Annotated in this window: 58 protein-coding genes (2 of these 58 cut by a window edge); 26 read left to right on the forward strand and 32 right to left on the reverse strand. The window is 59.7% G+C overall.

All coding sequences use genetic code 11. The features are described 5' to 3' along the window. The 6 genes from cysQ to ACR3E4_RS08005 all read left to right on the forward strand — a co-directional run. Positions 1-540, forward strand: the 3' portion of a protein-coding gene (cysQ, locus tag ACR3E4_RS07980; protein WP_480534981.1) for a 3'(2'),5'-bisphosphate nucleotidase CysQ. The gene continues 258 nt to the left of window position 1, outside the view; only the last 540 of its 798 coding nucleotides appear in the window; the start codon falls outside the window, past its left edge; the stop codon is at positions 538-540. Beyond that, on the forward strand, positions 540-1340 hold the full coding sequence (locus tag ACR3E4_RS07985; protein WP_480534979.1) for a 3-deoxy-manno-octulosonate cytidylyltransferase family protein: 801 nt from the start codon (positions 540-542) through the stop codon (positions 1338-1340). The genes cysQ and ACR3E4_RS07985 overlap by 1 nt, the downstream gene beginning before the upstream one ends. A gap of 31 nt (positions 1341-1371) precedes the next feature. After that, the gene (locus tag ACR3E4_RS07990) at positions 1372-2418 is read left to right on the forward strand and encodes a glycosyltransferase family 2 protein (protein ID WP_480534977.1); all 1047 of its coding nucleotides are present in this window, start codon (positions 1372-1374) and stop codon (positions 2416-2418) included. A 147-nt stretch (positions 2419-2565) separates the two neighbouring features. Further along, positions 2566-3552 carry a glycosyltransferase family 2 protein gene (locus ACR3E4_RS07995; RefSeq protein WP_480535072.1) on the forward strand — a complete coding sequence of 329 codons (987 nt, stop codon included), beginning with the start codon at positions 2566-2568 and terminating at the stop codon, positions 3550-3552. Next, positions 3549-5246, forward strand: coding sequence for a DUF5927 domain-containing protein (locus tag ACR3E4_RS08000; protein WP_480534975.1), 1698 nt, complete (start codon positions 3549-3551; stop codon positions 5244-5246). The genes ACR3E4_RS07995 and ACR3E4_RS08000 overlap by 4 nt, the downstream gene beginning before the upstream one ends. Before the next feature lie 6 nt (positions 5247-5252). Continuing rightward, positions 5253-6686: a nodulation protein NodH gene (locus tag ACR3E4_RS08005; protein WP_480534974.1), complete on the forward strand. Its 1434-nt coding sequence runs from the start codon at positions 5253-5255 to the stop codon at positions 6684-6686. Here ACR3E4_RS08005 and ACR3E4_RS08010 read toward each other — a convergent pair whose 3' ends face one another. The 8 genes from ACR3E4_RS08010 to hslO all read right to left on the reverse strand — a co-directional run bounded on the left by ACR3E4_RS08010 (position 6687) and on the right by hslO (position 15934). Next, positions 6687-7205 (reverse strand): L,D-transpeptidase family protein, encoded by a 519-nt coding sequence (locus ACR3E4_RS08010; protein WP_480534972.1) that lies wholly within the window; start codon positions 7203-7205, stop codon positions 6687-6689. Between the two features lie 57 nt (positions 7206-7262). Further along, positions 7263-8048, reverse strand: coding sequence for an ion transporter (locus ACR3E4_RS08015; RefSeq protein ID WP_480534970.1), 786 nt, complete (start codon positions 8046-8048; stop codon positions 7263-7265). 17 nt (positions 8049-8065) lie between these two features. Further along, complete coding sequence (locus ACR3E4_RS08020; protein WP_480534968.1) at positions 8066-9295, reverse strand: class I SAM-dependent RNA methyltransferase; 1230 nt, start codon at positions 9293-9295, stop codon at positions 8066-8068. A 50-nt stretch (positions 9296-9345) separates the two neighbouring features. After that, positions 9346-11178 (reverse strand): ABC transporter ATP-binding protein, encoded by a 1833-nt coding sequence (locus ACR3E4_RS08025; protein ID WP_480534966.1) that lies wholly within the window; start codon positions 11176-11178, stop codon positions 9346-9348. Continuing rightward, entirely contained in the window at positions 11175-13013 is a 1839-nt protein-coding gene (locus tag ACR3E4_RS08030; protein ID WP_480534964.1) for an ABC transporter ATP-binding protein, read from the reverse strand. Before ACR3E4_RS08030 ends, ACR3E4_RS08025 begins: the two co-directional genes overlap by 4 nt. Before the next feature lie 194 nt (positions 13014-13207). After that, on the reverse strand, positions 13208-14362 hold the full coding sequence (locus ACR3E4_RS08035; RefSeq protein WP_480534962.1) for a CCA tRNA nucleotidyltransferase: 1155 nt from the start codon (positions 14360-14362) through the stop codon (positions 13208-13210). After that, positions 14359-14958 (reverse strand): CoA pyrophosphatase, encoded by a 600-nt coding sequence (locus tag ACR3E4_RS08040; RefSeq protein ID WP_480534960.1) that lies wholly within the window; start codon positions 14956-14958, stop codon positions 14359-14361. The genes ACR3E4_RS08035 and ACR3E4_RS08040 overlap by 4 nt, the downstream gene beginning before the upstream one ends. Next, positions 14948-15934 carry an Hsp33 family molecular chaperone HslO gene (gene hslO / locus ACR3E4_RS08045; RefSeq protein ID WP_480534958.1) on the reverse strand — a complete coding sequence of 329 codons (987 nt, stop codon included), beginning with the start codon at positions 15932-15934 and terminating at the stop codon, positions 14948-14950. The genes ACR3E4_RS08040 and hslO overlap by 11 nt, the downstream gene beginning before the upstream one ends. A 77-nt stretch (positions 15935-16011) precedes the next feature. On the opposite strand from hslO, the gene ACR3E4_RS08050 reads away from it, so the two are divergent. Beyond that, a complete protein-coding gene (locus ACR3E4_RS08050; RefSeq protein WP_480534956.1) occupies positions 16012-16455 on the forward strand; it encodes an NUDIX hydrolase in 444 nt (147 codons plus the stop codon). On the opposite strand, the gene ACR3E4_RS08055 is transcribed toward ACR3E4_RS08050, so the two are convergent. Beyond that, positions 16452-17726, reverse strand: coding sequence for a PP2C family protein-serine/threonine phosphatase (locus ACR3E4_RS08055; RefSeq protein ID WP_480535071.1), 1275 nt, complete (start codon positions 17724-17726; stop codon positions 16452-16454). The two genes, ACR3E4_RS08050 and ACR3E4_RS08055, sit on opposite strands and share 4 nt — an antisense overlap. A 142-nt stretch (positions 17727-17868) precedes the next feature. On the opposite strand from ACR3E4_RS08055, the gene ACR3E4_RS08060 reads away from it, so the two are divergent. Next, entirely contained in the window at positions 17869-18210 is a 342-nt protein-coding gene (locus ACR3E4_RS08060) for an Hpt domain-containing protein (protein WP_480534954.1), read from the forward strand. Positions 18211-18228: 18 nt separating this feature from the next. Here ACR3E4_RS08060 and ilvA read toward each other — a convergent pair whose 3' ends face one another. Both ilvA and ACR3E4_RS08070 read right to left on the reverse strand, forming a co-directional pair. Next, positions 18229-19455, reverse strand: coding sequence for a threonine ammonia-lyase IlvA (gene ilvA / locus ACR3E4_RS08065; protein ID WP_480534952.1), 1227 nt, complete (start codon positions 19453-19455; stop codon positions 18229-18231). Between the two features lie 58 nt (positions 19456-19513). After that, positions 19514-20281, reverse strand: a complete 768-nt coding sequence (locus ACR3E4_RS08070) for a hypothetical protein (RefSeq protein WP_480534950.1) — start codon at positions 20279-20281, stop codon at positions 19514-19516. A 139-nt stretch (positions 20282-20420) separates the two neighbouring features. Between ACR3E4_RS08070 and ACR3E4_RS08075 the strand changes: the two genes are divergently transcribed. From ACR3E4_RS08075 to msrA, 3 genes are all read left to right on the forward strand, one after another. After that, positions 20421-21647, forward strand: coding sequence for an argininosuccinate synthase (locus ACR3E4_RS08075; RefSeq protein ID WP_480534948.1), 1227 nt, complete (start codon positions 20421-20423; stop codon positions 21645-21647). Positions 21648-21780: 133 nt separating this feature from the next. Beyond that, positions 21781-22062, forward strand: coding sequence for an SCP2 sterol-binding domain-containing protein (locus ACR3E4_RS08080; protein ID WP_480534946.1), 282 nt, complete (start codon positions 21781-21783; stop codon positions 22060-22062). Between the two features lie 105 nt (positions 22063-22167). Next, on the forward strand, positions 22168-22839 hold the full coding sequence (gene msrA / locus ACR3E4_RS08085; protein ID WP_480534944.1) for a peptide-methionine (S)-S-oxide reductase MsrA: 672 nt from the start codon (positions 22168-22170) through the stop codon (positions 22837-22839). Here the strand turns inward: msrA and ACR3E4_RS08090 are convergent. From ACR3E4_RS08090 to ACR3E4_RS08100, 3 genes are read right to left on the reverse strand one after another with little or no spacing between them, the layout of a single operon-like run. Then, entirely contained in the window at positions 22836-23705 is an 870-nt protein-coding gene (locus ACR3E4_RS08090) for a ribokinase (RefSeq protein ID WP_480534942.1), read from the reverse strand. The two genes, msrA and ACR3E4_RS08090, sit on opposite strands and share 4 nt — an antisense overlap. A gap of 3 nt (positions 23706-23708) precedes the next feature. Further along, positions 23709-25964, reverse strand: coding sequence for an NADP-dependent malic enzyme (locus tag ACR3E4_RS08095; RefSeq protein WP_480534940.1), 2256 nt, complete (start codon positions 25962-25964; stop codon positions 23709-23711). A gap of 3 nt (positions 25965-25967) precedes the next feature. Beyond that, positions 25968-27170 carry an ATP-binding protein gene (locus ACR3E4_RS08100; protein WP_480534938.1) on the reverse strand — a complete coding sequence of 401 codons (1203 nt, stop codon included), beginning with the start codon at positions 27168-27170 and terminating at the stop codon, positions 25968-25970. A gap of 113 nt (positions 27171-27283) precedes the next feature. Between ACR3E4_RS08100 and mutS the strand changes: the two genes are divergently transcribed. Next, positions 27284-29899: a DNA mismatch repair protein MutS gene (mutS, locus tag ACR3E4_RS08105; RefSeq protein ID WP_480535070.1), complete on the forward strand. Its 2616-nt coding sequence runs from the start codon at positions 27284-27286 to the stop codon at positions 29897-29899. A 58-nt stretch (positions 29900-29957) separates the two neighbouring features. Here mutS and ACR3E4_RS08110 read toward each other — a convergent pair whose 3' ends face one another. Continuing rightward, positions 29958-30521, reverse strand: coding sequence for a nucleotide exchange factor GrpE (locus tag ACR3E4_RS08110; protein WP_480534936.1), 564 nt, complete (start codon positions 30519-30521; stop codon positions 29958-29960). A 10-nt stretch (positions 30522-30531) separates the two neighbouring features. After that, positions 30532-31596 carry a heat-inducible transcriptional repressor HrcA gene (gene hrcA / locus ACR3E4_RS08115; protein ID WP_480534934.1) on the reverse strand — a complete coding sequence of 355 codons (1065 nt, stop codon included), beginning with the start codon at positions 31594-31596 and terminating at the stop codon, positions 30532-30534. 112 nt (positions 31597-31708) lie between these two features. Here hrcA and rph point away from each other — a divergent pair, with 112 nt between their 5' ends. The 4 genes from rph to ACR3E4_RS08135 are packed head-to-tail and all read left to right on the forward strand — an operon-like array spanning position 31709 to position 34534. After that, entirely contained in the window at positions 31709-32422 is a 714-nt protein-coding gene (rph, locus tag ACR3E4_RS08120) for a ribonuclease PH (RefSeq protein ID WP_170712218.1), read from the forward strand. Further along, entirely contained in the window at positions 32419-33033 is a 615-nt protein-coding gene (rdgB, locus tag ACR3E4_RS08125) for an RdgB/HAM1 family non-canonical purine NTP pyrophosphatase (protein ID WP_480534932.1), read from the forward strand. The genes rph and rdgB overlap by 4 nt, the downstream gene beginning before the upstream one ends. Further along, a complete protein-coding gene (gene hemW / locus ACR3E4_RS08130) occupies positions 33023-34177 on the forward strand; it encodes a radical SAM family heme chaperone HemW (protein ID WP_480534930.1) in 1155 nt (384 codons plus the stop codon). Before rdgB ends, hemW begins: the two co-directional genes overlap by 11 nt. 3 nt (positions 34178-34180) lie before the next feature. Then, a complete protein-coding gene (locus ACR3E4_RS08135; RefSeq protein WP_480534928.1) occupies positions 34181-34534 on the forward strand; it encodes a YbaN family protein in 354 nt (117 codons plus the stop codon). On the opposite strand, the gene ACR3E4_RS08140 is transcribed toward ACR3E4_RS08135, so the two are convergent. The 7 genes from ACR3E4_RS08140 to ACR3E4_RS08170 all read right to left on the reverse strand — a co-directional run bounded on the left by ACR3E4_RS08140 (position 34524) and on the right by ACR3E4_RS08170 (position 41896). Beyond that, complete coding sequence (locus ACR3E4_RS08140; RefSeq protein ID WP_480534926.1) at positions 34524-35417, reverse strand: ParB/RepB/Spo0J family partition protein; 894 nt, start codon at positions 35415-35417, stop codon at positions 34524-34526. The two genes, ACR3E4_RS08135 and ACR3E4_RS08140, sit on opposite strands and share 11 nt — an antisense overlap. A gap of 20 nt (positions 35418-35437) precedes the next feature. Further along, complete coding sequence (locus ACR3E4_RS08145) at positions 35438-36241, reverse strand: ParA family protein (RefSeq protein WP_480534924.1); 804 nt, start codon at positions 36239-36241, stop codon at positions 35438-35440. Further along, complete coding sequence (gene rsmG, locus ACR3E4_RS08150; protein WP_480534922.1) at positions 36234-36857, reverse strand: 16S rRNA (guanine(527)-N(7))-methyltransferase RsmG; 624 nt, start codon at positions 36855-36857, stop codon at positions 36234-36236. Before rsmG ends, ACR3E4_RS08145 begins: the two co-directional genes overlap by 8 nt. Next, positions 36854-38722, reverse strand: a complete 1869-nt coding sequence (gene mnmG / locus ACR3E4_RS08155; RefSeq protein ID WP_480534920.1) for a tRNA uridine-5-carboxymethylaminomethyl(34) synthesis enzyme MnmG — start codon at positions 38720-38722, stop codon at positions 36854-36856. The genes rsmG and mnmG overlap by 4 nt, the downstream gene beginning before the upstream one ends. A gap of 12 nt (positions 38723-38734) precedes the next feature. Continuing rightward, the gene (gene mnmE / locus ACR3E4_RS08160; protein WP_480534918.1) at positions 38735-40021 is read right to left on the reverse strand and encodes a tRNA uridine-5-carboxymethylaminomethyl(34) synthesis GTPase MnmE; all 1287 of its coding nucleotides are present in this window, start codon (positions 40019-40021) and stop codon (positions 38735-38737) included. Positions 40022-40052: 31 nt separating this feature from the next. Further along, positions 40053-41324: a transcription termination factor Rho gene (rho, locus tag ACR3E4_RS08165; protein WP_480534916.1), complete on the reverse strand. Its 1272-nt coding sequence runs from the start codon at positions 41322-41324 to the stop codon at positions 40053-40055. A 122-nt stretch (positions 41325-41446) separates the two neighbouring features. Continuing rightward, the gene (locus ACR3E4_RS08170; protein ID WP_480534914.1) at positions 41447-41896 is read right to left on the reverse strand and encodes a CopD family protein; all 450 of its coding nucleotides are present in this window, start codon (positions 41894-41896) and stop codon (positions 41447-41449) included. A gap of 405 nt (positions 41897-42301) precedes the next feature. On the opposite strand from ACR3E4_RS08170, the gene ACR3E4_RS08175 reads away from it, so the two are divergent. From ACR3E4_RS08175 to dnaQ, 4 genes are read left to right on the forward strand one after another with little or no spacing between them, the layout of a single operon-like run. After that, positions 42302-42901: a Maf family protein gene (locus tag ACR3E4_RS08175; protein ID WP_480534912.1), complete on the forward strand. Its 600-nt coding sequence runs from the start codon at positions 42302-42304 to the stop codon at positions 42899-42901. Next, positions 42898-43731: a shikimate dehydrogenase gene (locus ACR3E4_RS08180; protein WP_480534910.1), complete on the forward strand. Its 834-nt coding sequence runs from the start codon at positions 42898-42900 to the stop codon at positions 43729-43731. Before ACR3E4_RS08175 ends, ACR3E4_RS08180 begins: the two co-directional genes overlap by 4 nt. Further along, positions 43728-44321 (forward strand): dephospho-CoA kinase, encoded by a 594-nt coding sequence (gene coaE / locus ACR3E4_RS08185; RefSeq protein WP_480534908.1) that lies wholly within the window; start codon positions 43728-43730, stop codon positions 44319-44321. The genes ACR3E4_RS08180 and coaE overlap by 4 nt, the downstream gene beginning before the upstream one ends. Continuing rightward, positions 44314-45036: a DNA polymerase III subunit epsilon gene (dnaQ, locus tag ACR3E4_RS08190; protein ID WP_480534906.1), complete on the forward strand. Its 723-nt coding sequence runs from the start codon at positions 44314-44316 to the stop codon at positions 45034-45036. The genes coaE and dnaQ overlap by 8 nt, the downstream gene beginning before the upstream one ends. 27 nt (positions 45037-45063) lie before the next feature. On the opposite strand, the gene secB is transcribed toward dnaQ, so the two are convergent. Then, on the reverse strand, positions 45064-45567 hold the full coding sequence (gene secB, locus ACR3E4_RS08195) for a protein-export chaperone SecB (protein WP_480534904.1): 504 nt from the start codon (positions 45565-45567) through the stop codon (positions 45064-45066). Positions 45568-45621: 54 nt separating this feature from the next. Next, the gene (locus ACR3E4_RS08200) at positions 45622-46122 is read right to left on the reverse strand and encodes an FxsA family protein (RefSeq protein WP_480534902.1); all 501 of its coding nucleotides are present in this window, start codon (positions 46120-46122) and stop codon (positions 45622-45624) included. Positions 46123-46230: 108 nt separating this feature from the next. Here ACR3E4_RS08200 and ACR3E4_RS08205 point away from each other — a divergent pair, with 108 nt between their 5' ends. From ACR3E4_RS08205 to ACR3E4_RS08215, 3 genes are read left to right on the forward strand one after another with little or no spacing between them, the layout of a single operon-like run. Further along, positions 46231-46890: a Tim44/TimA family putative adaptor protein gene (locus ACR3E4_RS08205; protein ID WP_480534900.1), complete on the forward strand. Its 660-nt coding sequence runs from the start codon at positions 46231-46233 to the stop codon at positions 46888-46890. Continuing rightward, positions 46887-47927 (forward strand): murein transglycosylase A, encoded by a 1041-nt coding sequence (gene mltA, locus ACR3E4_RS08210; protein WP_480534898.1) that lies wholly within the window; start codon positions 46887-46889, stop codon positions 47925-47927. Before ACR3E4_RS08205 ends, mltA begins: the two co-directional genes overlap by 4 nt. Then, on the forward strand, positions 47927-48514 hold the full coding sequence (locus ACR3E4_RS08215) for a Smr/MutS family protein (RefSeq protein ID WP_480534896.1): 588 nt from the start codon (positions 47927-47929) through the stop codon (positions 48512-48514). The genes mltA and ACR3E4_RS08215 overlap by 1 nt, the downstream gene beginning before the upstream one ends. Here ACR3E4_RS08215 and ACR3E4_RS08220 read toward each other — a convergent pair. The 3 genes from ACR3E4_RS08220 to hslU all read right to left on the reverse strand — a co-directional run bounded on the left by ACR3E4_RS08220 (position 48511) and on the right by hslU (position 52231). After that, a complete protein-coding gene (locus ACR3E4_RS08220; protein WP_480534894.1) occupies positions 48511-49731 on the reverse strand; it encodes an MFS transporter in 1221 nt (406 codons plus the stop codon). The two genes, ACR3E4_RS08215 and ACR3E4_RS08220, sit on opposite strands and share 4 nt — an antisense overlap. Further along, positions 49728-50825 (reverse strand): alpha/beta hydrolase, encoded by a 1098-nt coding sequence (locus tag ACR3E4_RS08225; RefSeq protein WP_480534892.1) that lies wholly within the window; start codon positions 50823-50825, stop codon positions 49728-49730. The genes ACR3E4_RS08220 and ACR3E4_RS08225 overlap by 4 nt, the downstream gene beginning before the upstream one ends. A 98-nt stretch (positions 50826-50923) precedes the next feature. After that, positions 50924-52231, reverse strand: coding sequence for an ATP-dependent protease ATPase subunit HslU (gene hslU, locus ACR3E4_RS08230; RefSeq protein ID WP_480534890.1), 1308 nt, complete (start codon positions 52229-52231; stop codon positions 50924-50926). Between the two features lie 192 nt (positions 52232-52423). Here hslU and ACR3E4_RS08235 point away from each other — a divergent pair, with 192 nt between their 5' ends. Beyond that, the gene (locus tag ACR3E4_RS08235; RefSeq protein ID WP_480534888.1) at positions 52424-52822 is read left to right on the forward strand and encodes a DM13 domain-containing protein; all 399 of its coding nucleotides are present in this window, start codon (positions 52424-52426) and stop codon (positions 52820-52822) included. A 102-nt stretch (positions 52823-52924) separates the two neighbouring features. Next, positions 52925-54166 (forward strand): MFS transporter, encoded by a 1242-nt coding sequence (locus ACR3E4_RS08240; RefSeq protein WP_480534886.1) that lies wholly within the window; start codon positions 52925-52927, stop codon positions 54164-54166. A 97-nt stretch (positions 54167-54263) separates the two neighbouring features. Here the strand turns inward: ACR3E4_RS08240 and hslV are convergent, their stop codons facing one another. Further along, positions 54264-54815: an ATP-dependent protease subunit HslV gene (gene hslV / locus ACR3E4_RS08245; protein WP_480534884.1), complete on the reverse strand. Its 552-nt coding sequence runs from the start codon at positions 54813-54815 to the stop codon at positions 54264-54266. A 196-nt stretch (positions 54816-55011) separates the two neighbouring features. Between hslV and ACR3E4_RS08250 the strand changes: the two genes are divergently transcribed. Next, complete coding sequence (locus ACR3E4_RS08250; RefSeq protein ID WP_480534882.1) at positions 55012-55209, forward strand: DUF1127 domain-containing protein; 198 nt, start codon at positions 55012-55014, stop codon at positions 55207-55209. A gap of 56 nt (positions 55210-55265) precedes the next feature. Here the strand turns inward: ACR3E4_RS08250 and ACR3E4_RS08255 are convergent, their stop codons facing one another. The 3 genes from ACR3E4_RS08255 to trxA form a co-directional block, all read right to left on the reverse strand. Continuing rightward, positions 55266-55628 (reverse strand): Lin0512 family protein, encoded by a 363-nt coding sequence (locus tag ACR3E4_RS08255; RefSeq protein ID WP_480534880.1) that lies wholly within the window; start codon positions 55626-55628, stop codon positions 55266-55268. Continuing rightward, positions 55625-55975: a Lin0512 family protein gene (locus ACR3E4_RS08260; protein ID WP_480534878.1), complete on the reverse strand. Its 351-nt coding sequence runs from the start codon at positions 55973-55975 to the stop codon at positions 55625-55627. The genes ACR3E4_RS08255 and ACR3E4_RS08260 overlap by 4 nt, the downstream gene beginning before the upstream one ends. 73 nt (positions 55976-56048) lie before the next feature. Beyond that, positions 56049-56248, reverse strand: the 3' portion of a protein-coding gene (gene trxA / locus ACR3E4_RS08265) for a thioredoxin (protein ID WP_480471313.1). 121 nt of this gene lie beyond the right edge of the window; 200 of the gene's 321 nt are visible here — the last part of the coding sequence; its start codon lies off the right edge, out of view; the stop codon is at positions 56049-56051.

Raw genomic sequence — 56248 nt, forward strand, 5'->3', positions numbered from 1 at the left:
CTGGACGGCACCAAGGAATTCATCAACAGACGCGGCGATTTCACGGTGAACATTGCGCTGGTTGAAAACGGCGTGCCGACGCGTGGCGTGGTCTATGCCCCCGCGCGGGGACGCATGTTCTATACGCAGGCCGACGGACAATCGGTTGAGGAAACCGGCGCATTGGACAAGGATCAACCGGGTGAGGTGACGCCGATATCAGTCTCTAAACCGGACAATTCGGCGTTGATGATCGTTGCCTCAAAATCCCACCGGGATCAGGCGACCGAAGATTACATCAATAAATATCAGGTCCGTGACAGCAAAAGCGCCGGGTCTTCGCTGAAATTCTGTCTGGTCGCGACCGGCGAGGCCGATCTCTACCCGCGCGTGGGCCGCACGATGGAGTGGGACACCGCCGCGGGCCACGCCGTGCTGACCGGTGCGGGCGGAGATGTGGTGCGCTTTGACGATCATTCGCCGCTGACCTATGGCAAGGACGGCTATGCCAATCCGTTTTTCATCGCCTATGCTCCGGGCGTAGACCTGAAGGAAGCCTGATGTCCGTATTGATCGCCATTCCCGCCCGCTATGCCTCGACCCGGTATCCGGGCAAACCGTTGGTGCCGCTCACCGGTGCTAATGGCACCAGCATGACCCTGATCGAGCGGTCGTGGCGCGCGGCGATTTCCGTCTCGGGCGTGGACCGGGTGGTTGTGGCCACCGATGATGACCGCATCCGCGAGGTCGCCGAGGGGTTCGGGGCCGAGGTGGTGATGACCTCGGACACCTGCCGCAATGGCACTGAACGCTGCACCGAGGCGCATGCGGCCCTGGGCGGTGGTTATGACATCGTGGTCAACCTGCAGGGCGATGCACCGCTGACACCGCATTGGTTTGTCGAGGATCTGATCACCGGTCTGCGCAACGCGCCGGAGGCCGGTGTTGCCACCCCGGTTCTGCGCTGCGACGGCGATGCGCTGAACGGGTTGCTGAACGACCGCAAACATGGCCGCGTGGGCGGCACCACCGCGGTGTTCGGCAATGACCACAGCGCGTTGTATTTCTCGAAAGAGGTGATCCCCTTTACCTCGGATACCTATGCCAGCACCGATCCGACCCCGGTCTTTCACCATGTCGGCGTCTATGCCTATCGCCCGGATGCGCTGGCTGCCTATCCCGGCTGGACCAGCGGCCCGCTGGAGACGCTGGAAGGGCTGGAGCAACTGCGCTTCATGGAAAACGGCCGCAAGGTTCTGTGCGTCGAGGTCGAAGCCAAGGGCCGCCAGTTCTGGGAGCTGAACAACCCGCAGGACGTCGCCAAGATCGAAGAGATGATGGCCGCCATGGGGTTGGAATGACCCATATTCCGATGACCGGCTGCTATCGGGCATGAGCGCCACCGAACAGCCGCCGGGTTGGCTGCAGCGCTATAAGCTGCGCCTCAAACGCAGGCGGCTGTTGTGGCGGTCGTTTCGCAGCCGCCATCAGCTGACGGCGCTGTCGGATCGCACCCGCCAGATCAGGCCGGGCGGCATTCTGACCTTCACCACCCTGCGTAATGAGATCGCCCGTCTGCCCTGGTTCCTCCATCACTATCGCGCGCTTGGCGTGGACCACTTTCTGATGGTGGACAATGGCAGCGACGATGGCTCGGTGGCTTATCTGGCGGAACAGCCCGACGTGTCGCTGTGGCAGACCGGTGCCAGCTATCGCGCCGCGCGGTTTGGGCTGGATTGGCTGACATGGCTGCAGATGCGCTATGGCCACGGTCACTGGACGCTGATGGTCGATGCAGATGAGTTGCTGATCTACGCCCATCACGACATGCGCCCGCTGCAAGACCTGACCGCATGGCTGGACGCACAAGGCCAGCCCGCCTTTGGTGCCCTCATGCTGGATTTGTATCCCAAAGGTCCTTTGGGGACGCAGAGCCATGATCCCGCGACCGATCCGACCCGGACCCTGAACTGGTTCGATCCCGGTCCCTATCGCGCCCGGCGCCAGCAGCCGCTGGGTAATCTGTGGGTCCAGGGCGGCGTGCGAGAGCGGGCATTCTTTGCCGATCAGCCGTCGAAATCCCCGACGCTGAACAAGATCCCTCTGGTGCGTTGGTCGCGGCGCATGGCGTATGTGAACTCCTGCCATTCCGCCCTGCCATGCGGATTGAACTTTGCCTATGACAGACCCGGTGGGCAGGCCCCGTCGGGCGTGTTGCTGCACACAAAGTTTCTGCCCGGGATTATCGAGAAATCCCGGTTCGAAAAGAAACGCCGTCAGCATTTCCATGATCCCGATCAGTTCAGCGCCTATTACGACGGGATCATCAGCGGCCCGGACCTGTGGACCCCGCAATCGCAAAAACTGCGCGATTGGCAGCAGTTGCAGGCGCTCGGCCTGATGAATGCGGCGGGGTTTGAGGCCACAGTGGGGAAGTAAACCGGATTTAAACCCGTTGCCTCGCAAGGTGCGGAAATGTCATAAAACGATAATGCTCCGGCACCACTCAGGCCTCAGGCGGCCCCGGGCAGACGCGCGTATCAAAAAGGATAGGGCAGCCGCGTGAGCCTTTTGGATTCCTATCGCATGAGATTGCGGCGCAAGCGCCGCCTGTTGCGCTGTCTGCGCAAACGGCGCGAGCTGAAGGCGATCAGCAACCGGACCGCACAAATCCGCCCCGCGGACGTTTTGTTGATGAGCGTGGTGCGAAACGAAAAAATCCGACTGCCTTATTTTCTGGACTACTATCGCAAGCTGGGCGTCAGCCATTTCCTGTTCGTCGACAACAACAGCGACGACGGCACGCGCGAATATCTCTCGGACCAGCCAGACGTGTCGCTGTGGTGGACTGATGCCAGTTACAAGCGGTCAACTTATGGGGTGGACTGGTCGAACTATCTGCTGCGCAGCTACGCCCATGACCATTGGGTGCTGACGGTCGATCCGGACGAATTTCTGATCTACCCGTTTTGCGACACCCGCCCCATCGGCGCGCTGACCGACTGGCTGGAGGATACCGGCGTGCGCAGCTTTGGCACCATGTTGATCGATATGTATCCCGAAGGCACCATCGGGGATGCGCCCTATCAGGAAGGGCAGAACCCGTTCGAGCTGGCGCCGTGGTTTGACGCCGGGAACTACATGATCACCCGCAACCCGACCTATGGAAACCTGTGGATACAGGGCGGTGCGCGGGCGCGGGTGTTCTTTCAGGACGCGCCAAAGAAAGCCCCTGCCCTGAACAAGATCCCGCTGGTGAAATGGCATCGCCGCTATGCCTATGTCAGCTCGACCCATGCGCTGCTGCCGCGCGGGCTCAATCAGGTCTACGAGGAAAAAGGCGGCGAAAAGACCAGCGGTGCGCTGCTGCATGCCAAGCTGATCGACACGCTGGGTGACAAGGCGCGCGAAGAGATGCAACGCGGCGAGCATTATCGCGCCTCGGGCGAATACAAGGCCTATGCGGCGCAGCTGGAGGACAAACCGGTTTTCTGGAACAGATGGTCCGAGAAATATATCAACTGGCGCCAGCTTGAGATCCTTGGCCTGATGTCGAAAGGGAACTGGGCATGAGCCTCGGCGTCGTCATGCTGGTGCACACCGCGCTGGACCGGGTCGAGCAGGTGGCGCGCCATTGGACGGCTTCGGGCTGCCCGGTGGTGATCCATGTGGATCGCAAGGTGGACAAGGGAACCTATGGCGAATTTATCGCCGCGTGCGCCGACAATCCGTTGATCCTGTTTTCTGACCGGCATGTCTGCGAGTGGGGCGGCTGGGGCATCGTTGCCGCCTCGCAATCCGCCGCCACACTGATGCTGGAACGGTTTCCCGAGGTTCGGCATGTCTATCTGTCATCGGGGGCCTGCCTGCCGCTGCGCCCTGTCGGCGAACTGATCGACTATCTGGCCGACCGCCCCCGAGTCGATTTTATCGAAAGCGCCACAACACGGGATGTCAGCTGGACCATGGGTGGTCTGGATCTGGAGCGGTTCACCCTGCGCTTCCCCTTCTCATGGCGCAAACAGCGCAGATTGTTCGACGCCTATGTGCGTCTGCAGCGGGCATTGGGACTGCGTCGCGCCATCCCTGAGGAACTGGTGCCCCATATGGGCAGCCAATGGTGGTGCCTGACCCGGCAGACCCTGTCCGCCATTCTGCAGGACCCCAAGCGCAAGGACTATGACCGATATTTCCGGCGCGTCTGGATACCTGATGAGAGTTATTTCCAGACACTGGCGCGGCTGTATTCCACCCATATCGAAAGCCGGTCGCTGACCCTGTCCAAGTTCGACTATCAGGGCCGTCCCCACATGTTCTATGACGATCATCTGCAACTGCTGCGCCGATCCGATTGCTTTGTGGCCCGCAAAGTCTGGCACAAGGCAGATCGGCTGTATCAGTCCTTTCTGACCGATCAGAACAGCGCCATGACCCCGGCCGAGCCCAATCCCGGCAAGATCGACCGGCTGTTTTCGAAGGCGGTTGAACGGCGCGTCCGCGGGCGCGACGGGCTGTATATGCAAAGCCGGTTTCCGCGCCAGAACGCGGAGCTAAGCCTGACCGCATTTCCGTATTCAGTGTTTCAAGGTTTTGCCGAATTGTTCGAGGATTTCGAACCCTGGCTGGCCAACATCACCGGTGCGCGGGTGCATGGCCGCCTGTTTCACCCTGATCGCGCGCAGTTTGCAGGCCTGGAAAACCTGATCAATGGCGGTCTCAGCGACTGCGCCACCCTGCGCGACTATAACCCCGAGGCGTTTCTGTCGAACCTGATCTGGAACACGCGGGGCGAGCAGCAGTGTTTCCAGTTCTGTCCATTGGACACACAAAAGATCAACGACTTTCTGGCGCGGGACAAGAACGCCCGGATTTCGGTTGTGAGCGGTGCCTGGGCCGTGCCACTGTTCCGCTCGAACATGAACTTCGCCGATATCCGGTGCGAGGCCGCGCGGTTGCAACAACTGGAAACCAAACAACTGGAGTTGCTGGACACGGCCTGCGCCAAGGCCCGCATCCGGATCTGGTCGATGGCGGATTTCGTCGAATCTCCGATGGACCCGCTACAAACCATCCTTGAGGATATGGGCGCCCCGCAGCCCAATCACCTGACCGAGGCACCGAAAATGGTGGATCTGACCGGGTTCGGGCGTTTCCTGCAAAACCTGAAAAATCAGGGGATGCACCCGTATCTGATGGGGGATTTTCCTGTCGATGACGTGTTCGGTGCGCAACCCAAGACCTTCAAGAAACCCTATCTGGTGCAGTAACCCGAAATGACCCGCACCTTTGACACTTTCGTCGTGCTCGCCGATATGCGCACAGGGTCGAACCTGCTGGAACAGCATCTGAATGCGTTTGATGGCGTCACCTGCCATGGCGAGGCGTTCAACCTCTATTTCGTGGGCCTGCCGAAACTGGATCAGCTTCTGGGCTTTACCCTGAAGGATCGCGATGCCGACCCGGCAGCCCTGATCAAGGCGATCCGGAACGCCCCCGGCACGATCAACGGTTTTCGCTTTTTCAGTGATCATGACATTCGGGGGCTTGCGCCGGTGCTGGATGATCCGCGCTGCGCCAAGATTCTCCTGACCCGCAATCCGCTGGACAGCTATCTGTCGTGGAAGATCGCAAACGCGACCAAACAGTGGAAGCTGGTGAATATCAAACAGCGGCGCGAGGCGCAGGTGACGTTCGACGCGGATGAATTCGCCGAACAGCTGGAGCAGCGGCAGGGGTTTCAGCAGACCGTGCTGAACCATTTGCAAAAGACCGGTCAGGTGCCGTTCTGCATCGACTATGAAGACCTGAACGATCTTGAGGTCCTGAACGGACTGGTTGCCTGGCTGGGGGTCGATACGCGGCTTGAAGTGCTGGACCAGCATCTGAAACGCCAGAACCCCGAACCTGCCCTGTCGAAGGTGACAAACCCTGACGATATGGCCCGCGCGCTGTCGCATCAGGACCGGTTCAACCTGCATCACATTCCCAGTTATGAACCGAAACGCGGGGCTGCGGTGTCGCGATATGTGGCCGCGCCGCAAACACCGCTCATGTATCTGCCAGTGCGTGGTGGGCCTGAGGTTGAGGTGGCGCAATGGCTGGCCGATCTGGACGGGGTCGAAACGGATGAGCTGCTGACCGGGCGCAATCAGAAACAGGTTCGCGCGTGGATGCAGTCCCGTCCCGGACATCGCAAATTCACCGTTTTGCGCCACCCGCTGGCGCGCGCGCATGCGGTGTTCTGCACACGTATCCTTGGCACCGGGCCGGGCGCCTACAAGAAAATCCGTAACATGCTGCGCCGCCGGTACGAGCTGCCGATCCCTGAGAAGCTTGATCTGGGCACATATACACGTGACCAGCATCGCACGGCGTTTGCGGCTTATCTCGAAATGCTGCAACGCATTCTGGCGGGTCAAACGCCGATCCGGATCGACGGGGAATGGTGCGGTCAGGCGCAAACGCTTGAAGGAATGGCCAGCTTCGCCTTACCCGATCTGATCCTGCGCGAGGAAGAGATGCCCACCGCACTGCCTGCGCTTGCAGGCACATTGGGTTACCCTGCCCCGAACGTCCCGAACCCGCCGCACGCCGACACGCCCTTTACACTGGAACAGATCTACGACGCCCAGCTTGAGGCGCTGGCCGTGAAAGCCTACCAGCGCGACTATGTGCAGTTCGGGTTTGAGGCCTGGAAACCGCTTTGATCAGGCGCGCAGGGTGATGACCGTGCCCTCGTTCACCATCGCATAGATCTCTTCGATCTCATCGTTTTTGACCGCGATACAGCCAGCAGTCCAGTCCGGTGTTTTCTTGGCGCGCTTGCGTTCGGACCGCTTGTTGGGTTGTCCGTGGATAAAGATATCGCCCCCCGGATCGACACCCGCAGCCTTGGCCTGTGCGATATCGGCAGAGTTCGGGTAGGAAATCCCCAGCGACAGATGGTAACGGCTGCGCGGATTGCGCCGGTCGATCAGATAGGTGCCTTCGGGGGTGCGCCCGTCGCCCTTTTTGGTCTTGGTCCCGCTTGGCGCAAAGCCAAGATCAACCTTGTATTCCTTCAGAATCTGCTCGTTATGCAGAAGATAGAGCTTGCGCGCACCTTTATTGATGACCAATGAGGTCACCTCGGGTCCGTTATAAGGAAGAAATCTGGGGCTGGCTGAGGCACATGCCGAAAGGCTCAGCGTTGCCATCGCCCCTAATCCAAATGCTCGACGATCCATTGTTTCACTGCCTGCTATTTTTTTTCAGCATTATGCCAAAAATTCGCAAAACTGAAATCACTTTTTGCTGTTCATCTGTTCGACAAGACGTTGTTCTATGGCTTCCAGCCGTTCCAACACCTCATCACGATATGCGTCGGTTTTCACCTCATCCTCGGCGTGGTGTGCGTCCTGCATCGAGTTCACGATCAGACCGACCAGCAGGTTCACCACCGCAAACGTGGTCACCATGATGAAGGGCACAAAGAACAGCCAGGCGTAGGGATAGACCTCCATCACCGGTCGGACGATGCCCATGGACCAGCTTTCCAGCGTCATGATCTGGAACAGCGTATAGGCGGACAGGCCCAGATCGCCGAACCAATCGGGAAAGGTGACCGAGAACAGCTTGGTCGCGATCACCGCGCCGATATAGAACAGGATCGCCATCAGCAGGAACACGCTGGCCATGCCCGGCAGCGCCGAGATAAACCCTTCGACCACCCGGCGCAGGCGCGGCGCGACCGAGATGACGCGCAGCACCCGCAGGATACGCAACGCCCGCAGTACCGACAGGCCCGCGCCGCCGGGAACCAGCGCAATGCCGACAATCACGAAATCGAAGACATTCCAGCCGCTGGTAAAAAACCGGCGCCCGGTGGCGACCAGCTTCATCGCAATTTCCGCCACAAAGATGGCAAGGCAAAGGCTATCCAGCGTCGCGATCACCGGGCCTGCAGCCTGCATCAGACTGGGTGAAGTTTCCATCCCCAGCAGCACCGCGTTGAAGATGATGACACCGGTGATGAACCGCCCGAAACCCGGCGCTTCGATGATGGTCAGCAGGTGTTGGGTGATCCCCATTCGGATGGTCCTTCGTGTCAGGATTTCGGGTTCAATGTGAACCGGGCAGCCAGTTCGGTGTGTGACGACCATCGAAACTGGTCAACCACCTGCACCCATTCAAGGGTGTATCCGGCATTAACCAGCATTTTTGCATCCCGCGCGAAGGTGACCGGGTTGCACGACACATAAGCAAGCACCGGGCGTCTGGCCTGCGCCAGCTCAGCCACCTGCGCCTCAGCCCCGGCGCGGGGCGGGTCAATAACAATGGCGTCGAATTTCTGCAGCTCGTCGGGCATCAGGGGGCGACGGAACAGGTCGCGTGCCTCGGTCGTGACCTGTTTCAGCCCCTGGGCCTTGCGCCAGCCCTGATCCAGCGCCCGGGTCATCTCGGCCTCGCCCTCGACCGCGTGTATCTCAGCCGATTGGGCCAGCGGCAAAGAGAAGGTGCCGCATCCCGCGAACAGATCGGCAATCCGCTTAGCGCCCTGAGTTGCTTCGGAAACGGCCTGTAACAGAGCCTGTTCTCCGTCTTTTGTGGCCTGCAGGAAAGCCCCGGGCGGCGGGACCAGACCGGCGGCGCCAAAGCGCTGCAGGGGCGGTTCCCGCATGGCAATCACCTCATCGTCCCAGCTGAGCCGGGCAAGACCGTGATGTTCGGTCGCCTGCGCCAGCGCCAGTTCCAGCGGGCCGTCCAGCGGCTTGCCGCCTTTCACCGCCACATCCAGACCGCTTTCGGACAGGGTCAGCGTCACGGCCAGCACACCCTTGCGACTGCCGCCCAGAAGGGCTAGCGCCTCGGCCACCGGGATGGCGGCGATCAGGGCGGGGTGCAGCAGATGGCAATCGGGGATTTCGGTGATCGTGTCCGACGCGCGGCCATGGAACCCGGCCAGTGTGCCCTTTTTGGTGCGCCGCACCGCGATGGTTGCACGGCGGCGCGAATGTTCGGGCGAGGTGTGAATGGGCCGCATCGGGGCATCGAGCCCCTGCGCGGCCAGCGCGTTGCGCACCACCGCAACCTTCCAGTCGGCGACAAAATCATCGGCCGCGTGTTGCAACTGGCAACCACCACAGGCCTTGTAATGGCGACAGGGCGCTTTGACCCGCTGATCCGACGGGGTTTCAACACGGATGTCGGACAGGACCTGTCCGTCGAGCGTTCCGCTGACCACCTCGCCTGGCAGCGTGCGGGGCGCGTAGACAGGCCCATCGGCGATGCCGTCACCCTGATGGCCAAGGCGGTTTATGGTGTAGTGCTGCGTCATGGGGGCCTGATAGCGGGGGTTTGGTCGCAACAAAACCCCTCTGCGGTGTTTTACTCCGCCGCCTCGGCCTGAATGAACCCGCCCGACTGACGGTGCCAGAACCGGGCATAAAGCCCGCCACGCTCCAGCAGCACCTCGTGCGTACCGCTTTCCACGATATGTCCGTGATCCAGAACGATGATCCGATCCATCTCGCTGAGCGTTGATAGGCGATGGGCAATGGCCAGCACCGTCTTGCCCTGCATCACCCGGTGCAAGGCGGCCTGAATCGACGCCTCGACCTCGGAATCCAGCGCCGAGGTTGCTTCATCCAGCACCAGAATCGGTGCGTCCTTCAGGATGGCGCGGGCGAGCGCAATGCGTTGTCGCTGCCCGCCACTAAGCTTCACGCCGCGTTCGCCCAGATGCGCGTCATAACCGGTGCGACCCTGCGCGTCCTCGAGGCCCAGAATAAAGTCATGCGCTTCGGCTTTGGTGGCGGCCTCGATCAGTTCAGCCTCAGAGGCATCGGGGCGGCCGTAGAGGATGTTCTCGCGGGCCGAGCGATTGAACATCGCGGTTTCCTGCGTGACCATCCCGATCTGGCGGCGCAGGCTGTCCTGCGTCACTGTCGCGACATCCTGCCCGTCGATGCGAATATCGCCTTTTTCCCCGTCATAGAGCCGCAACAACAGCGAAACGAGGGTAGATTTTCCAGCACCTGAGGCCCCGACAATGCCCAGTTTTTCACCCGGCGCTGCGGTGAAATGCAGATCGGAGACACCGCCAATATCACGACCATAGGCAAAGCTGACGTGATCAAAGGCGATCTCGCCCTTGGTAACGGTCAAAGACGTTGCATCAGGCGCGTCCTCGACCCGGTTGCGCTTGGCCAGCGTGTTCATCCCGTTCTCGATCTCGCCGACATTGGCGTAAAGACCCATGAGCGTAAAACTGACCCAGCCGGTCATCTGCGAAATGCGGATCGACACTGCCCCTGCGGCCACGATATCCCCAGCCGTCGCCGTACCCACCTGCCACAGCCACAGCGTCGCCCCGATCAGCAGGACCGGCAGCACCCCCGCCAGCACCATCAGGATAAAGCGGAAGCTGGCCGACAGCCTGCCGAAATCCAGAGACCTTTCGCGCAGGTCGACCATCGAGTTGCGCGCGGCCTGATCTTCGAACGCGGAATGGGCGAACAGTTTGACGGTTTTGATGTTGGTGATCGTATCCACCACCTGCCCCGACACCATCGCCCGCGCCCCGGCCCGCGCAGCCGAGCGTTTGCGGATGCGCGGCAGATACCAGCGCACCAGCAGAAAATAGACCAACAGCCAACCCGCAAACGGCAGCATCACCAGCGGATGAATAGACCCCAACAAAAGCAAAGAGCCCGCAAGCGAGGCCAGCGCAAAGACAATGGCGCTGATCGTCTCGGACACGACCGACGTCATCGCGTTCGAGGTTTGCATCTGCTTCTGCGCGATCCGGCCAGCGAAATCATCGTCGAAATAGGTCACCGACTGGCCCAGTGTCCAGCGGTTCAGCTTGGCCAGCACCAGCGGCGCAATATTGGGCATGACGATATAGTTGTTCGACAGCGACGACAGCCCGAACAGCGCTGGACGCAACAGCATGAAAAACGCCGCAGCCCCCAGGATCATCCAAAGATTGCCGCCGGCCCAGAGCGTGTCGGGCCCGCTGCCGGTTGCCACATCGATGACACGGCCCAGAATCCAAGCGGTTCCGGCCTCCATCGCGCCTGCGGTAGCCGAAAAGAAGGCGGCCACGAACAGCATCGGCCAGGCCCCGGACAGGCACCAGCGAATGAACGCCCCCAGCGTCTGCGGCGGGGGCGTGTCGATGTTTTTGAATGGTTGGATGAGGTCGGCAATCCTCATTCAGCGGCCTCCGGGTTCAGGAAGCCCCCAGATTGCCGTGCCCAGAACTGAGCGTAAAGCCCTCCTTGCGCCAACAGGTCGGAATGACCGCCCTGTTCGACGATGCGGCCACCATCCATCACCAGAATGCGGTCCATCTGCGCAATCGTGCTGAGCCGGTGCGCAATCGCGATCACGGTCTTGCCTTGCATCATGCCGTAGAGCGTTTCCTGAATCGAAGCTTCGACCTCGGAATCTAGGGCGGATGTCGCCTCGTCCAACAGCAAAATCGGCGCGTCTTTCAGGATCACCCGCGCAAGGGTCACGCGCTGCCGTTGACCGCCGGACAGTTTCACGCCCCGCTCGCCCACATGCGCATCATAACCGGTGCGACCCTGCGGGTCCTGCAGATCAAGGATGAAGTCATGCGCCTCGGCCTGTTTTGCAGCGTCGATCATCTGCGCCTCGGTGGCACCGGGACGACCATAGAGGATATTGGCCCGCACCGAACGATGCAGCAGAGCGCTGTCCTGCTGGACCATGCCGATATGGCTGCGCAAGCTGTCCTGCGTCACGGTCGAAATGTCCTGTCCATCAATCAGGATCGCCCCCTGCTCCACGTCGTAAAACCGCAAAAGCAGCTTGACCAAGGTCGATTTACCGGCTCCAGACCGCCCGATCAGGCCGATCTTTTCACCCGGCTTGATGGTCAGATTGATGTGATCCAGCCCACCCGTCTCGCGACCATAATGGTGCGACAGATCGCGGATTTCGATCAGTCCCTGCTCCAGCCGCAGGGGTTCGGCCCCGGCACCGTCCAGAAGTTCGATGGGTTGCGCGATGGTCTCCATCCCCTCGGCCACAACACCGAGCTGGCGAAAGAAACTGGTCAGGGCCCACATGATCCAGCCGGTCATCGAGTTGAGCCGCAGCGTCAGGGCCGTCGCCGCTGCAACCACCCCAACCGAGGCGCTGCCCTGCATCCACAGAACAAGCGCCCAGCCGACAACTCCGACGATCAGCATGCCGTTCAGCGTGACCAGCACCGCATCCATGATGGTGAAGATCCGCATCTCGATCTGGAACGTGCGCCGGGTTTCCTCGATGGCTTCGCGGGCATAGTCCAGTTCCTGCGAGTCATGGGCAAACATCTTGACCGAATGGATGTTGGTATAGCTGTCCACCACCCGTCCCGTCACCGCCGAGCGCGCATCGGACGCGGCCTTGGACGCAGGCCCAACCCGCAAAACCGCCCAGCGCACCAACAGCGCATAAAGCGCGAACCAGATAACCAGCGGCAGCAACAACCGGGGATCGGCTGCCATCAACAAAATCCCCGCGCCGACCAGATAGGCCAGCGAAAACGAAATGGCGTCAAAGACCTGAAAAACAGCCTCGCCCGCCGCAGGAGGGGTTTGCATGATCCGGTTGGCAATGCGACCGGCAAAATCGTTCTCGAACCAGCCAACCGACTGACGCAACACATGTTTATGCGCACGCCACCGGAAGATGGTGCCAATATTCGGTAGGATCGCGTTGTTCAGCAACACCACGTCCACGACATGGATCAAGGGCCGCAGCAGCAGGACAAATGCGGCCATCAGCATCAGTTCTGTGCCATGTGCCTGCCAGACCTCGGTTGGCGAACCGGACAGCAAATCGACGACGCGACCCATATAATAAATCAATCCGACCTCAACCGCGGCCACGACAACCGAGATCAGGCCCGTCCACAGGAACACGCGGTAGAAAGGTCGGGTATAGTCCAGCATGAAGGGCCACAGCCGCGTGGGCGGCGTGTCGGTTTCTTCATAGGCGACAAAAGGGTCAACAAGATTTTCGAAATAGCGAAACATGGAGAGTGCTCCGATTGAGCAGATACAAGGTCATGCGAAAAAAGATGGCGCCAGAACACCACCCCTACGGGTCACGTGTTCCGGGCTTTAGCCGAACCAGATCCCGTAATACATTCGCATTCCTCCCTCCAACATGAGACAGGCGCACCCTGCCAAATCAAATCGGGTTTGTCATCCCTTTTTGAGACTTCCTGCTAATGCGCCAGCAAATCTTCGCGGCTGAGCGCGAAATCCGAGGCAATCCATCGCGCCTCGAGCTCGGCCAGTTTTGCGCCCAGCGCAGGACCTGAGAAGGCGGGGATCAGATCGACCGCCTTGATCGGGAAACTGGCGGCGGCCCCTTGTTTCAAGGCACGGTTCAGATCGTCGGACCAGGGCTGCTCCAGAAAGGCGCAGCGCAGCAGCGTTTCGTGCAGGCCACCTTCGGCGCCATAGCGATAGCCCAGTTCTGCGACACTGGTTGTCGCCGCGGCCTCATCCCGCATCCGGGTCAGGCGCTGCAGCTGCGCCTTGCTGAGACGCAGGGTCTTGGCCAATTCGGGCGGGACAATTGCAGCCAGACGGCGAATCGCTTCGGGTTTTGCCTGCGCGTCCTTTTCCAGGTGCACCAGTATCGCCAGCGCCCGGTCATCCGCGCCGGGCAGAAGCTGTGCCAGAACGCCGGTGCTGCGCATGGCCGCGACCGAAGGTGCCGGGTCGGGCGCAGCCAGAAGCTTCAGCATCTCGGCCCCGACCCGTTCGCGCGAAAGTGACTCTAATCCGTCCAAATTTGCGGCTATTGCAGACAGCGCGGCGGTGTCGAACCCTTCATCCGCATCTCCGTACCAGGCGTGAAAGCGGAAATATCTGAGCGACCGCAGATAATCCTCTCGGATGCGATCCTGCGCCTCGCCGATGAAGCGCACCCGGCGCGCCTGCAGGTCCGGCAACCCGTTCAATGGGTCAAGGATCGTGCCGTCGGGCCGCGCATAAAGCGCATTCATGGTGAAATCGCGGCGCGCGGCGTCTTCTTCCACCCTGTCGGAGAAGGCCACGACAGCGCGGCGACCATCGGTTTCGACATCGCGGCGGAATGTGGTGATCTCATGCGGGATCCCGCTGCTGACCACAGTGATCGTGCCATGATCAATCCCGGTCGGCACCGGTTTCAACCCGGCTTTCTGCGCCAGTTCCACCACCCCTTCAGGGCGTGCATCGGTCGCAATATCGATGTCCGAGACCGGAGCCCCAAGCAACGCGTTGCGCACGCAGCCGCCGACAAACAGCGCTTGTGCCCCGCCTTCGGTCAGCGCGGCACACACTTTCTGCGTTGCCGGTTCGGTGATCCAGTCTTCGGTGATCCGCATCATTCGCTCATCCGCGCCGCCAGCCCTCGCAGCATCCGCGCCGTTGCGCCCCAGATGTAATAGGGACCGTAGGGCACGGCGTAATAATACCGTCTTTGACCGCGCCAACGGCGCGACTCGACGACATAATTCGCCGGGTTCAGCACATGCGCAAGCGGAACTGAAAAGACCTCGTCGACTTCTCCGGGTTCGGGCACCGTGTCGAAGCGGGATTCAAGCACCGCAACAACGGGGGTCACCGAGAACGAGGTGACCGTTTCATGTGTCGGCAGATGGCCCAGAATACGCGGCAGACCGGGGGGCAACCCGATCTCTTCCTGCGCCTCGCGCAGTGCGGTGGCGGTGACATCGGCATCGCCCTCGTCCTGTTTGCCGCCCGGAAAGGCGATCTGGCCGGGGTGATGTTTCAACGCCGAAGACCGTTTGGTCAGGATCAGTCGGGGCGTGTCATGGGTCAGAGAAACCGGCACCAACACACCTGCAGGGCGCAATTTGCGCCCCGCAGGCAGCACCGTCTCGGGGTTCAGATCAAAATCGCTGGAGCCCGAACCATCGCGGCCAAGCGCCGCCGTCAGGTCTGAGATCAGATCACGCGCCATCCGGACCTTCGGCCTCGAACCCGACGGTGGCCGGGTCCAGCACGTAATGCGCGCCGCAGAACTGGCAGTCGGCGGTGACGGTGCCATGATCGGTCGTCATCTTCTCGATGTCCTGCGCCGAATAGATCGATAGGCTTTGGCGCACGCGGTCCTCAGAACAGGTGCAGCCGAACTGAACCTGCTGCGCGTCATAGACGCGGGGCCCTTCCTCGTGAAACAGGCGTACCAGCAGGTCGGTCGGCGCAATCGACGGGCCAATCAGTTCCAGATCGTCCACGGTATCCAGCAGGATGTTGACGCGGCCCCAGTTCTCGCCTTCTTCACCATCCACCAGATCGGCGGCGGTCAGAATCTCTCCGGTCCCTTCACCGGAGGCGGCGAAAGGCGAGGCTTTGGGCATGTGCTGCAACATGATGCCACCGGCGCGCCAGTGTTCACCGACGCCCGGCTCGGTCGATTTGCCGAAGCTCAGCGAGAACCGGGTCGGCAGCTGCTCGGACTGCGCGAAATAGGCTTCGGCACAGGCGCTCAGAGATCCACCGGCCAGCGGCGTGATGCCCTGATAGGGCTGCGTGCCCTCGCCCTGGTCGATCATGATGGCGAAATACCCTTCGCCCACCTGATCGAAGGGCGCGGCATCGGTCAGCCGATCCGGATCAAAGCTGGCATAAGCGCGGATTTGCGCAGGCTCGCCCTCGACCTGCGGCGCATAGTAGTCGGTTGCAATCATCCGCACCGCACCCTTGGACTGCACCTGCAGCGACAGCTTCCAACGCAGCGAAACCGTCTGTCCGATCAAGGCGGTCAGCAGGGCCATCTCGGCCACCAGCGCCTCGACCACCTCGGGATAGTCATGCTGCTTCAGGATGCCGTCGAGCACGCCATCCAGCCGGGCCACGCGGCCACGCATGTCCGATACGTCGAGTTGAAAGGGCAGGACGGTATCGTCCCACGCGATTTTGGTTCCAAGAGACATGAGGGTTTCCTTACACGCCACGGGTTGGCATACCGCCACCATATAGGTCGAACAAATTGGGTTGAAAGGGGCCATACATGATCAGGCGGTTCGGTGAAAGCCCCGAAGCCGGGCGAACATATACACGGCGGGTCGGCGTCTATTCACTGCTGCCACAAGGCAATCGCCTGCTGCTGACCTGTCAGCTGGAACCCGGCCCCGATCTGCAACTGCCCGGCGGCGGCATCGATCCGGGCGAATCCCCAATCACCGCGTTGCACCGCGAAGTATACGAGGAAACCGGCTGGCTGATCGCCGCGCCCCGTCGCATCGGTGCGTTTCGGCGTTTTACCTACATGCCCGAATACGATCTGTGGGCCGAGAAAATCTGCCTGATCTACCGCGCCCGCCCTGTCCGCCGCATGGGTCCGCCGACCGAGCCCATTCACGAAGCCATTTGGATGGAAACCACAGACGCGGTGCATATGCTGGGCAATGAGGGGGATGCCTTTTTCGCGCAGCGGCACCTGCAGGGGTTCTAGGTCCCGTTATATTCGAAGAACACGGCCGAGACATCGTCCTCGAGCCCGTGTTTCGGGGACATGACCTGCGTCAGGCGCCAGAACATGTCGTCCAGAAATTCTGAACCCACATTCTCGGTCAGGCAATCCAGGGCCATGTCGCGCAGCCCGTCATCATCCAGCAGGGTGCCATCTTTCAGGCGGCATTCGGTGAACCCGTCCGAATAGAGCAGCAGCTTGTCGCCCGGCTGCATATAGGTTTCGCATTGCCGGAACGAGACATCCGGCAGCAGGCCGATCGGCAACCCGCCTTCCCCGAGAAATTCGGATTTGCCATCGGCGCGCAGTAAAAGGGGGTGTGGGTGACCTGCCTGAACCATCTTCACATGGCCATTGCGCAGATCAACGATGGCATAGACCATGGTAAAGTATTCCTCGACCCCGGTATCGGCAATCAGGCGCGCGTTCAGAAGCGCCGCAACCTCTTCCGGGGGCAGGAGGGCGTAGAACTTGTTGAACCGCCGCTCCATCGCGACATTCTGGTTGAAATAAGTGCTGGACAGATATCCACCCAGCCGCGCCGTCATCATCGCCGATGTGATGCCGTGACCCGAGACATCGATGCTGTAGAACCCGATCCGGTTGACTCCGGGCGAGAACATTCCGACCAGATCGCCCCCGATATGGCCGCAAGGTTTCAGCAGCAGGCTGACACGGGATTTGCCGAACTGACCCGACAGTTCGGGTACCAGCGAATCCTGTATCTTGCGCGCCTGCATCAGGTCCTTGTCGATGGCGTCATGGGCCAGTTTCAGCTCATTCAAAGCGGTCTCGATCATGCGGTTCTTCTCGGAAAGCTCGCGCTGCATGTCCAGAATTCGCGCCCCGGCCGAGATGCGCGCCCGCAGTTCGTCTGCCTCAAGCGGTTTTATCAGGAAATCATCCGCGCCCGCATCCAGCCCTTTCGCCACTTCCTGCTTTTCGCTTTTTGACGTCAGCAGGATGAAATAGCTGTATTGTTCCGTCTCCAGCCCACGGAACGTCCGGCAGAATTCCAGCCCGCTCATCCCCGGCATGACCCAGTCGCTGAGGACCAGATCGGGCGGATCACCGGCGCACAGATCAATCGCCGCTTCGCCGGTATCGGCCTCGAGCACCTCGAACCCCCATTTCTTGAGCGAGGCCACGAGAATCCGCCGCTGCAACCGGCTGTCATCCACAACCAGAACCTTTCGGATCGCGCCAAAATCCAGCTCGACCCGGCTGTCTGACTGATTGACGTCCGGCACCATGGAATCCCTGCGTTTGTTCAACATCCCAATTGTCGCAACGCTACGGGCGCTGGCTTAACATCTGGTGAAAAATCCCGGGCTTATGGCTTAACCGCATCTTTACCCGCAGCGCGTTAGCAATAGGCAACCGCAAGAGGGTGGCATGATTGAGTGGACCAGAGTCAGACAATTGCGCGACGAGGTTGGCGCGGATGAATTCGATGAGGTGGTCGAGATTTTTCTGGACGAGGTGCAGGAGGTGATCGCAAAAATACGCGCGGATACCGCGCGATCCGAGATCGAACAGAACCTGCATTTCCTGAAAGGCAGCGCGCTGAGCCTGGGTTTCGACAGTTTTTCCAAGCTGTGCCAAGACGGTGAACGCCGCGCGGCAGCCGGGGATGGGGCTGCGGTGGACCTGCCACAGATCATCTCGGCCTATGACGTATCAAGGCAGGCATTTCAGGCGGGGTTGGCCGAAAACCTGCATGCACAGGATGTCTGACCGGGATCGGTTTCGCGGTCAGATCACGAATTGCGCCAGAGTTTCATCTTCGGTGATGTCGGTATAGGTGAACCCGGCCTCGTCCAGATGGGCGAACAGGCGCATGAAATTCTCGGGCTTGCGGGTTTCAATCCCGATCAGGACCGAGCCGAAATTGCGCGCTGATTTCTTCATGTATTCGAACCGGGCGATATCGTCTTCGGGGCCAAGGATATTCAGAAACTCCTTCAGCGCACCGGGGCGCTGCGGCAGGCGCAGAATGAAGTATTTCTTGACGCCGGAATAGCGCTGCGCGCGCTCCTTGACCTCGGGCAGACGTTCGAAATCGAAATTGCCGCCCGAGGTGACGCAGACCACGGTTTTGCCCCGGATAAAGCTTTGCACATCCGCGATCGCCTCGACCGCCAGCGCGCCGGCGGGTTCCAGCACGATGCCTTCGACATTCAGCATTTCGATCATCGTGGCGCAGATGCGATCTTCCGAGAGGGTCAGCACATCCGACAGATGGCGCGATTTCAGCAACTCGAACGGTTTCTCTCCGATCCGGCCCACCGCCGCGCCGTCGACAAACGTGTCGACATGATCCAGTGACACCGGATGTCCCGCCGCCAACGCGGCGCGCAGGCAGGCCCCACCTGCGGGTTCGACAAACAGGCAATGGGTACGGTCCCCGAACCAGTTTGCCACCCCTGCCGACATGCCGCCGCCGCCAACCGGCAGCAGAACATGATCCGGAACGCCGCCCAGCTGCGCCTCGATCTCGACCGCCAATGAGGCCTGCCCCTCGATCACGTCGGCATCGTCAAACGGAGACAGAAAATAGCCGCCCTGTTCGGCACACCAGGCCTGCGCAGCGGCCAGAGTGTCGTCAAAATAATCGCCGATCAGGTGAATCTCGATATTGTCGCCACCGAAGATGCGGGTTTTCTGGATTTTCTGCTGCGGTGTGGTGACGGGCATGAAGATCACGCCCTTCACGCCCAGATGCTTGCACATATAGGCCACGCCCTGCGCGTGATTGCCGGCGCTGGCGCAGACGAACAGGTCCTGCCCCTGCTGCTTGCGCATGGCGTTGAACGCGCCCCGGATCTTGTAGGATCGCACCGGGCTGAGGTCTTCGCGTTTCAGCCAGATATCGGCGCCATAACGGTCGGACAGATGGGCGTTCCGCTGCAGTGGCGTTGCCGGAAACACAGAGCGCATCGCCTGTTCGGCAGCGCGGGCGCGGGTCATGAAATCACTCATGCCGGTTTCCCTGCCCCATCACCAACGAAAGGGCAAGGAATACATATGTGTACGGGCGTCAGGCGAGTTCGCGCTTTTCGATGAAGACGCCGTAAATCGTTGTCAGGATGCTGACGTTTATCAGCGGAAGGATCAACATGGACGCAAACACGACGATCAAAACACCGATGATCGGAATGAAGAGCAGCAACGACGCCAGAAACTGAAGCATGAGCTGAAACAACATCGATAAGATAACCAAAAGAACAATTGCTCCACTCGCGCCCGAGGTCGCCTGCCAAGCCTCAGTCAACTTGATCGGCCTTCCAATTGCAGCGCTGGGAAGAATGGGTGACGCCCGATAGAAACCGATGGTCAGAAAAATGACGAGTGCGATCCAGAACAGTATTCCCATTGCCGCAGAACCTTGCGCCAGCATCCCCATGATCACCGATGCAGGGATCATTATGACAAGGGCCAGAAGGCCCAACATCACAAGACGCCCGAAATAGGCAAGAACCCGATCGAATCTGAAAGGCGGTACCAGACCGGTTGGGTATTCTTCCAGCAACACAAACCGATGCCAGGACACGACAATCCAGAGCATGACGCCAAAAACAGCTGCCATGAGGCTCAGCAAAAACCCAAGGAAAGCCCCGGATGTTACACCAGCGGGCAATCCGGTGGTTTCGCTGTCGAATTCTTCAAACGGGATACCAAAAAGAAAGAACAGTCCAATGACCAGAACGCCACCAATCATCGCAGGCACAACTGAAATTTGCAGCGCCTGCTTCAGGTTCCTCAAAACCATCTTCACCGAATGTACGAAAATCTCCAGCCCCAGCATGAATACCGCCCTCTCAACCAATCCTTGTTCTCTATCCGCCCGTTTCACCGCAATTCCCGCCCTGCGTCAATGCACGCCGCTTGCCCCCACGTCCAAAACCCGCTAGGGGCCAGTCGTTCTACGTACAAAGGGAAATCAGATGTCCGCGCCCAAGAAAGTTGTTCTGGCCTATTCCGGTGGCCTTGATACCTCGATCATCCTGAAATGGCTGCAGACCGAGTATGGCTGTGAGGTCGTGACCTTCACCGCCGATCTGGGTCAGGGTGAAGAGCTTGAGCCCGCTCGCAAAAAGGCCGAGCTGCTGGGGATCAAACCCGAGAACATCTATATCGAGGATATCCGCGAGGAATTCGTCCGCGATTTCGTCTTCCCGATGTTCCGCGCCAATGCGCAGTATGAGGGGCTGTATCTGCTGGGCACGTCGATTGCACGTCCGCTGATCTCGAAACGTCTGGTCGAGATTGCCGAGGCGACCGGTGCTGACGCTGTCGCCCATGGCGCGACCGGCAAGGGCAACGATCAGGTGCGGTTCGAACTGGCGGCTTACGCGCTGAACCCCGAGATCAAGGTCATTGCGCCGTGGCGCGAATGGGACCTGACCAGCCGTACCAAGCTGCTGGAGTTTGCCGAACAGAACCAGATCCCGATTGCCAAGGACAAGCGTGGCGAGGCGCCCTTCTCGGTCGATGCCAACCTGCTGCACACCTCGTCCGAGGGCAAGGTTCTGGAAGACCCCGCCGATATGGCGCCGGACTATGTCTATCAGCGCACCGTCCACCCCGAAGACGCACCGAACGATCCGGAATTCATCGAGATCGGCTTTGAAAAAGGCGACGCGGTCAGCATCAATGGCGAGGCGATGAGCCCCGCAACCATCCTGACCAAGCTGAACGAATATGGCGGCAAGCACGGCATTGGCCGCCTCGATCTGGTCGAAGGTCGCTTTGTCGGTATGAAGTCGCGCGGCATCTATGAAACACCGGGCGGCACCATCCTGCTGGAAGCGCACCGTGGCATTGAATCGATCACCATGGACCGCGGCGCGATGCATCTGAAAGACCAGCTGATGCCGCAATATGCCGAGCTGATCTATAACGGCTTCTGGTACTCGCCCGAGCGCGAGATGCTGCAGGCCGCCATCGACCGCTCGCAGGAACACGTCACCGGCACCGTCCGCGTCAAACTGTATAAAGGTCTGGCCTCGACCGTCGGCCGCTGGTCGGATCATTCGCTCTATTCCGAGGCGCATGTAACCTTCGAGGAAGACGCCGGCGCCTATGACCAGAAAGACGCCGCAGGCTTCATTCAGTTGAACGCGCTGCGCCTGAAACTGCTGGCGGCGCGCGACAAGCGGCTGAGCAAGTAAGCAACCTCAATTCAAGATACGGCCCCGGTGTCCGATCAGGCACCGGGGTCTTTCTTTGCGCGGTTCCCGTCAGGTCAGGCTTGTGCATCGCGCGGGCTTGCCCTTACGCGTGGGTCAATCAGGGAGGAACACCATGCTGCAAGAGATCGCCGAGGGTATTCAGAAAGGCCTGAACGGCAAGAGCTTTGACGGATCGCTCAAATTCGACTGCGGCGAGGATGGGGTGATTGTTCTGGCCGACAATATGGCCTCGACACAGGATCGCGACACTGATTGCACCATCCGTCTCTCGCGCGACAACCTCACCAAACTGCTGACCGGCAAGCTGAACCCGATGACCGGTGTTGCGTTGGGTAAGCTGAAGGTTTCCGGCAATATGGCTGTGGCGATGAAGCTGGGGCAGTTGCTGGGGTAACGCGCGTTCACGGATAAACTCGTCTCACCAGCCCGTGACAAACGATGTCAGCGCATTGCAACACGGCGAAACTGGGGGCAGCTTTGTCCCGGAAGGAGACCTGCCATGACCCGGACCGTTTACCTTGACTGCATCAAACCCTCTCTGTTGTTTGTTCTGATCCTGCTGACCGCGATGCTGCGCGCCCTGCCTGCGCCAGCGGCAGGAACCGAAACGCTGACGGTGGCTGGCGGCTGCTTCTGGTGCGTCGAATCCGATTTCGAATCCGTCCCCGGCGTGGTCGGGGCCATCTCGGGCTTTACCGGTGGCAAGACGGCCAACCCAACTTACAAGCAGGTCACCGGTGGCAATACCGGCCATTACGAGGCGGTGCAGATCACCTTTGACCCGGCCCGTGTCTCCCGTGAAACGCTGCTGAACATGTTCTTCCGCTCGGTCGATCCCACCGATGCCGGAGGTCAGTTCTGCGACCGGGGCGACAGCTATCGCACGGCTATTTTCGTCTCTAACACAGGCGAAAAAGCGCTGGCCGAAAAGGCCAAGGCTGATGCGCAGGCCGCGCTTGGCCAGACTGTGGTAACCCCGATCCTGCAGGAAGGCGCGTTCTACCCGGCCGAGGAATATCATCAGGATTACTACAAGGGCGACAAGCTGGTGTTCACGCGCTTTGGCCCCAAACGGCAAAAGAGCGCATACAAGGCCTATCGCAACGCCTGCGGCCGTGACGCCCGCGTCAGGCAGTTGTGGGGCAGTGATGCACCCTTTGCCGGATCCTAATCGAACCGTGCGTCCCGCACCTCTTTCAGGTCGGGAATGACATCCGCCGTGCCGTGCCGCGTGACCATCAGGGCTGCGGCGCGGTTTGCCTGTTGGATGGCCTGTTCCATCGGCATCCCCCGGTCCATACCGGCCAGAACATATCCGGTGAAGGTATCGCCCGCCCCGGTGGTATCCACCGCCTCAACCTTGTGCGCCGGAAAATCCGAGGCTGTACCCTGATTGTAATACCGCGCGCCCTTGGACCCCAGCGTGACAATCACATGCCGGACGCCTAGGTCGGCGACATCCTGACCGGTGGCCTGCCGCAACTGCTCGGCCTCGACCTCGTTCAGGATCAGGAAATCCAGATAGGGCAGCACGGCCTGCGCGGCCTCAGCCTGAAACGGCGCGGCGGCATAGCAGACCGTTAAGCCCAGCTCGCGCCCCATGCGCGCGGCTTCGACCTGCAGGTTGGTTTCGTTCTGCATCACCAGCAGATCGCCCTGTGCGGCGGATGACAACGCCTGACCGATCTGATCCTGGGTGATCGCGTGATTGGCACCCTGAAACAGGATGATGTTGTTTTCGCCCTGCGCATCCACGGCGATGATCGCGTGACCTGTCGGGATATCCACCTCGGCGATACGGCGTGTGTCGATTCCATATTCGGTCAGCCGATCCAGCGCCCAGCGCCCATCCGGCCCAACCGCGCCGATATGCGATACCGGCGCACCTGCGCGGGCCGCAGCCACCGACATATTGGCCCCCTTACCGCCCAGAAACCGATCAAGCCTGCTGGCCGCAAGGGTTTCACCCGCTTCCGGCAAATGCGGCAGCGCATACACCATATCGGCATTGATCGAGCCCAGGTTCCAGATTGTCATGGTCTATCCAATATCGCAGGAGGCCAGAATGGCCATGTTCAGGATGTCATTCGCCGTCGACACGGTCGAGCAAATCTGAATCGGCTTGTCGACGCCAGACAGGATGGGGCCGATCACCGTGGCGCCGCCCATTTCCTGCATCAGCTTGGTCGAGATCGAGGCCGAGTGCCGCGCCGGGACGATCAGGATATTGGCCGGTCCGGTCAGACGCGAGAACGGATAGCCCTCTTGCTGATCCACGTTCAGGGCGACATCCACGGTCATCTCGCCTTCATACTCGAAATCGACGCCGCGCTGGTCCAGAACCGCCGGTGCACGGTGCATTTTCTCGGCCCGTTCCGAGACCGGATAGCCGAAGGTCGAAAAGCTGACAAAGGCCGCCCGGGGCTCCAACCCCATATGGCGGGCGACAGCAGCCGAGCGTTCGGCGATATTGGCCAGATCGTTTTCATCCGGCCATTCATGCACCAGCGTATCGCCGATCAGAACGATCCGACCCTTATGCAACAGTGCGGTCACACCCGCCGCGCCATGGGCTGCGTCGGCGTCGAACACATGGTTGATCCGGTCCAGCACATGCGCCGATTTGCGCGTGGCCCCGGTCACCAGACCATCGCCATGGCCATGCGCCAGCATCAGGGACGAGAACACATGCCGGTCGCGCGCCGCCAGCCGGTGGATATCCTTGCGGTCGAACCCCTTGCGCTGCAGGCGCTGGTAGAGGAAATCCTTGTAGGTTTCCAAATGCGTAGTGTTGGCGGCATTCACCACCTCAAGTTCACGCACCGCATCACCCAAACCGGCCTCTTCCAGCTTTTGTTTGACCTCTTCGGGGCGGCCGACCACCAGCGCCTTGCCGAAGCCCGACCGTTGATAGGTGACCGCGGCGCGCAAGACGCGGGGGTCGTCGCCCTCGGCAAAGATCATCCGGCTTTGCGCCTGACGCGCCCGGGCGTTCAGGCCGCGCAGGATGCTGGCGGTCGGGTCCATGCGGGATTTCAGGCTCAGCTCATACGCGTCCATGTCGATGATCGGACGCCGCGCCGCGCCGGTATCCATACCCGCCTTGGCCACGGCGGGCGGGATCCGGTGGATCAGACGCGGATCGAACGGCGTCGGGATGATATAATCACGCCCGAAGGTCAGCGACTTGCCATAGGCCATCGCCACCTCATCCGGCACATCCTCGCGCGCCAGACGGGCCAGAGCGTGGGCGCAGGCAATCTTCATCTCGTCATTGATGGCGCGGGCGTGGATGTCCAGCGCGCCACGGAACAGGTAGGGAAAGCCCAGAACATTGTTTACCTGATTGGGATAGTCGCTGCGCCCGGTGGCGACGATGGCGTCCACCCGCACTTCGTGGGCCTCTTCCGGAGTGATTTCCGGATCAGGGTTCGCCATGGCGAAGATCACCGGATTGTCGGCCATGCTGGCCACCATATCCTGCGTCACCGCGCCCTTGACCGAAACGCCAAGGAACACATCGGCCCCTTTCATCGCATCCTCAAGCGTGCGCAGATCGGTGGTGATCGCGTGGGCCGATTTCCACTGGTTCATGCCTTCGGTCCGGCCCTGATAGATCACCCCCTTGGTGTCGCAGACGATGCAGTTCTCATGCCGCGCCCCCATCGCCTTGAGCAGTTCGATACAGGCAATCCCCGCAGCCCCGGCCCCGTTCAGAACGATCTTCACATCCTCGATCTTCTTGCCCGAGATATGCAGCGCATTCAGCAGACCTGCCGCACAGATCACCGCGGTGCCATGCTGGTCATCGTGGAAGACCGGGATATCCATCTCTTCCTTCAGGCGCTGTTCGATGATGAAACACTCGGGCGCTTTGATGTCTTCCAGATTGATGCCACCAAAGGTCGGCCCCATCAGCCGCACGGCGCGGCAGAACTCATCCGGATCCTCGGTATCCAGTTCGATATCGATCGAGTTCACATCGGCAAAGCGTTTGAACAGGACGGATTTCCCCTCCATCACCGGTTTCGAGCCCAGCGCGCCCAGATTACCAAGGCCCAGCACCGCCGTCCCGTTTGAGATCACCGCGACCAGATTGCCCTTGTTGGTATAGTCATAGGCGGTCTCGGGCGCTTCGGCGATTGCTTCACATGGAACAGCGACACCGGGGCTGTAGGCCAGCGACAGATCGCGCTGAGTGGTCATGGGAACGGTGGCCTGCACCTCCCACTTGCCGGGTGTCGGGTCCAGGTGAAAGGCCAGTGCCTCTTCTTTGGTGATTTTCGTTTTGGGCATGGGCTACGACTTTCGTTTCTTGGGCGTGTGTTTAACCAGTTCGGGCATCTGGCGTCTCATGAATTCGTCAAAGAGCGGCACGGTAAATGCGGTTTCACCATGTCGCTGGCTCCAGATCATGCCAAGCTGGATCAGCTGGGCACGTGTGGCTGCAACCTGCGACGGCTCACATCCCAATGCGGCTGCGATATCACCGGTCGCGTAGGGCCCCGGACCCAATTCCGCCATTGCCCGCAGATATTTCTGCTGCACAGGCTTGCACCGATCAAACCGCACGCGGAAGAAACTGGCGTCCAGGTGCCGGATCAGGGATTGCTCGGCCTCTTTGACATTCTCGATTGTAAAGGGGGATGTCTCTGCTGCAATCCAAATATGTGATCCCCATTCCTGCAGAAAATAGGGGTAATTCCTGGATCGATCCAGAACCTGTTGAACTGCATCCGGGTTATAGTCTGCGCCTTCATCGCGGGCAGGTTTCACCAGCGCCTCGGTCGCAGCTTCATTGTCCAGGGATCCGACCTCGGGGAATTCGAACAACCGCTCGGCATAGGATTTTGCATCCCCGGCCAGCTTGGCAATCTGTGGAAGACCGGCCCCAAAAAACACAAAAGGCAACCGCCGCTGCGCCGCATCATGGCAGGTGACGGTGATTGCAGCCAATTCTTCCGACGACAGATACTGCACTTCATCCACAAATAGTGCCACGTGCCGGTCGGCAGCTTGCGCCGCCTCCAGCACCAGGCGCATCATTTCGGAAAAGTCAGTTTCAAAATCACCTGTATCGGCAATTCCCGGGCTGGCCGTTGCACCGAACTCAAACCCTTCGAAGGACAACTGGAACACCGATGCAAAGTTGCGCATCGCGGTTCCCGCCTTGTCCAGCTTATGCCGCAGGTTTTTCTGCGGGCTCAGGCGCAGCAGGATACGTTTGAGCTCCGGAAAGCATCGCTGGGCAAAATCACCGTTTTCAGGGGCTTCGATTTTGACGGTGAAGAAGTTTTCGTCTTCGGCGACATTGAAGACGTGGTTCAGAAGCACGGTCTTGCCGACCCCGCGCAGGCCCAAAAACACCTGCGATCTGCCCGGACGCCCGATCTTGATCCGCTTCAGCGCAGTCTCGGCGGCTTGCAAGATGTCGTCACGTCCGGCAAGTACAAGCGGAGGTGTCCCGGCACCGGGCGTGTAAGGATTGGTAATCTGATCCATGTCGAAGTGTTAGAAGTTACTGAAATTAGTTGCAATGCAAATAATTTCGATAATTTCGCCAAGTTTAGGTAGGATGGTCAATGGCAAAATCAGAATCCAGTGGTGTCACACCAATGATGGCACAATATCTGGAAATCAAAGAGGCCCATGCCGACGCCCTGCTATTCTATCGTATGGGCGATTTCTACGAGATGTTCTTCGAAGACGCCGTCAACGCCGCCGAGGCGCTGGACATCGCCCTGACCAAGCGCGGCAAGCACAATGGCGACGATATCCCGATGTGCGGCGTTCCGGTGCATGCCGCCGAAGGCTATCTGCTGACGCTGATCCGCAAAGGGTTCCGTGTGGCCGTCTGTGAACAGATGGAAAGCCCGGCGGAGGCGAAAAAAAGAGGCTCTAAATCTGTGGTTCGGCGCGATGTCGTGCGTCTGGTCACCCCCGGCACGCTGACCGAAGACGCCCTGCTGGAAGCCCGCCGCCACAACTTTCTGGCCGCCTATTCCGAAGTTCGGGATGAGGCCGCGCTGGCCTGGGCCGATATCTCGACCGGCGCGTTTCACGTGATGCCTTTGACCTCGGTCCGGCTCAGCCCGGAACTGGCGCGGCTGGCCCCGTCCGAGCTGATCGTGGCCGACGGGCTACAGGATAAACTGCACGAACCGGTGCGCGATCTGGGCATCTCGCTGACCCCCATCGGGCGCGCCAGTTTCGACAGCACGGCTGCGGAAAAGCGCATCTGCGGGCTGTTTCACGTGGGCGCGCTGGATGCCTTCGGTGCCTTCGGACGCGCCGAGGTCTCGGCCATGGGTGCGCTGATCGACTATCTGGAGATCACTCAGAAGGGCAAACTGCCCCTGCTGCAAACGCCGCTAAAGGAATCCGAAGACCGCGTGGTACAGATCGACGCCGCCACGCGCCGCAATCTGGAACTGACCCGGTCGCTGTCCGGTGGCCGCGCCGGATCGCTGTTGTCGGTGGTCGATCGCACCGTCACCCCGGGCGGAGCGCGGTTGCTGGAGCAGCGCCTGTCCAGCCCGTCGCGCAATCTGGATGTGATCCATGCCCGACTGGATGCGGTGACATTTGCGACCGAAGACAGCCTGACCACCTCGGACCTGCGTGAGACCTTGCGCAAAACCCCCGATCTGGACCGCGCCCTGTCCCGCCTGTCACTTGATCGCGGCGGCCCCCGCGATCTGGCCGCCATCCGCAACGGCCTGACCCAAGCGGCGGCCATCGCCGAAACCTGCAGCACTCAGGACCTGCCCGTCCTGCTGGCCGCCGCCGTGCAGAACCTTGTCGGCTTCGATGACCTTCTGACCCTGTTGGACGAGGCCCTGATTGCCGAGCCCCCCCTGCTGGCCCGCGACGGCGGTTTCATCGCCCCCGGCTATGATACCGAACTGGACGAAGCCCGCACCCTACGCGACGAAGGCCGCTCGGTCATTGCCGGGTTTCAGCAGAAATATGCGGAACATACCGGCATCCAGTCGCTGAAAATCAAGCACAACAACGTGCTGGGCTATTTCATCGAAACCACGGCCACCCATGCCGAAAAAATGCTGAACCCACCCTTCAGCGAAACCTACATTCACCGACAGACAACCGCCAATCAGGTCCGGTTCACCACTGTCGAACTGTCCGAGATCGAAACCCGAATCCTGAATGCGGGCAATCTGGCCTTGGAGATCGAAAAGCGGCTCTATCAAAGGCTTTCCAGCGAAATACTGACCCTCGCTGCCCGACTGAATCAGGCCGCCCGAGGGCTGGCCGAGCTGGACCTGAGCACCGCCCTCGCCGATCTGGCGCGCGGAGAGAACTGGTGCCGCCCACAGGTCGACACCTCGCGCGCTTTCAATGTGCAGGGCGGTCGACACCCGGTGGTGGAATACGCGCTGCGCCAGCAAAGCGGCGATGCTTTCATCGCCAATGACTGCGACCTGACTGCTGATCAGCGCGCGGCGATCTGGCTGCTGACCGGTCCCAACATGGCCGGTAAATCGACTTTCCTGCGCCAGAACGCCCTGATCGCGCTGCTGGCCCAGATGGGCAGCTACGTCCCGGCGGAACAGGCGCACATCGGCGTCGTCAGTCAGTTGTTCAGCCGCGTCGGCGCGTCGGACGATCTGGCGCGGGGCCGCTCGACCTTCATGGTCGAAATGGTGGAAACCGCCGCCATCCTGAATCAGGCCGACGACCGTGCGCTGGTGATCCTGGATGAAATCGGGCGCGGCACCGCCACCTATGACGGCCTGTCCATCGCCTGGGCCACGCTGGAACATCTGCACGCGGCCAACCAATGCCGAGCGCTGTTTGCCACCCACTACCACGAACTCACCGCACTGGCCGGCAAACTGGAAGGCGTCGACAACGCCACCGTCGCGGTCAAGGAATGGGAAGGCGAGGTGATCTTCCTGCACGAGGTGCACAAGGGCGCCGCCGACCGCTCTTACGGCGTGCAGGTGGCGCAACTGGCGGGCCTGCCGGCATCCGTCGTTGACCGCGCCCGCATCGTGTTGGACCAATTGGAGAAAACCGAACGCGAAGGCGGCAAGCAAAAGGCCCTGATCGACGATCTGCCGCTATTCTCCGCCGCGCCGCCGCCACCGCCGCCCGCACCCAAGGCGTCACCCGTCACCGACATGCTGGCCGACATCCAGCCCGACGAACTCACCCCACGCGAAGCCCTTGACCTCATCTACAAACTGAAAGAGGCGGTCAGATCCTGACCGCCCCTTCATCTTTTCAAAAATACTCTCGCCGAAGGCTTGGCCTCGCAGAGGCCAATCAGCTTGCGGGCGTCGAGGACACGCCAACCTGCGCCGGACGCAACAAGCGGTCATGTAGCATGAACCCTTCGGCCGAGACCTGAATGATGTCACCGGCACGGGTTCCCGGCACGGGTGCCTCGAACATCGCCTCATGCACGTTCGGATCGAACCGGTCGCCGACCTGGGGCGTGATCACCTCGATCCCGTGCTTCTGGAACACGTCCTTCAGCGCCCGCATGGTCAGTTCCACGCCTTCCAGCAGACCTGCGGCAACCTCTTTCTGCTCATCGGTCGCGGCCTCAAGCGCTCGTTTCATGTTGTCGTAAACCGGCAGCATGTCGCGGGCCAGTTTCGATCCGCCATATTGCTCGGCATCCCGACGCGCCTTGTCGCCGCGTTTACGGGCATTCTCTGCATCCGCCAACGCGCGCATGAACTTGTCTTTGTAATCGTCCCGCTCGGCGCGCAGCTCATCAAGCTCCAGCGCCTCTTCGCTGATCTCAGCAAATTCCTCGGCCAGCTCTTCCGCTTCGGCCGCCATGATATCGTCCAGAAAATCTTCGTTCTTGGGCTCTGCCATCTCTTACCCTCTAGCTCCGGTCGGATATCAGCTTGCCGACCAGTTGCGCCGTATAATCCACGATCGGCACGATCCGTCCGTAATTCAGACGTGTGGGCCCGATGACCCCAACCGCACCGATTATCTTACGATCAGCGTTCATATATGGAGACACCACCAAAGAGGAACCCGAAAGTGAGAAAAGTTTGTTCTCAGAGCCGATAAAAATGCGCACACCCTCGCCTTCTTCGGTCAATTCAAGGAATTCAGCGATGTCACGTTTGCGTTCCAGATCGTCAAACAGGGTGCGGATTCGGTCCAGCTCTTCGGCTTGACCGGGCTCACCCAGCAGATTCGCCCGCCCGCGCACGATCAACCGGGCCGAGTCGCCCCCGTCACCGTCCCAGGCCGCCATGCCGCTTTCGACCATGTCGCGTGCCAGCACGTCGATCTCCTGCCGCCGCGCGGCAATCTGGCTTTGCATCTGACGGCGCACTTCGCTGAGGGTGCGGCCTTCGATCAATGCGTTCAGGAAATTCGCCGCCTCGCGCATCGAGCTGGGCGTCTGCCCCGGCGGCGGTGTGAACAGGCGGTTTTCCACCTGACCGTCCGAGAACACCAGCACCACCAGCGCACGGTCATGCGCCAGCGAAACAAACTCGATATGTTTGATTTCTGCCTCATGCTTGGGCGTCAACACCAGCGACGCGCCATGTGTCACGTGTGACAGGGCTGAGCCGACCCGGTCCAGCATCCCGCCCACATCGCCTGCGTTAGAGCCTAAAGTCTCATCCAGCTTTTGCCGATCATCTGCGCCCAGATCACCAACCTCAAGCAAGCCATCCACGAACATGCGCAGACCTTGTTGCGTCGGAATCCGGCCCGCACTGACATGCGGGCTGTCGAGCAGGCCCAGAAACTCCAGATCCTGCATCACGTTGCGCACGGTCGCGGCGCTGACTTTTTCCGACAGGGTGCGGGTCAGGGTGCGGCTGCCGACGGGCTCGCCGCTGTCCAGATAGCTCTCGACGATCAGCCGGAACACTTCGCGCGACCGGTCATTCATCTCGTTCAGAATTTTGCTCGCTTCGCTCATCGGCGGCCCCCTGCTGGATCGTCATTAAATCGCAGGCAAATGAAAGGTCAATCGGGGTTGCATCGTAACGCTGCGGGGCGTTATCCCCAACCCAGTAGATAAAGGAATTCCCATGCGACCCTCTGGACGTGATCTAAACGAAATGCGCGCCGTTTCAATCGAGACGGGCTTTACCAAACATGCCGAAGGGTCTTGCCTGATCAAGATGGGCGACACTCATGTGTTGTGTACCGCCACCATCGAGGATCGCGTGCCACCCTTCATCAAGGGCTCGGGTCTGGGATGGGTCACTGCCGAATACGGCATGCTGCCCCGCGCCACCAATACCCGGATGCGGCGCGAGGCGGCCTCGGGCAAGCAAGGCGGCCGCACGGTGGAAATCCAGCGCCTGATCGGGCGTGCCCTGCGCGCAGGCGTGGACCGGGTTGCATTGGGCGAACGGCAGATCACCGTGGACTGCGACGTGCTTCAGGCCGATGGCGGCACCCGCTGCGCCTCGATCACCGGCGGTTGGGTGGCGCTGCGTCTGGCTGTGAACAAGCTGATGAAGGCGGGCGACGTGATTTCCGATCCGCTGGTCGATCCGGTCGCCGCCGTGTCCTGCGGCATCTATGCCGGTCAGCCGGTTCTTGATCTCGACTATCCCGAAGACAGCGAGGCCGGCGTGGATGGCAATTTCATCATGACCGGCTCGGGTAAGCTGATCGAAGTGCAGATGAGCGCTGAGGGTTCGGTGTTCAGCCGCGCGCAGATGGATCAGCTGATGGATCTGGCAGAAAAAGGTGTGGGCGAACTGGCTGCCGCGCAAAAGGCCGCCACCGCATGACCCGCAGGTTCGACGGCGACAGGCTGCTGGTGGCCACCCACAACAAAGGCAAGCTTGAGGAGATGGCGCATCTGCTGGAACCCTTTGGCGTGACCGTTGTCGGTGCGGGTGAGATGAACCTGCCTGAACCGGAAGAAACCGAGGACACGTTTGTCGGCAATGCCCGGATCAAGGCTCACGCCGCTGCCAGGGCCACCGGCCTGCCTGCGCTGTCGGACGATTCCGGCATCACCATCGACGCGCTGGACGGCGCGCCGGGGGTCTACACCGCCGACTGGGCCGAAACCGGCAATGGCCGCGATTTCCTGATGGCGATGACCCGTGCGCATACCGAGCTGGAGGCGAAGAACGCCCCGCATCCGCGCACCGCGCAATTCCGGTGCACTCTGGTACTGGCCTGGCCCGACGGTCATGACGAGGTGTTCGAGGGCATCGCCCCCGGCCATCTGACCTGGCCGATCCGCGGCAAAGACGGGTTCGGCTATGACCCGATGTTTGTCCCCGACGGCCATGACATTACCTTTGCCGAGATGGATCGTTGGGAAAAGAACAAGATCAGCCATCGCGGACGCGCGGTGGAGATGTTCGTGAAAGGCTGTTTTGACGGATGATTGGCACAACGGGGGCTTTGGCCTGTATGTGCATTGGCCCTTTTGCGAGGCCAAGTGCCCCTATTGCGATTTCAACAGTCATGTTTCAAAAAATATTGATCATAAACAATGGCTTGAAGTGTATCTGAGCGAACTGGACCGCTCTGCCGCTGAAACGCCGGACCGGGTGTTGAACACGGTCTTTTTCGGCGGCGGCACGCCATCGCTGATGGCCCCTGAAACCGTCGCTGCCATCATCGATGCCGCCCGCGCCCTCTGGCGGCCCGCCAATGACATGGAAATCACGCTTGAGGCCAATCCCGGCTCGGTCGAGGCCGGGCGGTTCGCAGCCTATCGTGACGCGGGGGTCAATCGTATCTCAATGGGCGTGCAAGCCCTGAATGACGAAGACCTGCGCCGTCTGGGCCGCATTCATACCGTCGCCGAGGCGCGCGCGGCCTTCGACATTGCCCGCACTTGCTTTGATCGCGTCAGTTTTGACCTGATCTATGCGCGCCAGCACCAAACGCTGGACGACTGGCGCGCAGAACTGACCGAAGCGCTTTCGATGGCCGTTGATCACCTGTCTCTCTACCAGCTGACCATCGAAGACGGCACGGCCTTTGGCGACCGTTATGCGGTAGGCAAGCTGCGTGGCCTGCCCGAAGACGACAACGCCGCCGATATGTATCTGGCCACGCAGGAGATTTGCGAAGCGCATGGCCTGCCCGCCTATGAGGTGTCAAACCACGCCCGTCCCGGCGCGGAATCCCAGCACAACCTTATCTATTGGCGCTATGGAGATTATGTCGGCATCGGCCCCGGCGCGCACGGGCGGGTCACGCTGAACGGTCATAAATTCGCGACCGAGACGCATCTGGCCCCGTCAAAATGGCTCAATGCCGCCAAGGACGGTTCCGGGGAAAGCCATCGATCAGAGCTTAGCGTACAGGATCAAGCTGCTGAATACCTTATGATGTGTCTCCGAATCTCCGAAGGCCTAGATGTAGATCGATACCATGTGCTGTCGGGCGCAACTTTAGCGCAGGCCAAGCTCAGGTCTCTGACTGAATTAGGCATGATTTCCATCGAAAATAACCGATTGCGCGCAACCGCCGATGGGCGTGCAATTCTGAATGCCGTTATCCGGGAATTGTTGGAGTAGATTATGCAGTACCTCTGGGCCGGTCTGGGATTGCTCTGCGTTGCGCTTGCCATGATTGGCGTCGCCTTGCCATTGCTTCCAACCGTCCCGTTCCTTCTGCTGGCCGCGTTTTTCTTTGCCCGCTCATCGTCGCGGCTGCACAATTGGTTGCTGACGCACCGTACCTTCGGACCCATGATCGTTGACTGGCAAAGCTCGGGCGCAATCCGCCCAGCGGCAAAAAAGGCAGCCACCGTTTCGGTTGCTGCCGTATTTGGCTTCTCAGCGCTGATTTCGGTTCCGAGCCACGTCCTGATCATCCAGGCCGTGGTGCTTGGTTGTGTTATGGCCTTTATCTGGACCCGCCCTAACGGCTGAGCTTGGCACACAGATCATCCAGCTGATCCAGGTTTTCATAGGTCAACACAACCTGCCCAGTTTCCGATCCGACCTTGTGGTTGATCGCCACTTTCATCGCCAGAATGGCCGACAGGTCCTTCTCAAGCGCTCTTGTATCCGCATCCTTGCCCGCATTCAGATCCCGGGACCGTGGCGCTGGCTTGTCAGACCCGCCTTGCTGCTTCTTCACCAGAGCTTCGGTCGCACGCACCGACAGTCCATCCCGAACCACCTGTTTCGCCAGTTCCGAGGGATTCTCCGCAGTGATCAGGGCGCGTGCATGACCCGCTGAAAGCTTACCCTCAATGACCAAGGTCTGCACATCCATCGGCAATGACAGCAGGCGCAGCAGATTGGCGATGTGACTGCGGCTCTTACCCAAGGCCTCGGCCAGTTTTTCCTGCGTGTGGCCAAACCGGTCCATCAATTGCTTGAAACCGGCAGCTTCTTCCACTGCGTTCAGATCAGCACGCTGGATGTTTTCGATGATGGCGACTTCCAGCACCTCGGTATCATCAAATTCTCGCACAATGACTGGAATTTCATGCAGTTGCGCCATCTGAGCCGCGCGCCAGCGACGTTCGCCCGCAACAATCTCGTACTGCCCACCCGAGATGCTGCGCACGATCAGAGGCTGAATGATCCCCTTTTCCTTGATCGAGGCTGCAAGCTCGTCCAGCTGCTCTTGTGCGAACCGGCGGCGCGGCTGATCCGGGTTGGCCTGCAATTTCTCAATCGGGACCTTCAGATCCGGGCGGCGCGGCGCGGCTGAAATCCGGCCATCCGCTTCGGGCGCCACATCAGCCATCAGCGCCGACAAACCGCGACCCAACCCACGGGATTTGCTTTTCTTGACGCTCATTATGCCCTCCTGACGACCGCTTAAGCGGCTATTTTGTTGTTCTTGTGCATGATCTCGCGGGCCAGATGCCGATAAGCCATCGCCCCCAGAGACCCGGAATCATACTGCAAAACCGGCAGCGCATAAGACGGCGCCTCGCTGACCCGCACATTCCGGGGTATTTTGGTTTTAAATACCATCTCACCCAGATTGTCACGCGCATCCTTTTCGACCTGACGGGACAAGTTGTTGCGGTTGTCATACATGGTCAACACAACACCTTCGATTCTGAGGTCAGGATTAGCGGTCTGCCGCACCTCTCGAATGGTCAACATCAGCTGAGACAGACCCTCAAGAGCAAAAAACTCGCTCTGCAGCGGCACAAGCACCGAATGCGCCGCAACCATCGCGTTCACGGTGAGCAAATTCAGAGAGGGCGGACAATCGATCAGAACGAAATCAAACCCAAAACCGTCTATCGCGGTCTGACGCAGGGCATCATGCAGCAGATAGCTGCGTTTCTCGTTCGAAATCAGTTCGATATCCGCCGAACTAAGATCCACAGTTGCCGGGACAACAAACAGACCTCCGATCTCGGTTTCCTGAACGACAGCTTCAAGCGGGGCATCATCCAGGATCAGATCATAGGTCGTCCAATCCCGATCCTCGACACCCAAACCTGTCGACGCATTGCCCTGCGGATCAAGGTCTACGACCAGAACCTTGCATCCGGCCTCGGCCAAACCAGCGGCCAGATTGATCGCTGTCGTTGTCTTTCCCACTCCGCCCTTCTGATTGGCGACCGCGATAATCCGGGGCCCGGCGGGGCGAGACAGATCAACCACGAGTGACTCCTTTGATCCTAAGGATAACGGCTTGGGGTTCAGTTAAACTTGTAATCGGCTCGGCGTTGAAATTCCATTCCTTGCGCGCATCGTCCAGTTCTTTTTTCCAGCTTGCGCCTTTTGGCAACAAAGCAATGCCGTCCGGCGCTAAATGTCTGTCGCAAAAGGACAATAAACGTGACAGATCTGCAAGCGCCCGGGCGGACAATATATCTGCCTGCAATGGTTCAATCGTCTCGATTCGCCGAGATAACACCTTGCAGTTCGCTCCACATTCGCGTGCAGCGTTGCGCAAGAAGGCCGCTTTACGCTGATCGCTTTCGATGAGTGTGAAGAGCATGTCCGGGGCTGCCTCACGCGCCATGATTGCGCAGACCAGGCCCGGGAAACCGCCGCCGCTGCCCAAATCAATCCAATGATCTGCCGGTTCTACGCAGTGAAATACCTGAATCGAATCCTGAATGTGACGTGTCCAGATTTCCTTCAGGCTGTTGCGGGAAACCAGATTGATTTTCGGATTCCAACGCTCAACCAGATCAACATATGTACCCAGGCGATCCAATGTTTCACGTGAAACATTCATGGAATCAGGCGTCACATCTTGCCCTGCGCTCATGCTTTGCGCACCTTCATATCGCGACGAAGCTTTGCCAGAACAAGAGTCAGCGCCGCAGGCGTCACACCTTCGACCCGCCCAGCTTGCGCGATGTTTTCCGGCTTCGCCTGAGTCAATTTTTGCTTCATTTCAGCCGAAAGACCATCGAGACCAAAATAGTCAAAACCCCTTGGAATCACGTGGGATTCGTCACGCTTCATGGCTTCAACATCTCTCTGTTGCCGAGCGATATAGTTGGCATAGAGCGCATCACGTTCAATCTGGCGACGCGTCTCAGTATCCGTGTCGACCAACTCCGAATCAAGCGCTATCAGATCTTCGAAGGTGACATCCGGAAATGCAAGAATCGCCATACCATCTCGACGATTTCCGTCCTGGTTGACGTCGATGCCTGCAGCACGAACTTCTTTCGGGGTATATGTCCGCACGGTCAACTTTGCCCTAGTATCCTGCAGCTTATCCAACTTTTCCGAAAATACGGCCCGGCGGTGTTCTCCTACGCACCCGACATCAATGCCCAGCGGGGTCAGCCTTTGGTCCGCATTATCTGCACGAAGGGACAGTCGGAATTCGGCCCGCGACGTGAACATGCGATATGGTTCAGCGACACCACGCGTTGTCAGGTCATCGATCATAACACCGATATAGCTATTGGAACGTGTGAACATCACCGGTTCCCGTCTCTTAACTTCACATGCAGCGTTTAATCCCGCCACCAGCCCCTGTGCTGCCGCCTCTTCGTATCCTGTGGTCCCATTGATCTGACCCGCAAGATATAGACCTGGTACATCAGGAAGCGACAAGGACGCGGTTAGTACGCGCGGATCGACATAGTCGTATTCAATTGCGTAACCCGGTTGCAGGATCTCTGCGCGCTCAAGCCCTTTGATCGAATGCACATATTGCTGTTGCACATCCTCGGGTAACGAGGTCGAAATACCGTTAGGATAGACGTTGTGATCATTTACACCTTCAGGCTCCAGAAATATCTGATGCGAGTCCTTATCTGCGAACCTGACGATCTTATCTTCGATCGAGGGGCAGTATCTGGGTCCGACCCCGTCAATGTGACCACCATACATCGCGGATCGCGACAGGTTGCGCTCAATGATTTCATGGGTTTGTGCGTTGGTATGGGTAATACCGCAGGTAATTTGAGGCGCCGAAACGGATTTGGAAAGGAACGAAAACAGTGTTGGCTCCGGATCGCCGTCCTGTCGTTCGAGGCTATCCCAATCGATTGTCCGGCCATCCAGTCGCGGTGGTGTACCTGTTTTCAGGCGCGCCATCGGAAGTTCGAATCCATCCAAACGCTCTGCCAGCTTTACCGAAGGGCGATCCCCCATACGGCCGCCAGGTTTTGATACGTCGCCAATATGAATCACGCCACGCAAAAAGGTTCCTGATGTCAGGATCACAGTTTTTGATGAAATTTCAGACCCATCCGCAAGAACGACTCCCGTAACACGATTTCCGTCTAACTGAAAGTCGGTCACCTCACCAGTGATGATGGTCAGGTTCGGTTGGCGCCGCGTCTCTTCAACCATTGCCGCCCGATACAAAGCGCGGTCAGCCTGCGCGCGCGGTCCTTGCACGGCCGGACCTTTGCGACGGTTCAAAAGACGGAATTGAATCCCGGCCTTGTCTGCAACACGGCCCATTACCCCATCAAGCGCATCGATTTCTCTGACCAGATGACCCTTACCAAGCCCTCCGATCGCAGGATTGCACGACATCACGCCCATATCCCGGTCAGACAAGGTAACCAACGCCGTCGAAACACCCATACGTGCAGCAGCATGGGCAGCTTCAGCTCCGGCGTGGCCGGCACCAATCACAACAACGTCAAAGTCTGAATGTTTCACGTGAAACACTCCTTATTTACCCAGGCAGAACGAAGCGAATATCTCATCAAGAAGAGTTTCAACGTCTATCCTGCCCACCAAGGATTCAAGTGCGCGAATGGCAGTTCGCAGTTCTTCCGCCGCTATATCATACATATCGGGCCCCGATTCCAGAACCGCCTGCGCAGCAGCCAGTGCTTCACTGGCGCGCATCATGGCAGCACGGTGCCTTTCTCGCGTTGCAATACCATGGCTGGTGGTACGTTGATTCAACACACGCGATATGTTGTTTATGAGTCTATCGATCCCCTGCCCTGTTTTACCCGATATGCCATCCGCAGAGCCTTCACGCAGATCGGACTTTGGTAAAACATGAATGTCGTCTGCCTGCATCGCAATACCCAACGCATTCGGGTCATCAGTCAGAAATACACGCAAATCAGCAGCGTCGGCGCGATTGCGTGCCAGCACGATGCCAAGATTTTCGACATGATCTTCAGTTTCGCGCAGCCCAGCCGTATCCAACAGGGTAACAGGCAATCCAGCCAAATCCATCCGAACTTCAATCACATCGCGTGTGGTACCCGCGTATTCCGAGGTTATCGCGGCTTCCCGACCCGCCAGAGCATTCAGCAATGTTGATTTCCCGGCATTTGGAAGACCAACAATGGCCACCTCAAATCCGGTACGGATTCGCTCAGCAATCTGAACCCCGGAGGCCTCGCGCGTCAGATCCGCATTCACGCCAGAGATCAGGCTGTGCACTTCAGGGGTGACGTCGGTTGGCACCTCTTCATCGGCAAAATCGATCACAGCTTCCAGCAATGACGCCGCGCGGATTAAATCCCGTCGCCAGCCCTCAGCCAGGGATCCGAGCGCTCCGGCCAGAATGGTCTGTGCCTGTTTGCGTTGCGCTTCCGTTTCAGCGTCGATCAGGTCAGCAAGCCCTTCGACCTGTGTCAGGTCCATCTTGCCATTTTCTAATGCGCGGCGTGTGAACTCACCCGGCTCCGCCAAACGTAGCCCGACCATGTCCGACAGGCAGCGCAACACCGCATCAACCGAAGCGGTACTGCCATGGATTTGCAGCTCGGCCACATCTTCGCCGGTAAAGCTGGCCGGTGCCTGAAAGGTCAGTACCAAGCCATCATCCAGACGCGCGCCGTCAAGCGTGCGCAGCGTGCGCAAATGCATCCCGCGTGGTGGCAATCCGCCACCCGCAAGAACATTTGCCGCTTCATGGGCTTCAGGCCCCGAAAGGCGAATAACCGCTACACCTGCTTTACCCTGGGCGCTGGCCAGGGCGAATATCGTATCCATGCATAGCCCCCGCGTCAGTGCCGGACCGGCGTCAGGTGTTCATCGAGTCGAAGAATTCCGAGTTCGTCTTGGTCTGCTTCAACTTGGACAACAGGAATTCGATTGCGTCGGTGGTCCCCATCGGGTTGAGGATGCGGCGCAGCACGAAAGTCTTGGCCAGATCGCCCTTGTCGACCAGCAGATCCTCTTTCCGGGTACCAGATTTGAGGATGTCGATGGCCGGGAATACGCGCTTGTCCGCGATCTTGCGGTCCAGAACAATTTCCGAGTTACCGGTGCCTTTGAATTCTTCAAAGATCACCTCGTCCATCCGGCTGCCGGTGTCGATCAGCGCAGTGGCGATGATGGTCAGCGAACCGCCCTCTTCAATGTTCCGCGCGGCGCCGAAGAACCGTTTGGGACGTTGCAGAGCGTTTGCGTCCACACCACCGGTCAAAACTTTACCCGAGGATGGCACCACAGTGTTGAAAGCTCTACCAAGTCTTGTGATCGAATCGAGAAGAATAACAACATCTCGTTTATGTTCGACCAGACGCTTGGCTTTTTCGATTACCATTTCCGATACGGCGACGTGACGCGTCGCCGGTTCGTCGAAGGTCGAGGACACAACCTCCCCCTTCACCGAACGCTGCATGTCGGTCACCTCTTCGGGGCGTTCGTCGATCAGCAGGACGATCAGGTAACACTCGGGGTGGTTCTGTTCGATGGAATGCGCGATGTTCTGCAGGATCACCGTCTTACCGGTTCGCGGCGGGGCCACGATCAGCGACCGCTGGCCCTTACCGATGGGCGAGACCAGATCGATCACCCGGGCCGACTTGTCCTTGATTGTGGGATCTTCGATCTCCATCTTCAGACGCTCATCGGGGTACAGCGGCGTCAGGTTGTCGAACAGAATCTTGTGTTTGGCTTTCTCGGGCTCTTCAAAGTTGATCTTGGTAACTTTGATCAGCGCAAAATACCGCTCGTTCTCATCCGGGGCTTTAATGTCCCCTTCCACCGTGTCGCCGGTGCGCAGCGAGTGCTGGCGGATCATGTCGGGCGAGACATAGATGTCGTCAGGACCCGGCAGATAGTTGGCCTCGGGCGAGCGCAGGAAACCGAACCCGTCCTGCAGCACTTCCAGAACGCCATCGCCGCCGACGGTCCAGCCCTCATCCGCGCGCTCGCGCAGGATCTGGAACATCATCTCGCCCTTGCGCATGGTCGAGGCGTTTTCGATCTCCAGCTCTTCGGCCATGGCCAGAAGGTCTTTGGGGCTTTTGGCCTTCAGGTCGGCCAGATTCAGGGATTCAGTGGACATGATATATACCTTCACCGCTGACGCGCGGCACGAAGTGGAATTTCAGTACGGAAGATACGCCGCCCGGACGGGCGTGTTGACACCTTACATAAGCGCGACAGCCGCCCGAGTCAAACAGGCCCTCAGAACTTCAGAACGACCGCCAGGACGATGGCAACCATCAGAATGGTCGGAACCTCGTTCATCATGCGATACTGCCGTCCAGTGAGCTTATTTCGCCCCTCTACGAAATCCCTGCGCCGGGCCATCAGCCAATGATGGAACCAGGTCATCCCGATCACGGCCGCGCCCTTTATCCAGGGCCATGACCAGTCCCACCCGACAATGCCGGGGGTGAACACCATGATCAGCCCGCAGACCCACGCCACAACCATCGCCGGGCGCATGATTACACGCAGCAGCTTTTCTTCCATTTCAAAGAAAATCTGCTCTGCGCCCTCAACCGCCTGCGCCTTTTCAACATGATAAACAAACAGTCTGGGCAGATAGAACAATCCGGCCATCCAAGAAATCACGGCCATGATGTGCAGTGCTTTCACCCATGGATAGATCGAGAAAAGAAGATCGGTCATTCCGGCTCCGAACGTTGTTCGGAACCCTCCCTAATAAAAAAATATGAAAAGAAAAAGGATGATGGTTTTGTAGGGTGATCAGAATCCGTGGATTACTTATTTACCCATCTGTTTTCCCCAGCATGGATAAGTTCACGGCAGGGTACCGTGATTCTGTTGAGTATATTTATTATCATTTAAAAACAATTAATTACCGTGGTTCTGAATATAAGGCGATGTGGATAACCAGCGGAACAACCTGGGACATTCAGGTTATCCCGAGGATGAAACTTATCCTTGTCCCGGTTGGATAGTCTCCGGGCGACTCGGAGAAGTTTTTGGCGAAATTCCCGGGGTTGCGTGTCAACCGGAAAACCATACAAACCACCCCAGAACAGTCATCGATTTGCACACGGGGTTTTCCACATGTCTGTCCCCATCGTTCTGGCCTCGGGTTCGGAAATCCGCGCGCAGCTACTGCGCAATGCAGGCGTGCCGTTTACGGTTCAAACCGCCCGTGTGGATGAGGATACTGCCAAGCGCGCGTTGCTGGCCGAACAGGCCGCACCCCGCGATATTGCCGACACTCTGGCCGAGATGAAAGCGCGCAAGGTCAGCGACAAGTTCCCCGGCGCAATGGTTCTGGGATGTGATCAGGTGCTGGATTTCGAAGGCCGATTGCTTTCCAAACCTGCGACCCCCGAAGAGGCGCTGGCGCAATTGAAGGCGATGCGGGGCAAGCGTCATATGCTGCTTTCTGCCGCCGTGATCTATCAGGATGGCGAGCCGATCTGGCGGCATGTCGGCCAGGTCCGTCTGCGGATGCGGATGAGTTCGGATGCTTATCTGCGCGATTACATAGACCGCAACTGGGACAGCATCCGCCATGCGGTCGGTGCCTATAAGCTGGAAGAGGAAGGCGTGCGCCTGTTCGCCACCATTGACGGAGACTATTTTAACGTCTTGGGTATGCCTCTGTTGGAGCTATTGAATTTTCTGGCCGTCAAAGGGGTTATTGATCAATGACAGAAAACCGAATTCCTCTGGCCGGTGTGATCGGGTATCCGATTGCGCATTCCAAATCTCCGACACTTCATGGGTATTGGCTGAAATCCTATGGGCTGCACGGGCACTATATCCCCATGGACGTTGCCCCGGCTGACCTTGAGACGGTTTTGCGCAGTTTGCCCAAGGCCGGGTTTGTCGGAGCCAATGTCACCGTGCCGCATAAAGAAGCCGCGCTCAGGCTGGCTGATCATGTCTCGGACCGGGCGTCGGTGATCGGGGCCGCGAATACGCTGGTGTTCCGGGAAGATGGTTCGATCCATGCGGATAACACTGACGGTTACGGGTTCATGCAGAACCTGCGCTCAGGCGCGCCGGATTGGAATCCATCCGACGGGCCTGCGGTTGTCTTTGGCGCAGGCGGGGCCGCGCGTGCTGTATTGCAGACTTTGGCGGAGGCTGGTGTGCCCGAGATTCTGTTGACCAACCGTACCCGCACCCGTGCCGACCACCTGAAAGAGGAATTCGGGCAGCGGATCACTGTGGTCGACTGGGTGCAGGCCGGCAATGTGATCGAAAACGCCGAACTGGTGGTCAATACGACCTCGCTGGGGATGCAGGGCCAGCCGGAACTACGCGTGCCGCTGGATGGGTTGCAGCCCGGTGCAGTGGTCACCGATCTGGTGTATGCACCGCTGAAAACCCGCCTACTGCAAACCGCGGAAGAGACTGGCTGCACCACGGTCGATGGGCTTGGCATGCTGTTGCATCAGGCGGTTCCGGGATTTGAACGCTGGTTCGGTATCCGTCCCGAGGTGGATGACGATCTGCGCGCGGCTGTGCTGGCATGAGCTTTGCGCTGGGTCTGACCGGCTCGATCGGAATGGGCAAAAGCACTACGGCGCAGATGTTCGTCGATGAGGGCTGTGCGTTGTGGGACGCGGACGCGGCGGTGCATCGGCTGTATTCTGACACAGGCGCAGCTGTCGAGCCGATGCGCGCGGCCTTCCCCGGTTCCGTTATCGACGGCGTGGTCAGCCGTGATGCATTGAAGCGGATCATCGCGGGGGACGCCACTGCATTGAGGCGGATCGAGGCGATTGTGCATCCACTGGTTGCTGCGGACCGGGCCGCCTTCCGCGCGACGGCGACGGCGGATATTCTGGTCTTTGACATCCCCTTGCTGTTCGAGACCGGAGGCGATGTTGCCATGGATGCCGTTGCCTGCGTGTCGATCCCGGCAAAAGAACAAAAACGCAGGGTGATGGAGCGCGGCACGATGACCGAGGCGCAGTTCGAACAGATTCGCGCCAAACAGATGCCGAATGCCGAGAAATGCGCGCGGTCTGATTTCGTGATCGTGACGGACACTCTGGACCATGCCCGCGCGCAGGTGCAGGATGTGGTCAGGCAGATATGGGCGGGGATGGCAGATGCGTGAGATTGTACTCGATACCGAAACCACAGGCTTTGACCCCGAAAGCGGCGATCGGATTGTCGAGATCGGCGCGGTTGAGCTGTGGAATCATGTGGCCACGGGCGAGACCTATCACGTCTATATCAACCCCGAACGGTCGATGCCGGATGAGGCGTTTGGCGTACATGGTATCGGCCCCGACCTGCTGGAAAATCCACGCCCGCCGGAAAAGGGCGAGGTTACGCTGAAGGATAAGCCCGTCTTCGCCAAGGTGGGTCAGGGATTTCGGGATTTTGTGGGCGACGCCAAACTGGTGATCCACAACGCCGCGTTCGATATGAAATTCCTGAATGCGGAACTCAAATGGATGGGTGTCTCGCTGATCCCCATGGATCAGGCGATCGATACGCTGGCCATCGCGCGCAAGCGGTTCCCGGGATCGCCTGCCTCGCTGGATGCACTGTGCCGCCGGTTTGGTATCGATAACTCGAACCGGGTGCTGCACGGCGCTCTGCTCGACTCGGAAATTCTGGCCGAGGTCTATCTTGAACTGATCGGCGGGCGTCAGCCCGATTTTGGTCTGTCGACCGCGGCTTCAAATGCAGCCGGAGGTGCAGATGGATGGCGCCCGACGGCACGGCCATCGGCTTTGCCGTCCCGGATCACCGAAGACGAGCGTGCGGCACATCAGCAATTTGTCGAGAAACTGGGCGAAAACGCCCTGTGGACCCGCGCCTGACCCAGGCCACGCGCGGGTCAGAAGCGATCAGGCGTCGGCCTGCTGTGCCTGTGCAGCGGCCTGACGGCGTGCCAGTTCGTTGCGATACAGCGCCACGAAGTCGATATTGTCGAGGTTCACCGGCGGGAAGCCGCCATCACGGGTGACATCACTGACAATGCGGCGCAGGAATGGGAACAGCATGCGCGGGCATTCGATCATCAGGAACGGATGCATCTGATCCTCGGGCACGCCCTCCACGTGGAACAGACCGCAATAGTCAAGCTCGCACAGGAACAGGATATCTTCCAGGCCCTTGGCTTTGGATTTCAGGTTCAGCTTTACCGAAACCTCGAACTGGTGATCCGCCGGGCGTTTCTTGGCATCCAGATTCACCTGAACCGAAATCTCGGGTTGTACGTCACCCGAGACGCCTTTTTGCGCCATCACGTTTTCAAAGGACAAATCGCGAATGAACTGTCCCAGCACGCGCATCTGGACCTGCGGGGCGGCCTGGGCCGCGGTGTTTTCTGTGGCGTCTTCGTCGGCCATGGATCTACTCCGAAAATGAATTTCGCCACTGCTTAGCAAGTTGGGCCGGGTAGCTCAATGCTGGTGCGGACCTTCCACCCATTTCGAAGGCTTCGACGGCTCCTGACGGGGTCGCACTTCGGTATATTCGCCGTCGATCACATCGTCCTGATTGAACGGGTTTGGCCCGGACCGGAACTGCGCGCCGGTGCCCATCTGAAAATGTGTGATGGTGGCCTTGGACTTGAGATAACGGAACACCGCGACCCGGATGCCCGGAACAAGCAGAGCAAAACCAACGGCATCGGTGAAAAACCCCGGTGTCAACAGCAGCACGCCGGACAGCAGGATCATCGCCCCATGGGCCAGCGGCTCAGTCGGGTCGTCCAGTTCGGCGAAGGATCGCTGCAGATTGGCCAATGCCATGCGACCTTGTGTCCGCACCAGAACCGTGCCCAAAACCGCCGTCAGGACCACGATTGCAAGCGTTGGCCAAAGCCCGATCAGACCGCCAACCTGTATAAACAGGGCGATCTCGATGATCGGAACCAATAAAAAAGCCAGGAACAAGTACATTTGCGGTATCCTTTAGCATGGTCCGGGCTGTGGACTTGGCCCCGACTGTCACCTACATAGTGGCATAGGGCAGCGTATACAAAGCCCGGGTTCTGAAATGAGGACGAAATGAACTCACCCCTGATCCAGCTTCTGGTGCTGGCCGGAATTGCCATTTTCCTGATCCTGCGCTTGAAAAGCGTGCTTGGGACGCGGGAAGGTTTTGAGAAACCGCCCCTTCAGCAGCAGCCTGACACCAATGGTACGCGCCGCGACTTCGAGGTGATCGAAGGCGGGCCGGATCATGACATCACCGATCATGTCGCGGAAGACAGCGAACAGGCGCAAACCTTGGCCGCAATGAAACGGGTCGAGCCCAGTTTTTCCGTCAGTGAATTCGTGCAGGGTGCCCGTGGCGCCTATGAGATGATCGTGATGGGGTTCGAAAAGGGCAATCTGGACGAAATCCAACCGTTCCTGTCCGAGGAAGTCTTCGACAGCTTTGTCTCTGTCGTGGCAGATCGCGAAGACAAAGGCCTGACAATCGAGGCCGAGTTCATCGGCGTGCGCGAAACTGCTCTGGTCGATGCCTCGTTCGACAAGGACAGCAATCAGGCCGAGATCACCATGCGCTTTATCGGTGAGCTGACCTCGGTCGTGCGGGATCGCGGCGGGGATATCATCGAAGGCAACCCCAACACCGTCAAACGTCAAAAGGACAGCTGGACCTTTGCCCGTGTCATGGGCTCGGACGATCCGAACTGGCTGCTTGTTGCCACGGACGCATGATTGCAGCGCTCCGGTCGCTATTTCTGGGGGTCGCCATGACCACTGCCAGCGCCGCCGGAGCCGAGGCGACGCGATCCATCCTGTCATTCGATGACCTAGATGGTTGGGCCGCTGACGATCACGGGGCGGCCCTTTCGGTTTTTCTGAACACTTGCGGCGATCTGGATGACCCGGATTGGCAAGCGCTGTGCGGCGTGGCGAAGACTTATGAACCGGACGCGGCGCGGGCTTTCTTCGAGCTGTTCTTTCGCCCGGTTGTGGTGGAAGACGGCAATGACGCCCTGTTCACCGGATATTTCGAACCCGAACTGGACGGCTCGAAAACCCCGACAGACACCTACCGCTATCCGCTTTACCGCATGCCGCCCGAGGCGCGCGGGGCAGGCCAATGGCTCAGCCGTCGCGAGCTGCTGACCGGCGATGCGATGACAGGCCGGGGTCTCGAGATCGCATGGGTCGATGACCCGGTCGAGCTGTTCTTTCTGCAGATTCAGGGCTCGGGCCGTATCCGGCTGCCCGATGGTAGTGCTCTGCGGGTTGGATATGGCGGTGCGAACGGGCACCCCTACCGTTCCATCGGCGCGGAACTGGTGCGGCGCGGTACGCTGGGCGCACATCAGGTCAGCGCGCAGATGATCCGGGCCTGGGTGCGCAAAAACCCCGAGGCCGGGGCCGAGCTGCTGTTTCACAACCCCTCATACGTGTTTTTCCGCGAGGTGACGCGCGTTGGGCCCGAGCTGGGGCCTTTGGGGGCGATGAACCGCTCGGTCACTACAATGCGCAGTATCGCGGCTGATCCGGCTTACACTCCGCTGGGCGCACCGGTCTGGGTTGAGAAGGATGGTAAAGACCCTTTGCGGCGATTGATGATTGCGCAGGATACCGGATCGGCCATCAAAGGGGCGCAGCGGGCGGATATCTTCTTTGGCACCGGGGATGCGGCCGGTCAGGCCGCCGGCCGTCTGAAAGACCCCGGCCGTATGGTCGTGCTGCTACCGATCCAGCGGGCCTATGCCCTGTTGCCGGATGAGTTCTGATGACCCGGCGCAAACTGACCTCGGATGAGATCGAGCTGTGGCGCAAGGTCGCCAAACAGGCCGAGCGGTTGCATCCCGAATTGCCACAGACGGTTCATCCCACCACCTTGCCCAAGCCGAAACCGACCAAAACGCCGAAACCCCGGATCGAAGCGTTTGAACTGGGTCAGACAGCACCCACGAAACCTGCGCGCCACAGTCTTAAGCCCTCTGTGACCGAAGGGTTGCGCGCCAGTCCGGTGCAGATGGACACCAAGGCGTTTGGCCGGATGAAACGTGGCAAGCTGAAACCCGAAGGTAAGCTTGATTTGCACGGGATGCGCGTGGACACGGCGCACCCGGCGTTGATCAGGTTCGTCCTGACAGCGCAGGCGCAGGGAAAGCGGCTGGTTCTGGTGGTCACCGGTAAGGGTAAGGACCGCGATGAACCCGGACCGATCCCGACGCCGCGGGGTGTACTGCGCAATCAGGTGCCGCACTGGCTGTCGATACCACCCCTGGCGCAGGCGGTGATGCAGGTCACGCCCGCCCATATCAGCCATGGTGGCGACGGGGCCTATTACGTCTATCTGCGCCGCGTGCGTTAAAGGCTGCGTGCGGCGCGGGATATGCCGATCCAGACCACAGCGCTGACCAGCACGAAAAAGCCCCCGATCCACAGAAATTGCGTATCCAGCGAGACACCCCGGTCGATCAGAACTCCGGTCAGGCCGGGACCGATGGCCGAGCCCAGTACCATTACCGCTGTTGCCATCGCTTTGATGGCTCCGACATGCTGCGTGCCATAGAACTCGGCCCAGAAGGCGCTGGGCAGGGTTGCATTGGCCCCGACGGTCAATCCCAGAAACACCAGCCCCAACGCCGCACCGCCAATCGTGTCGGCAAAACCCAGGATCACAAACCCCAGTGCGATAGGCAGTTGATAAAACGGCATTATCCGCGCCGTTCCCCATTTATCCAGCGCCCAGCCAGCCGCGAACATCGAAATCAGCGATACCCCGGTATAGACCGGAAACAGTGCCACCAGCTGCAGGTGTTGCCAGCCTTTGACCTCGGCCAGATGGACCTGCTGAAAGAAAAACGCGGTGATGAAGGCGGATGGACCCAGGATCGCAGGCACCATGAACCAGAACAGTGGATGAAACAGCGTCTGTTTCCGGGTCCAGTGGCGGTCTTCCATACCGGTGGCAGAGTATTCGGAGGCCAGACTTTGCGGGGTGCGTTCCTGCCTGAGCAGGCCTATCAGAACCGGAATGCCCAGCAGGGTGACGCCCGCAGCTACCCCCCACAAAACGCGCCAGTCCAGAAACACCATCGCCGCAACAAAGCCCAGCGGCAGCAGCGCCTCGCCCATCGTATAGCCGACCGAGGCAATCGACAGCGCCTTGCCCCGCGTTGCTGTAAACCATCGTGCCATGGCGACCAGGGCAAGATGGGTGCTCATCCCCTGCCCGAAGATGCGCAGCAGGAATATGACCAGCGGCAGCAGTACCAGCCACGTGTTCAGCGCCATGGCCGTCGCCGCAAGCGCCAGACCGCCAAGGACCAACGGCCCCAGTACGCGCACCCGGAACTGATCGGTCAGCCCGCCGGCCCAGATCATCACCAGCCCGGCTGCGGTGGTGCCCAGCGTATAAAGCCCGCCCCAAGCCCCGTGGCTCAACCCGAACTCGGCACGGATCTCACCCGCGAAAATCGAAATGAAAAAGGTCTGGCCGAAACTGGACAGAAAGGTCAACAAGACGCCCGCACCCAGCCAGGTGGCATTCCGGACGAGATACTGGCGCAGTCTGAACTGCGTCACGGAGAGCTGACCTCCGCCTCTCCGGTTTCGCTGAGTACGATCTCGGTCGCGCCATCGGTGTTGCGTTCGCTGGGCGGGACCAGAACGTCGATGCCGGGGCGGTCGGGCCCGAAGGTGTTGCTGACCCGGCGGACCGAGCTGAGGATGGCCAGCAGCGCCGGTGAGGTCGCGGCCACGAAATGCGACGATCCTGCGTCGCTGTTGAAGGCGGTCGTGTCGATCACGTTGATCGGATATTCCGCCAAAGCCTCGGCAGAACTGATATTGCCCAGCCTTTCCCCATCCGCCGTACCGCGCAGGCGGGATGAGATGTTCAGCACCTTGTCCTTCTGCGACACCATCACCACAAACGGATCGGGCGGGGTCTTGATGCTGTTCATCTGCGACCGGAACAGATCCACATCCAGATCAGGCGAGATCAGGATCACCCCTTCCAGATTGCGGTTCGCCCAGCCCGGTTCGCGCAGTTCGGCCTGCCGCATCATCTCCATCGTCAGGGCGCCGCCCATGGAATGAGCGATCACGATCACCCGCTTGACGCCCATGGATTTCAGATAGCGCACCGTCTGTTCCAGCCCGTCGCGGGCAAACAACATGCTGTCCAGATCATAGGCATAGCCGGTGCCGCGCGCCTGACTGGGCCAGGAATAGATCAGGGTGGTGCCGGGTATGCCGATATCATGGCTCAACTGTGCTGCCCGAAACGCGGTCTCGGCCTGGGTGGCGTTGTAGCCATGCACGAAAATGCTGACATCCTCGACCCCGCGCAGGCGCGATTTCAACTCGTCCGGGCCCGAGAATTCGGTAACGTCCGCCATCACAAACTGCTTGTCGGGGTTTGGGTTGCCGTATGAGAACTTCAGTTCACCGGGTGTGTGAGACGGCGGGATCGAGACGGTGAGTTCCAGATAGCGCAACGCCTCGGCACGGCGCGCGCCATAAGTGCCGTCGGCCTCGCGGGCGCGGGTGGTGGCGGCAAAGACAGTGGCGGGGGTGCCGACCTTCAGCGCTTCGGGCACGGTTCGCGACACCGACCGATCGACGCAGGCGGTCAGCAGGCACAGATGGGCAACAAGGATCAGATAGCGCAGCACGGGCCCGCCCCTACTCGGTTTTGCCGCTACGCTACCGTATTCCCGCCGCGCGTCCAGCCTTGGCCCGTCCGAAACCGGCAAAAACCGGCTGGGCCATGTTACAGAACGTAACGGCTGAGGTCGGTGGATTTGGTCAGCTCACCAAGATTATCCTCGACGAACTGCGCGTTCACCGTGATCTCGACCCCGGCCTGATCGGGGGCATTGAACGAAAGCTCTTCGAACACGCGCTCCATCACCGTATAAAGCCGCCGGGCGCCGATATTTTCCACGCTCTGGTTCACGTCCGCGGCGATACGCGCCAATGCGGCGATGCCATTTTCGGTAAAGCTGACGGTGACTTGTTCCGTGCCCATCAGGGCCGTGTACTGGCGGGTCAGGGCATTGTCGGTCTCGGTCAGGATGCGCACGAAATCCTCTTCGGTCAGCGCGCGCAGTTCGACACGGATCGGCAGACGGCCCTGCAATTCCGGCAACAGGTCCGACGGTTTTGCGATATGAAACGCGCCGGAGGCAATGAACAGGATGTGGTCGGTTTTTACCGGGCCATGTTTGGTGCTGACGGTGGTGCCTTCGATCAGAGGCAGCAGGTCGCGCTGCACCCCTTCGCGGCTGACATCGCCGCCACGGGCCTCGGCCCGGGCGCAGACCTTGTCAATCTCGTCCAGAAACACGATGCCGTTCTGTTCCACCGATTCCAATGCCACCCGGTTGACGGTTTCATCATCCAGCAGCTTGTCGGCCTCTTCCCCGATCAGCGCGTCATAGCTTTCGGCGACAGTCATGCGTTTCCTGACGGTGCGCCCGCCAAAGGCTTTGCCGAAGATGTCGCCCAGATTCATCATCCCCATCTGGCTGCCGGGCTGGCCGGGAACGTCGAACATCGGCATCGGGTTCGAGGTGTCGGACAGTTCCAGCTCGATCACCGTGTCGTCCAACTCACCCGCTTTCAGCTTCTTGCGGAACATCTCACGTGTGCCTTCGCGGGCGTCTTCGCCTGCGATGGCCTCGATCACGCGGTCCTCGGCTGCTTGATGGGCGCGGGCCTTGACGTCTTCGCGCATATATTCACGGGTCTGGATGATGGCGGCATCGGCCAGATCGCGCACGATCTGTTCCACGTCGCGGCCCACGTAACCAACCTCGGTGAACTTGGTGGCCTCGACCTTGATGAAGGGCGCGCGGGCCAGTTTGGCCAGACGGCGGCTGATCTCGGTCTTGCCGACGCCGGTGGGTCCGATCATCAGGATGTTCTTGGGATAAACCTCGTCGCGGATGTCGTCGGCCAGCTGCTTGCGCCGCCAGCGATTGCGCAGCGCCACGGCCACGGCGCGCTTGGCATCCTTCTGGCCAATGATGAAGCGGTCCAGTTCCGAGACAATCTCGCGCGGGGTCAGGTCGGTCATGCGTGTCCATCCGTTTGTTTCGCATCGAAACCTAGTCATGGGGCGCGAAAACACAAGCCACGCGGGCGAAGTTCACGGAAATTCACGGAATCTACACGCAATGGCGTTGTAACGTGAGTGGCTTCCCCGGCGTCATATCCAGCATAAACAGCGACGGGCCTATGCCTTTTACCTCTGAAGGGAGAATTCATCATGATCAACCGCCGCTCACTGTTCCTGACCGCCGCCGCTGCCGGTGCCGCACTGACCCTGACCAGCGCCAATGTTGCCCTGGCCGGTGGCCATGCGGGCCATTTCGAAGGTTTGTCAAACCATGTCACCAGCGGATCGGTCGAGGTGGTCAAGAAAGGCGACCGCTATATCGTCGAGCTGGGCGATGACTTTTCGCTGGACGGTGGACCGGACCCGCGCGTGGCACTGGGCAAGGATGGCAAGTACGACCCCGACACCAAGCTGGGCGCGTTGCTGAACCTGACCGGCAAGCAATCCTACGCGGTGCCGCCGACGCTGGACGTGTCGAAATACAATGAAGTCTATATCTGGTGCGAGGTCGCAGGCGTGCCGCTAGGCGTTGCCAAGTTGAACAAATAAACACTGGAATGCCGGTACGGGGCAGGTACATCCCGCCCCTGACGCGCCGTTAGGTGACATGGCGCTTGTCTGCTACACTCCCCGAAACCGGGGACGTATTTGATGACAAAAATTGCCAAGATTACCCTTTTGTTTGTGGTGTTTGTGGATCTGATCGGGCAAGGGCTGGTCTTTCCCATCATCAATTCCCTGATCATGGAGACGAAATCCGGGTTCCTGCCGGAAAGCACCGCCATTGGCACCCGGCATCTGTATTACGGGCTGGTGATCGGCTGCTTTTTCCTGTCGTGGTTTCTGGGCGTGGTCTATGTGTCGAAAGTCTCAGATTCCATCGGCCGCAAGAACGCGCTGCTGGTCTGTCTTGGCGGCGCGTTGGCGGGGTATGCGCTGACCATTGCCGCACTTTATCTCAACAGTCTTCTGCTGCTGATCATCGGTCGATCCATCACCGGGTTTACAGCCGGAAACCAGCCCATCGCGCAGGCGGCGATGATTGATGGCAGCACCGATGCCGCCGACCGCGACCGCAACATGGGCTATATCATCACCGGGGTCAGTTTCGGCCTTGTCGGTGGTCCCATCATCGGAGCGGTCCTGTCGGACACCGCCCTGCTTGGCAGCTTTGCGACCCTGAAAACCCCGTTCTACGGTGCCTTTGTTCTGGTGCTGGTCGCCATCTTCCTTGTGCTGACCTTCTTCAAGGACACCCGGACCGAGCGCGAACCCTTTGTCTTCCGCCCCCGCGACATCACCGACAGCCTGATTGCTGTGCGCGGACATCCGATGGTGCTGAAAATCCTGCCGGTCTATGCGCTGTTCATGGTTGCCAATGTCACGTTCTACGTGTTCGTCGACAATTTTCTGACAAGCGCCTGGGGCTATGGCGTGATCGGTGGCAGTATGGCGATGGTGGTGATCGGCTTTGCGCTGGCCTTTTCCAGCACCTTCCTCGTCAAACCCGCGCAGGAAAGGTTCAGCAAACATTCCATCATCTATACCTCGCTGGTGGTGATGGTGATCTGTGGCTTTGCCTTCGCCTTCAGCCCCAGCGGTGTGCTGAGTTACGTTCCGGTTTTCTTCTTCTATTTCTTCTTCGGCGTCTCATACCCGACGCTGCTGGGCCTGTTCTCTTCGGCGGTCAGCGAAACCGATCAAGGCTGGGTCATGGGGGTAACCACCGCCGTCTTCTGCTTGGCGGGCGGCGTCATGTCCCTGATCGGCGGTGGATTGATGAGCGTCGATATCCGCCTGCCCTATTACATCGTGATTGCGACCGCGATCATGGGCTTGATCGGGATGCACATCCGCTGGAAAGGTCAAGAGATAAAGGCGCTTTTAGCCTGAGACAGTTTTGCGCTTGATTTGAATCGAAACACGCTGCCTCTCGCTTCGGTCGAACGCGCATTTCGATGAGTTGTATCAAGACAAAACGCAAAACGTCCTAGATCGTCTCGACGGTCAGATTGCCATTGGTATAGACGCAGATATCGGCGGCAATCGCCATCGCTTCGCGGGCGACCTGTTCGGCATCCTTGTCGCTGTCCATCATCGCGCGCGCGGCAGCAAGGGCAAAATTGCCGCCCGATCCAATGGCGGCCACGTTGTGCTCGGGCTCCAGCACGTCCCCTGCCCCGGTGATCACCAGCAGGTCTTTACCGTCGGTGACGATCAGCATCGCCTCGAGCTTTTGCAGATACTTGTCGGTGCGCCAGTCCTTGGCCAGTTCGACCGAGGCGCGGGCCAGCTGGCCCGGCGTTGCCTCAAGCTTGGCTTCCAGCCGTTCCAGCAGCGTGAAGGCGTCAGCGGTCGATCCGGCAAACCCTGCGACAACCTCAAACCCGCCGGGCGTCAGGCGGCGCACCTTGCGGGCGGTGCCTTTGATCACGGTCTGGCCCAGACTGACCTGCCCGTCCCCGGCGATGACAACCTGCCCGCCCTTCTTGACGCCAATAATGGTCGTGCCGTGCCATCCGGGAAAATCGCTGTCTGCCATGGAAGCCTCCGTTTTCTCTGGCGTTCTATATGGGCCGCGCGGGTCGGCGGCGCAACCGTGCTTAAACTGCCCAAAAGATATGCAACAGGTGCAAACCGGGGCTGTTGAGTCGGCATTTGTAAGAACAGAGGGTCAGAGCTAAATCAGCCTCACAACCGACAACGGGTCGGCTGTTTCTGTCAAAAGGAATAAGCACATGGCAAACGCAATCGCAAAAACCCATGCGCCGCTCGGAGCAGTCACCATCCTGCACGCAGTGGACGCAATCTTCCATCGCTTTGAAGGCGTTGTCGCATGGTACCAGTCCCGCAAAACCCGCCAGGCACTGGAAAACCTGACCGATGCGCAGCTGTATGATATCGGTCTGAACCGCGGCGACATCGCCAAGTTCTGATCCGACTTCAGTCACAAGCGTAAGATGAGCCGCTCACCCGAGCGGCTTTTTCTTTGTCAACGCAGCGCGTATTTTCCGGCCTGAGACGGTAAAAACGCCTCAATCGCAGCGGTTGCGACCACGTGGCGGGTGCCCGCTGCGTCATCCACGACGTCCTGCCCACCCAGAACCGCCTGCACCTCGGCGCGCCCTCTGGGCAGATCCGCAGCCACCAGGGCGCAATCCACCTTTTCAGGGCTCTGGACGCCGATGGTCACCTTCACGCGCATATCGCTGTGATCGATCCCCAGCTTCGAGAACAACGTGATCGACGAATGATGCAGCGCATCCTGCACCGCGCGCCGGGCCGCCTTGGTATAATCCTGACCATAGAGGTCATTTCCCATACCCATTTCCAGAATGATGCGTTGTTCGCTCATCTTGCGTCCTCCATATCGAATGAGACCGCAAGCGCCGCGTTGGCAATGACCGTACGCCCGGCGTTGCCCGGTTTGTCGATATCCAGCCCGCCTTTTGCGACGGTGATATTTGGCGTCCCATAAGGAAATATCGACGTCAGCTTGTCGATCTCGACCTGTTCCGGCTGCTGCACGCCGATTTCGACGTCTATGATCATGGCCTCTTTTGGAAAACCGAACAGTTCGGCCATGTTGATCGAGTTGTGCCACAGCGCATCCCGGATCGCACGCAGCGCCGCCTCGGTATAGTCGGCCCGCCGCAAAGATGTGCCCATCCCGAATTCTACCAGTACCCGTGTCTTGGCCATCTGCCCCCTCCGATATCTCAAAAAAAAGGCGCCCGATTGCAGGCGCCTTTCATCATCGTCAAATCACATCGGATCAGATCGATTCGTCAATCCAGCTTTGCAGTGCCGCCTTGGGCGCAGCACCGGCGCGGTTCGACACGACCTGACCGTCCTTGAAGATGAACAGCGCAGGAATGCCGCGCACGCCCATGGCGGCGGCAGAGTTCGGGTTGCTGTCCACGTCAACCTTGGCGATCTTCACCTTGCCGCCATATTCGGTGGCCAGCTCTTCCA

Source organism: Ruegeria sp. AP11 (assembly GCF_056535865.1).

Excerpts from the sequence above, each read along its gene's own strand:
- ACR3E4_RS07985 (WP_480534979.1), top strand. The coding sequence starts at position 540 with ATGTCCGTATTGATCGCCATTCCCGCCCGCTATGCCTCGACCCGGTAT.
- ACR3E4_RS07990 (WP_480534977.1), top strand. The coding sequence starts at position 1,372 with ATGAGCGCCACCGAACAGCCGCCGGGTTGGCTGCAGCGCTATAAGCTG.
- ACR3E4_RS07995 (WP_480535072.1), top strand. The coding sequence starts at position 2,566 with ATGAGATTGCGGCGCAAGCGCCGCCTGTTGCGCTGTCTGCGCAAACGG.
- ACR3E4_RS08000 (WP_480534975.1), top strand. The coding sequence starts at position 3,549 with ATGAGCCTCGGCGTCGTCATGCTGGTGCACACCGCGCTGGACCGGGTC.
- ACR3E4_RS08005 (WP_480534974.1), top strand. The coding sequence starts at position 5,253 with ATGACCCGCACCTTTGACACTTTCGTCGTGCTCGCCGATATGCGCACA.
- ACR3E4_RS08010 (WP_480534972.1), bottom strand. The coding sequence starts at position 7,205 with ATGGATCGTCGAGCATTTGGATTAGGGGCGATGGCAACGCTGAGCCTT.
- ACR3E4_RS08015 (WP_480534970.1), bottom strand. The coding sequence starts at position 8,048 with ATGGGGATCACCCAACACCTGCTGACCATCATCGAAGCGCCGGGTTTC.
- ACR3E4_RS08020 (WP_480534968.1), bottom strand. The coding sequence starts at position 9,295 with ATGACGCAGCACTACACCATAAACCGCCTTGGCCATCAGGGTGACGGC.
- ACR3E4_RS08025 (WP_480534966.1), bottom strand. The coding sequence starts at position 11,178 with ATGAGGATTGCCGACCTCATCCAACCATTCAAAAACATCGACACGCCC.
- ACR3E4_RS08030 (WP_480534964.1), bottom strand. The coding sequence starts at position 13,013 with ATGTTTCGCTATTTCGAAAATCTTGTTGACCCTTTTGTCGCCTATGAA.
- ACR3E4_RS08035 (WP_480534962.1), bottom strand. The coding sequence starts at position 14,362 with ATGATGCGGATCACCGAAGACTGGATCACCGAACCGGCAACGCAGAAA.
- ACR3E4_RS08040 (WP_480534960.1), bottom strand. The coding sequence starts at position 14,958 with ATGGCGCGTGATCTGATCTCAGACCTGACGGCGGCGCTTGGCCGCGAT.
- hslO (WP_480534958.1), bottom strand. The coding sequence starts at position 15,934 with ATGTCTCTTGGAACCAAAATCGCGTGGGACGATACCGTCCTGCCCTTT.
- ACR3E4_RS08050 (WP_480534956.1), top strand. The coding sequence starts at position 16,012 with ATGATCAGGCGGTTCGGTGAAAGCCCCGAAGCCGGGCGAACATATACA.
- ACR3E4_RS08055 (WP_480535071.1), bottom strand. The coding sequence starts at position 17,726 with ATGGTGCCGGACGTCAATCAGTCAGACAGCCGGGTCGAGCTGGATTTT.
- ACR3E4_RS08060 (WP_480534954.1), top strand. The coding sequence starts at position 17,869 with ATGATTGAGTGGACCAGAGTCAGACAATTGCGCGACGAGGTTGGCGCG.
- ilvA (WP_480534952.1), bottom strand. The coding sequence starts at position 19,455 with ATGAGTGATTTCATGACCCGCGCCCGCGCTGCCGAACAGGCGATGCGC.
- ACR3E4_RS08070 (WP_480534950.1), bottom strand. The coding sequence starts at position 20,281 with ATGCTGGGGCTGGAGATTTTCGTACATTCGGTGAAGATGGTTTTGAGG.
- ACR3E4_RS08075 (WP_480534948.1), top strand. The coding sequence starts at position 20,421 with ATGTCCGCGCCCAAGAAAGTTGTTCTGGCCTATTCCGGTGGCCTTGAT.
- ACR3E4_RS08080 (WP_480534946.1), top strand. The coding sequence starts at position 21,781 with ATGCTGCAAGAGATCGCCGAGGGTATTCAGAAAGGCCTGAACGGCAAG.
- msrA (WP_480534944.1), top strand. The coding sequence starts at position 22,168 with ATGACCCGGACCGTTTACCTTGACTGCATCAAACCCTCTCTGTTGTTT.
- ACR3E4_RS08090 (WP_480534942.1), bottom strand. The coding sequence starts at position 23,705 with ATGACAATCTGGAACCTGGGCTCGATCAATGCCGATATGGTGTATGCG.
- ACR3E4_RS08095 (WP_480534940.1), bottom strand. The coding sequence starts at position 25,964 with ATGCCCAAAACGAAAATCACCAAAGAAGAGGCACTGGCCTTTCACCTG.
- ACR3E4_RS08100 (WP_480534938.1), bottom strand. The coding sequence starts at position 27,170 with ATGGATCAGATTACCAATCCTTACACGCCCGGTGCCGGGACACCTCCG.
- mutS (WP_480535070.1), top strand. The coding sequence starts at position 27,284 with ATGATGGCACAATATCTGGAAATCAAAGAGGCCCATGCCGACGCCCTG.
- ACR3E4_RS08110 (WP_480534936.1), bottom strand. The coding sequence starts at position 30,521 with ATGGCAGAGCCCAAGAACGAAGATTTTCTGGACGATATCATGGCGGCC.
- hrcA (WP_480534934.1), bottom strand. The coding sequence starts at position 31,596 with ATGAGCGAAGCGAGCAAAATTCTGAACGAGATGAATGACCGGTCGCGC.
- rph (WP_170712218.1), top strand. The coding sequence starts at position 31,709 with ATGCGACCCTCTGGACGTGATCTAAACGAAATGCGCGCCGTTTCAATC.
- rdgB (WP_480534932.1), top strand. The coding sequence starts at position 32,419 with ATGACCCGCAGGTTCGACGGCGACAGGCTGCTGGTGGCCACCCACAAC.
- ACR3E4_RS08135 (WP_480534928.1), top strand. The coding sequence starts at position 34,181 with ATGCAGTACCTCTGGGCCGGTCTGGGATTGCTCTGCGTTGCGCTTGCC.
- ACR3E4_RS08140 (WP_480534926.1), bottom strand. The coding sequence starts at position 35,417 with ATGAGCGTCAAGAAAAGCAAATCCCGTGGGTTGGGTCGCGGTTTGTCG.
- rsmG (WP_480534922.1), bottom strand. The coding sequence starts at position 36,857 with ATGAGCGCAGGGCAAGATGTGACGCCTGATTCCATGAATGTTTCACGT.
- mnmE (WP_480534918.1), bottom strand. The coding sequence starts at position 40,021 with ATGGATACGATATTCGCCCTGGCCAGCGCCCAGGGTAAAGCAGGTGTA.
- rho (WP_480534916.1), bottom strand. The coding sequence starts at position 41,324 with ATGTCCACTGAATCCCTGAATCTGGCCGACCTGAAGGCCAAAAGCCCC.
- ACR3E4_RS08170 (WP_480534914.1), bottom strand. The coding sequence starts at position 41,896 with ATGACCGATCTTCTTTTCTCGATCTATCCATGGGTGAAAGCACTGCAC.
- ACR3E4_RS08175 (WP_480534912.1), top strand. The coding sequence starts at position 42,302 with ATGTCTGTCCCCATCGTTCTGGCCTCGGGTTCGGAAATCCGCGCGCAG.
- ACR3E4_RS08180 (WP_480534910.1), top strand. The coding sequence starts at position 42,898 with ATGACAGAAAACCGAATTCCTCTGGCCGGTGTGATCGGGTATCCGATT.
- coaE (WP_480534908.1), top strand. The coding sequence starts at position 43,728 with ATGAGCTTTGCGCTGGGTCTGACCGGCTCGATCGGAATGGGCAAAAGC.
- dnaQ (WP_480534906.1), top strand. The coding sequence starts at position 44,314 with ATGCGTGAGATTGTACTCGATACCGAAACCACAGGCTTTGACCCCGAA.
- secB (WP_480534904.1), bottom strand. The coding sequence starts at position 45,567 with ATGGCCGACGAAGACGCCACAGAAAACACCGCGGCCCAGGCCGCCCCG.
- ACR3E4_RS08200 (WP_480534902.1), bottom strand. The coding sequence starts at position 46,122 with ATGTACTTGTTCCTGGCTTTTTTATTGGTTCCGATCATCGAGATCGCC.
- ACR3E4_RS08205 (WP_480534900.1), top strand. The coding sequence starts at position 46,231 with ATGAACTCACCCCTGATCCAGCTTCTGGTGCTGGCCGGAATTGCCATT.
- mltA (WP_480534898.1), top strand. The coding sequence starts at position 46,887 with ATGATTGCAGCGCTCCGGTCGCTATTTCTGGGGGTCGCCATGACCACT.
- ACR3E4_RS08215 (WP_480534896.1), top strand. The coding sequence starts at position 47,927 with ATGACCCGGCGCAAACTGACCTCGGATGAGATCGAGCTGTGGCGCAAG.
- hslU (WP_480534890.1), bottom strand. The coding sequence starts at position 52,231 with ATGACCGACCTGACCCCGCGCGAGATTGTCTCGGAACTGGACCGCTTC.
- ACR3E4_RS08235 (WP_480534888.1), top strand. The coding sequence starts at position 52,424 with ATGATCAACCGCCGCTCACTGTTCCTGACCGCCGCCGCTGCCGGTGCC.
- ACR3E4_RS08240 (WP_480534886.1), top strand. The coding sequence starts at position 52,925 with ATGACAAAAATTGCCAAGATTACCCTTTTGTTTGTGGTGTTTGTGGAT.
- hslV (WP_480534884.1), bottom strand. The coding sequence starts at position 54,815 with ATGGCAGACAGCGATTTTCCCGGATGGCACGGCACGACCATTATTGGC.
- ACR3E4_RS08250 (WP_480534882.1), top strand. The coding sequence starts at position 55,012 with ATGGCAAACGCAATCGCAAAAACCCATGCGCCGCTCGGAGCAGTCACC.
- ACR3E4_RS08255 (WP_480534880.1), bottom strand. The coding sequence starts at position 55,628 with ATGAGCGAACAACGCATCATTCTGGAAATGGGTATGGGAAATGACCTC.
- ACR3E4_RS08260 (WP_480534878.1), bottom strand. The coding sequence starts at position 55,975 with ATGGCCAAGACACGGGTACTGGTAGAATTCGGGATGGGCACATCTTTG.